The following is a 57,113-nucleotide window of genomic DNA, read 5'->3' as shown; positions in this document are numbered from 1 at the left end:
GTGGCCAGATTCGCAGAGCAGGTACCTGCCGCGCTGCTCGACTGCCGACAGAGACTGGAAGAAGTACATCCGTTGCTGAATGAATTGGCTCAGGCGATTTCTCATGATGAGCGCCAGAGCCATTACCGTTTTCCGGGCGGGATGCTGCCAGAAGCACTGCGGCAGACGGCGGAGGAGTTGTACCGCTGTTTTGATCGATTGAGTGCATTGCTGGATAAAATGGTCGAGGAAGTGAACCAGGCAATGGAAGATGCTCATTCTCCCGTGCCCAAAGTGGATCTTGAGCGCCATTATCCCGTATTGGGGACGTGGCAAGCCAGAGCCGAAGCCAACCGAGAGCTTTGGCACAGCTACGCCGTGGCGGACATTGAGGGAGAGGTACCCAAAGCTCGTTGGCTTACACCCGTGGAGGCGGGTATGGGCGTGGATATTGAGGTTTGCTCCAGCCCGATCCTGGCAGCGGACACACTTGCAAAGAGCCTATGGTACCGGTGTTGCGGAGCGGTAGTGACCTCGGCGACCCTGGCGGCACTGGGGCGGTTCGACCGCTTCCGAATGCGCGCTGGCACTCCAAAAGACAGCCAGTACGCCCAAATGCCCAGTCCGTTCGATTTTAGTCAGGCGACGCTGGAAGTGCCGGCTTCCGCCGTGGAAGCGGGCGATGCTCTGCGCCATACGGACGCTTTGGTCAATAACTTGCCTGAGTTGCTGGACCCGTCGGAAGCCAGCCTGGTCCTGTTTTCATCCCGGCGGCAGATGCTGGATGTCCACGAACGTTTGCCAGAGAGCTGGCGCGAGCGCATCCTGATACAGGGTGAGCTGTCAAAACAAGCCATGCTGGACGCGCACCGGGCTCGGGTGGATGATGGGCAGGGCAGTGTCTTGTTCGGTCTGGCAAGCTTCGCTGAAGGCGTTGATCTGCCTGGTGACTATTGCCGCCGTGTCGTGATTGCCAAGCTGCCGTTTGCCGTTCCGGATGATCCCATTGAAGCGGCGTTGGCGGAATGGGTAGAGGCGCGTGGTGGCAATGCGTTTATGGAAATAACGGTGCCCGATGCGTCGTTGAAGTTGATACAGGCCTGTGGTCGCCTGTTGCGCAGCGAGTCTGATCGCGGCAGGATTACCCTGTTGGACCGGCGTATTGTGACCAAGCGATATGGTAAGGCCATCCTCAATTCACTGCCTCCTTTTAGACAGGTGATTGCCTCATGACCGATGTTCACAAGAGCCTGGCCGAAACACTGTTTGATTTGGAACGCGAGCTGCGCGCCATGGAGCTTTGGGATGACAGCCCGCCGCCGGCCGGGGCTTTGCAGAGCACCCAGCCTTTCGCGGTCGACACCCTGGAGTTTTACCAGTGGCTACAGTTTGTTTTTATTCCCCGGCTGTTTGAACGGGTGGAATATCGGGCCCGGTTGCCAGAAAGCTGCGTGGTGGCGCCCATGGCAGAAGAATATTTTCGGCCCCGCCCGCAGAGCGGCGAGGCCGTGGTAGCGCTGCTTGAAACGATTGATGAGCTGATTACATCCGCTCCATAACCTCAATGCCCAACAACTCCAGGCCATGAGCCAATGTGCGCGAGACAAGATCGCACAGACGCAGGCGACTGGCTTTCTGCGCGTCCGGCACACCGCCTTTGAGCACAGGGCAGGCTTCGTAGAAGCGCATATACAGGCTGGCCAGTTCGTATAGGTAGGTGCACAGCAAGTGAGGCATGGCCTCTTTTGCCACTTGCTCCAAAACCTCACCAAATTGCAGCAGCTTGATAGCGAGGGTTCGCTCTTCCGCTGCCTCCGGCAGAATCGGGGCACTCAATAAGGCAGGGTCTTGCCCGGCCTTGCGGAAGATACTGCGCACCCGCGTATAAGCGTATTGGAGGTAGGGTGCTGTGTTGCCGTCGAAGCTGAGCATGGCATCCCAGTTGAACACATAATCGTTGGTACGTGTTTTACTGAGGTCTGCATACTTGATGGAGCCGATACCCACCTTGCGAGCAATGTCCGAAATCGCCTCTTCCCCCAGGTCGGGATTTTTCTCTCTAACCAGTGAACCGGCCCGTTCGACGGCCTCATCAAGCAGCTGCGCCAACTTGACGGTGCCACCGGTGCGGGTTTTGAACGGTTTGCCATCGGCGCCCATCATGGTGCCGAACGCGAGGTGCTCCAGGGTAATGTTGTCTGTTACAAAGCCCGCTTTTCGCGCCACCGTAAATACTTGCTGCATATGCAGAGACTGACGGGCGTCAATAAAGTACATGATGCGGTGCGCACCCAGGGTATTAGCGCGAAAGCGCAACGCGGCCAAGTCGGTGGTCGCGTAAAGGTAGCCGCCGCCTTTTTTCTGGATCAGCACTGGTGAGGGATTGCCGTCTTTATCGGCCATCTCCTGCAAAAAAACGACCTTTGCGCCCTGATCTTCGACGGCCAGCGCCTGAGTTTCCAGCTCTGTGACCAGCGTTGCCAAATCGTCGTTGTAAAAGCTTTCTCCACGCACATCGTCCGGGGTGAGCGTCACATTCAACTTGTCGTAGATTTCCTGGCTGTGCTCCAACGAAACCGCCCTGAACTCTCTCCAGAGCTTAAGCACGTTTGCGTCGCCGGATTGCAGTTTCACAACATAGTCGCGGGCTTTGTCGGCAAAGGACGGGTCTTCATCGAAGTGCCGTTTTGCCTGTTGATAAAAGACCTCAAGGTCGCTCAACGCCATTTCCGCTTCGCGATTTTCCGCCAGCTGCTCCTCCAGTTCGGCGATCAACATACCGAACTGAGTGCCCCAGTCACCCACATGGTTTTGACGGACGACTGTGTGTCCCTGAAAGTTTAAAAGACGAGCGAGTGCGTCACCGATAATCGTGGAACGCAGATGGCCTACATGCATTTCTTTCGCGAGATTGGGCGAAGAATAATCCACGACGACCGTTTGCGGCTGGGCGGCTCGTCCCAGAGCCAGACGGTTATCGTCGGCGGCTTGCGTCAAGCGCTCGCCCAGCCATTCAGGCGATAGGTGAATATTAATGAACCCGGGACCTGCGATTTCCACCCGTTCGGCGATACCGTCCAGTTCCAGGTGGCGGACAATCTCGCCCGCCAACTCTCTCGGGTTAGCCTTCATGGCTTTGGCCGCCCCCATGGCACCGTTGGCCTGATAATCCCCAAAGCCTGATTTCTTGCTCGGGGCCACCAGAGGAGGATGCTGGAAGGGGATGTGGGCAGACAGCATGGCCTGCTGGACCTTATGGTTCAGTAAATCGCGAATAGTCATAATCACTGTGTGTGGTTTGGGCGAACGCGGGATTGTAACCGCCCGGCTCGGCGCGTGTCATCTATTGCTGCTAGTATTTCAGGAATACTTTAAACAGGAAGCATTAGATGACCGATACGCCAGACAAGAGTTCCAGAACCGTGTTGGTGGCCGGCGGCACCAGTGGTATTAACCGGGGTATCGCGGAGGGCTTTGCCCGGGATGGAGATCGAGTCGCTGTCTTCAGCCGCTCCCGTGAGAAGGTGGATGACGCCATAGCGGCGCTTCGTGCGCTGGGAGCGGAAGCGACCGGTTTCGTAGCCGACGTGCGCGAATCGGAAGCAGTGAGTGAAGGCGTGCGAACGCTGTGCGAAAAATGGGGTCCGCTGGATGTTGTTGTCTCCGGCGCGGCAGGCAACTTTCCGGCTCTGGGGGCGGCCATGTCTGCCAATGCGTTCCGATCAGTGGTGGAAATCGACCTGCTGGGCAGTTTTCATGTGCTGCATGCCGTGTACCCTCACTTGCGGCGACCGGGGTGCGTAATTCACATATCGGCACCACAGGCGGTACTGCCAATGGTAGGGCAGTCCCACGTTTGTGCCGCAAAGGCCGGGGTGGATATGCTGACCCGTACATTGGCCCAGGAGTGGGGGCCGGAGGGAATTCGGGTGAACTCGGTGATCCCTGGTCCGGTGGAAAACACGGAAGGCATGGCCCGGCTGGCTCCGGAGGATTCTCAGCGAGAAGCGGTACGGCGGTCGGTGCCATTGCAGCGGCTGGGCCAACCGCAGGATATTTTTCGAGTGTGCCGTTTCCTGGCCTCGCCCGACGCGGCCTTTGTGACGGGGGCCGTCTTGCCGGTGGATGGCGGCTGGTCGCTGTCCGGGGCATCGCGCGTGGGGGATTCGCTGGCCGAGGTGTTGATGGGGCGTCTGCATCGGTGACGTTCGGAGGAGCCTCTGGTGGTGTATACCCTTTGGGGACCCGCCGTAAATACCTCCCTGTAGGCTTCATGTCGGCATCCATGCCTCCAAGAGCCCCCAAAGGGCATACACCACCAGAGGCTTGGGAGCTTACCGTCCAAAAGCATGTGATTTTTCTGCGAGAACTTCTGGGTCAAGTAGAGTCCTGGAAGGGAGGTCGAAGTGAACGTGATCAGGATATCCCAGCCGAAATCATTGTCGATATGATGTGACGTCAATCCAAGAAGGAGGTTTAGTGATGAGTCAATTAGCCCAACAACACTGTGAAGCCTGTCGTGCCGACGCCCCGAAACTGTCGGACAACGACATTCGTGAGCTTCAGCCCGACGTACCCGAGTGGGAGGTGCGGCAATTCGATGGCGAAAAGCGCCTCTCCCGGGTGTTCAAATTCAAAGACTTTGCCGAGGCGCTGGCCTTTACCCAAAGCGTGGGCGACCTCGCTGAAGATGCCAACCACCACCCGGCACTGCTGACCGAGTGGGGCAAAGTTACCGTCGACTGGTGGACCCACAAGATTGGTGGCCTGCATCGCAATGACTTTATTATGGCCGCTAAAACCGATGGTGTTTACGGCACTTATCAGGAGTGACCCGTTCAGGCGTGACCCATGAAAGCGATGCTCGCCCTTGCTCAATGATTAAAAATGCGCCAAAGTGGGATGCTCCGTGTTGATCCCCCTGTGGTGGTAAATCAACAGCGAGGGGGCTTAGGCCAACATAGGCCAAGATAGAGCGTGGGCGGTGAGAATATGGGTGGTGAAAGTAGAGGCGGGAAAGTGCATCGCGTGGGGCAGCCAGTATGTGGCGTTCGTTAGTCGCCGGTTTACTCTGCCTAGTGGCTCCCTGGGTCAGCGGTCAAACGACGTTGCATATGGTGTCTCGCGGAGATCACAACGCGATTTACACCGAAAGCATGATTCGTCTGGCACTTGACAAAGCGGGATTTGATTATCGGCTGGATATCGACTCGGGAGGTCTCAGCTGGGCTCGTCAGGTGCGCGATACTCAGGAGGGCCGCATTGACATTATGTGGTCGGCCACGTCGCGGGAAATCGAGCAACAGTTAATACCCGTTCGCGTGCCCTTATTCAAAGGGCTGGTCGGCCACCGCCTCTTCGTCGTGCACAATGACAACCGCGACTTATTCTCCGGTGTGGTCAGCCTCAATGACTTGAAGCAATTCACCTATGGGCAAGGCGTGGGTTGGCCCGATGCTCAAATTCTCGGTAATAACGGGTTCAAGGTCCGCGAGGAGAGTTTTGATCGCCTGAGAATGATGGTGCAGGGTAAGCGCTTCCAGGTTTTTCCTCGCGGCGTGCACGAGCCCTGGACTGAGCTGGAAAGCTGGCCGGAACTGGAGTTGACGGTTGAGCCGCACATCCTGTTGGTATATCGCATGCCCTTCTATCTGTTTGTGTCGCCCAAGAAGCCTGAATTGGCTGAAGCGTTGCAGAAGGGACTGATGGTGGCGGTGGAGGATGGTAGTTTTGATGAGTTGTTTTACCGTAGCGCCATGATTCAGCGTGTCATCCAACGCGCCAATATCGCCGAGCGACGGGTGTTCTACCTGGACAATCGAGACCTGTCTCCGGAGACGCCTGTGGATGACAGCCGGTTGTGGCTGACACTGGAACAGCTTTGTGCTCCAGACGTTCGTCGGGCGTCCCTGCCCGACAGCAGTCCTTGCCGGTAACCGTTTATTCGTTAAGCAGATCGTTGGCGGCCAGGGCAAGAAACATAAAGTTACTCGCTCCACCACCCAGCACATATTCGGACTGCTGCCACAGGTAGGGAAATTCCTTCAGTTCGGGAAAATCCGGTTGCACCAGAGCCGTGCCGACAATTACGCCACCCGGGATGTAGCTGTAGTCCATGCGATTCTGGCCATAGGCTGCCCGCTTGGATTTTGCGCCCACGCCAGTCGCGTAGGATTGAGCGTTGGCACCGGGGTTCGTACCCAAAACATAATTCAGAATGTTGAGAAGATACTCTTTGCCGAAGGTGTCTGGAAAGGCTTTGTGCAAGAAGTATTGGGACACGCCCTCCTGCTGCAAGCTCCAGCCTCGTCCCCATAGCTGCATTTCAAAATCCAGTCCATAAGGCGTGGACGCCATTTTTTCCTTGAGCGCCCGATCATAGTCAGCCGCGGCCTCTCGGAGGGCGCTGGTTAGCTCGGGAGCGTCAAGATCGTGAATCACCCGGGCGACCGCCCAGCCCACTTGCCGGAAGTGCCGGATAATGTGATCTTGCTGGCCGATCAGGAAGTCCCGGTAAGTGTCGCGACTTGTGGAGCGGAACAGCTCCACCGCGGCGCGAATTTGCTCATTGCGCTCGCCGTCACTGTTGACAGCCCGTTCGACGTTCCACAGTGCCTCGGCCGCCGCCAGTGTGCGGTTGGCTAGATCGTCATTGTAGCCGCGCATGGGACCGACGCTGGCGGCAATATTGGCGATAGCGTCAAACTCGCGCGCCGGGTGCTCTTCAGTGAAGACCCACCGGTCATCCGGTACTCCGGAGTGGGTTGCGGTGCGTTCGTCCGCCGCCAGTGCGGGATCATAGATGAGGTTGTCGGTCTGCCCGGAAAAGTCCCCGCCCATCACGTATTGGGTCAGGGTAGGAACGATAATACCTCGGTACAGTCGGCCCAGGCTTTCGTAGCCGCCGACCACGGTCAACAGACCGTGTTCAATTTGTTGAAGCATATCGGGTTTTCCATCGGGCTCGCGCAGTTCGGTCAAACGCAGTTCCTGATCAATGAGTGTGCTGTCGAGGTCCACACCAAATTCATCATAGGCGGCACTGAGAATAAACACCTCGCCGGACTGGGACTCAATGCGGAAATCGGCATCACCCGCGTCGTACCAGCCGCCCTGGGCCAGCCCTGGAACATGCTCGCCGGAATCGAAATCGGTGAGTGTACTGCTGCCTTGTACATAGCCGTCGAAATGGTTGATATCCGTCGGCGCCATGCGGGCATCGTCCCGATGGCTGTCGTCGTGCCAGAGTTTGTATTTCTCTTTTACCCGCATGTGTCCCATTTGAATGGGCAGGAAGTATTCCAGCGTGGGTTGCCACACGTTGCGGTTGTAAACGTCGGCAGCGATGGGAAAGGGGTGACTTAACGTGTCTCCCATAGCCAACTGGTACATGCCCTCCGCACGGACACCGGAGAAGTCAAACTGATAGTAGCGGTAGCGCAGGAAATCGCCCCACGACTGCGCCTTCTGGCTTAACACCTTCTCCGGCTGGCCCGAGGCGTTCAGGCGAAGCAAGCGAACGGGCTCATTCAAAGGCGCGTTGGGGTCGGTTTCGATAACGGCGACCTTTTTTTGCGCCGGATGGTAGCCCACCATGGAATGCTGGATGACCGGCTCCCGGGTCCACCCTTTCACCACGTTCGGGCTTAGGCGCCAGACCACGGCGTTCTCTGTGGCGCCAGCGGCGATCGGGCTGCGCAGTACGAACCAGCCATTTTGGTGTTGGGCACGGCCGTCCAGTAACTGCAGCTCGCCGTTCAGGCTTTCCACCTGAAGGCGCATGGTGTCAGATTCCGGTGCCATGGTGAATTGTCGCCCGGCGGCCATAGGGACAGGCTGTGCCTTATGCTGCGCCAGCGGCAGCAGCCCGTTGAGGGGGCCATCCGACACCCGCTTGGGGGTGGCGGCTTTGCCGCTGGGCATTTCCACGCCATAGGGCTGGCGGGGGAACAGGCCGGTGGCATTGTCCATCATCCAGGTTTTGCCAAACAGATCGGTAGGGTACAGCTCGATTTGAAAGCCCACGGCGCCGGCCCACTCGGCAGGCAGGGGTTGGTCAAGATTGACGGTAACCAGTAAGTCATGACCGTCAGCTTCAACGCTGACGTCATATTCCAGTTGCAAGTCCGGATAGTGAAGCGGGTTGAAACCCGTGTGGTGCTGGCGCTCATCGGGGTAACGGAGGTGGGTGGTAATTCGTCCCTGAGCCGTATCGACCTCCCGCTCAAGCAGGCGAGACATGGGGGACCATTGCCCCGGTGTCAACTCCAGGCGCACATCGCCATTGGTGACCAGGCGGTTGTCATGACTGACCAGAATCAACCCGCTTTGGTGGCTCTCAGGGTGGTGCTCCTGAAACGCCATGAGGCCAACGCCCTGATTCTGGAAGTAGCCGCGTTCGTTGAGTGTAAAACCGTCTGGCTCCGGCGCGTCGGAGGTGGCTGGGGTTTCGCAGCCGACCAATAGCCCGCTTAGCGACAAGGCAAGACCGAATAACGTATGCCGTTGCATGGTTGTTTCTCCTGATAATGTTATCACTATTGTTGTGTTGGTCTGGGGGAACATAAGGGGCGCTGCCCGCGCCGTCAACTGCCGGAGCGTAAAAAAGAAGTGGTGAGCGTCGGGGGGGAGGGGGTGGACAAACCGGCCCCGGGAACGATGCCCGGGGTCGGCCTGCAGGAAGAGGGGTAACTTAAATAATGTGGTAGCGTTTGTCGACCTGGTCGATGCCGGTCACCGGCGGCATCATGTTGCGGATAATACCGTCTTCAATACTGTAAACCCAGCCGTGGACGGTGAGCTCCTGGCCGCGTTTCCAGGCATTTTGAACGATGTTGGTGTGAGTAACATTGCCCACCTGCTCTATGACGTTCAGCTCACACATTCGATTCAAATGCTCCTTTTTATCCGTGATCGCATCCATTTCCTCTTTGTGCTTGAGGTAGACCTCACGGACATTGCGCACCCAGTAATCCAGCAAGCCAAATTGCTGATTGGCCAAAGCGGCGGCAATACCACCGCAGCCGTAGTGTCCGGTCACCATAATATGTTTGACCTTCAGATACTCAACGGCGAACTGCATAACGGACATGCAGTTCAGGTCGGTCTGAATTACCAGGTTGGCGACGTTGCGATGTACAAACAGTTCGCCCGGCATCAGTCCGACAATCTGGTTGGCCGGAACGCGGCTATCGGCGCAGCCGATCCAAAGGTATTCCGGACTTTGCTGCTTGGACAGCTTGGCGAAAAACTCCGGGTCTTCGGCTTTGATTTGCTCGGCCCATTGGCGGTTATTTTCAAACAGTTGGGTAAGATCGGTCATGAAGCCTCCTGTTAGCTAATCGACGGTGATTATATCAGGGCAGTCAGGAAATGGCGCAGCGCCGAAACGTAAGCAGAAGGCTTCGGAGTGGTCAGCGGCGGAAGGCGGGTGATACAGTGCTCGCTCTAACGGTAAAACGGGAAGCCGGCCATGACCGACCAACGTGGTGTGACTCTGTACTGGCACGATTACGAAACCTGGGGGGAAGTCCCCGCCCGGGATCGACCGAGCCAGTTCGCGGGTGTTCGCACGGACCAGGACCTGAACATCATCGGCGATCCCCTCATGCTTTACTGCAAGCCGGTGGTCGACTGTCTACCTAAGCCGGATGCTTGCCTGGTGACCGGCATTTCCCCCCAGAAGGCGCTGGAGGAGGGCGTCCCGGAGCCCGAGTTTATTGCGGCGGTGGTGGCAGAGCTGGGGCGTCCTGGCACTTGTGGCGTGGGCTATAATTCACTGCGCTTTGATGACGAAGTTACCCGTTACACGTTGTACCGCAACTTCTATGATCCCTATGAACGAGAGTGGCGCAATGGCAACTCCCGTTGGGACTTGATCGATGTGGCACGCATGACCCGAGCGTTGCGCCCGGAGGGGATCGAGTGGCCGGACTATGAAGACGGTCGCCCCTGCTTTAGGTTGGAGAAGCTGACGGAGGCGAACGGGCTGGCGCACACAGCGGCGCATGATGCGCTGTCTGATGTGGAGGCGACGATTGCGCTGGCACGGCTGATTCGCCAGCATCAGCCCCGGTTATACGATTATGCCTTCCGGTTGCGCGACAAGCGGTTTGTGGGGCAGCTTATCGATATCGACAGCCACAAGCCGTTGCTGCACATTTCCGGGATGTATCCAGGTGAGCGGGGCAATGCCGCTCTGGTGCTACCCGTTGGCCTGCACCCCAGCAACAAAAACAGCGTCTTGGTATTCGATTTGTCCGAGTCGCCCGAGGACCTGCTGGTCTCTTCGGCGGAATCCTTGCGTGAGCGGCTGTTTACCCGGTCTGAGGCGTTGCCCGAGGGTGCGCAACGGCCGGCGCTGAAAGAGCTTCATTTGAACAAAACGCCGATGATTGCGCCCGCCAATACCCTGGACGAGCGCACGGCCAAGCGTCTGGGCATTGATAAAAGCCGTGCTGAACGGCACTGGCGACAACTGGCGGACCTGACACTCAGTGAGCAGCAGCAACTGCGGCAAAAGCTGAATGCGTTGTATGAGCAGCCGGGCTTTGAGCCCAGCGAGGACCCGGATCAGCAGCTTTATGATGGCTTTTTCGATGACCACGATCGTCGATTGATGGCCAGCATCCGCCAGATGCCACCCGAGTCTCTGGCGCGGGAAACCTTTGATTTTCACGATGCCCGTCTGCCTGAATTACTGTTTCGCTATTTGGGGCGTCACTGGCCCGAAGCACTGGACTCGGCGCAACAGCAGCGATGGCGGGCGTTTTGTCGTGCGCGCCTGACGGAGCCGACCGCTGGTGCGGGGATTACCTGGCCGGCGTTGCAAGCCCGGCTGGTGCAGTTGCGTGAAGAGGTGACATTATCCGAAGACAAACAGGCGTGCCTCGGCGACCTGGAACAGTACGCCCTTGATCTGCTCGAGCGTTATCAATAGCCGGGCTACACGCTCTTAGCGGGTGCCCGGCCTTTGCTGGCCGGGCATGAGCGTGTCGGCTGCGCAGGGCCGTCAGGGACAATCACCGCCGGTCGGCGATAGCCTGAAGGCGTTTTTGGATCGAACTTTCCGGAAACCACTCGCCGCGCACCATCACCCCGACGCGCTCCTGAACCGCCGAAATATCCTCAAGCGGGTTCTCCTTGAGCAGGATCAGATCGGCGCGATGGCCTGGCGCGACCTGCCCGAAGGTATCGGGGGTCCCGAAGTATTCGGCGGGCTTTCGGGTGCCGGTGGCCAACACCTCGTAGGGCGTCAGTCCCGCGTTGACCATCATGGCCATTTCTCGATGAATGGAGAAACCGGGGACGTTGAAAAATTGCGGGGCGTCCGAGCCAAGTGCGATCGGAGCACCGCCGTCATGCAGTTCACGCAGCAGCAGGTGGCGCAGATCTACCAGGGCTCGTGCCGCTTCGGGCTGGAAATCCTCTCTGGCCTGGAAGTCGTGTTTGGCCTGCACCCAGCCGTCGAGTACTTCCTGCGGCATGTAGCGCATCTCGGGCCACTGGATCATGGCTTCCGGGGCCTCCTCGGACGCCAGGTGCTCCACCAGACTGAGGGTCGGAACGTTCCAGGTGCCTGCTTCGACGGTGCGTTGCACCGCTTCGTCCATGCGGTCCAGGTCCACCAGATCAACAACCCCGCTGCCAAAAAAGCCGCCGCTTCGACCCGCGAGATCGGCCTCTTCGTCCACCAGGAACTCTGTATAGCGGTCAAAATGATCAATGGAGGCCTGGCCGGCTTCCAGCGCCCGTTCCAGCGTCACACCCACAGGAATATGGCCTGCGAACGGAATGTCCTGCCGATTCGCTTCATCCACCATATAGCCGTAATTAATGGGCGAGAGGCTGCCAACTTTGAGTAGATCGAAGCCCAGCTCAGCGTATTGGCGCACGACGTCTCGAGTTTGTGCTTCCGAGCCAGCGTTGTTCTGGCCCAGCCAGGGGCTGGCGGCAAACAGGGTGGGACCGTCTATCTCACCGCTGGCGATTTTGTCCCGCAAGGTCAGGTGGTATTCATCCCCCGCCATGCCACGCACCAGCGTTACTCCATTGGAAATATATAAGAACAGTACGTCCTGGGCGTATTGTGGATGATCCCCACCCGGAACGTGGCCATGCATCTCCGCCAGCCCTGGCATCAGGTAGCGACCTTTGCCATCGATAACTGTCGCGCCGCCCGGCGGGACCACACTGGCAGGGTCAATCGAGACGATACGCCCCTCACGCACCAGTACGGTTTGGTGCTCCAGCACCCGGTTTTCATCCATGGGAATGACGTTGACCCCTACAAACGCATACAGCCCAGGGGTTTTGGGAGCCTCCTCTTCGTTGGTGCAGCCTGCGAGGAAGAGTAGTGGGGTTAGGGCGAGCCAGCAAAGCAAACGTACAGGTGTCATCAGAAACCTCCCGGTGATTAGTATTCCCCGGCGGACGATGTGGGCCGCGTGAATGACCTCGCCCTGAAGAACTGTTGTCCGCGGAGAGCGCCGAAAATACGCCTCAAGGGCAGCTTACCCGGCTCCGGTGAGCAACACAAACCGGCCCGAATGAATCCGTACGGAAACTATGGGATTTCCCGTCAATCGCGGGTACAATATGTGCCGCTTTGGGGTGGCGCCGCGCCGGCGTCCCTCCGGGAGGTACAGTATTTTCAGCGGGAGCACTCTATGTCATCCATCAAGAAGGTCGTACTGGCTTATTCCGGCGGTCTGGATACGTCGGTTATTGTGAAGTGGTTGCAGGAAACCTATCAGTGCGAAGTGGTGACGTTCACCGCCGATATCGGCCAGGGTGAAGAGGTGGAGCCTGCGCGTACCAAGGCGCAGGCTCTGGGTGTACAGGAAATTTACATCGACGACCTGCGCGAAGAATACGTGCGCGACTTTGTATTCCCTATGTTCCGCGCCAACGCCATCTATGAAGGCGAATATTTGCTGGGCACATCCATTGCCCGTCCGCTGATTTCCAAGCGCCTGATCGAGATTGCCAACGAAACCGGCGCCGACGCCATCGCCCATGGTGCCACCGGTAAAGGTAACGATCAGGTGCGTTTTGAGTTGGGCGCCTACGCGCTGAAACCGGGCGTAAAGGTGATTGCGCCCTGGCGTGAGTGGGACCTGACCTCGCGTGATAAGTTGATGGCTTACTGTGAAGAGCACAGCATTCCGGTCGACTTCTCCAAAGGCAAGAAAAAGTCTCCGTACTCCATGGATGCCAACCTGCTTCACATCTCTTATGAAGGCGGTATTCTCGAAGATCCCTGGGCCGAAGCCGAAGAGGACATGTGGCGCTGGAGTGTTTCTCCCGAGGCCGCACCGGATGAGCCCACCTACATCACCCTGACTTACGAGAAAGGCGATATCGTCGCCATCGACGGGGAAGCCATGTCTCCCGCCACGGTTCTGGAACACCTGAACAAGGTGGCCGGTGCCAACGGCATTGGCCGGCTGGATATCGTGGAAAACCGCTATGTTGGCATGAAATCCCGCGGTTGCTATGAAACGCCTGGCGGCACCGTCATGATTAAGGCGCACCGGGCCATAGAGTCCATCACGCTGGATCGTGAAGTGGCTCACCTGAAAGACGAACTGATGCCGAAATACGCCGAGTTGATTTACAACGGTTACTGGTGGAGCCCGGAGCGCAAAATGCTGCAGACGGCCATCGACCAATCCCAGGAACACGTCAACGGCGATGTACGGCTGAAATTGTACAAAGGCGGAGTACACGTGGTTGGGCGCCGCTCGAACGAAAGCCTGTTCGATGAAAAAGTGGCCACGTTCGAGGACGATGCCGGTGCTTACGATCAAAAAGATGCCGAAGGCTTTATCAAGCTCAACGCCTTGCGTATGAGGATCGCGGCCAATAAAGGGCGTCAACTTCGCTGATACGAAGGCCTCCTTGGGGGCCGTGGGCTATGCTTCTGGAGGGGATGGAATCCCCTTGGGGTCGGAAGCAAGGTTCAGGAAAGCCCCGCTCGCCGGGGTTACCCACCGATTCTAATAACAACTCCAGTAATGCGCCAATAATTGAAGCCTTTTGACAAAAGTCAAAAAGCCATGGTGCACTTTGGGCGACAATGCCCGCGCGTGGTTTGCTGCGGGTTTGGCTGTGCCTGGAACTTGTATGGGGTCCTGGGCACCCAGACCATTGGGCGGATAATGATTTGACCTGCAAAAACGGGAAAGACCTATGAGTAGTAATCTGACTGCGGCCGGAGATCATCCGGTATACGACTACAAGGTCGTGCGTCAGCTCGCCATCATGACGATCGTATGGGGGATCGCCGGGATGGCTGTTGGCGTGCTGATCGCTGCCCAACTGGTGTGGCCGGCGTTGAATGATATTTTTCAGCCCTACACCCATTTCGGCCGACTGCGGCCACTGCATACCAACTTGGTGATTTTCGCCTTTGGTGGCAGTGCCCTGATCGGTACTTCCTATTATGTGGTTCAGCGAACCTGCCAGACAACATTGTTCGGCGGCAAGCTGGTGCCGTTTACATTCTGGGGGTGGCAGGCTGTCATCGTCCTTGCCATTATCACCCTGCCGATGGGGCTCACCTCCACCAAGGAGTACGCTGAACTCGAGTGGCCCATCGACATCCTGATTGCCGTGGTGTGGATCAGCTACGCCATCGTGTTTTTTGGCACGGTGGCTAAACGCAAGACCTCCCACATTTACGTGGCCAACTGGTTCTACGGCGGGTTTATCCTGACCATTGCCGTACTGCACGTAGTAAACAGTGCCGCAGTGCCCGTAGCGTGGTTCAAATCCTATTCCGCGTACGCGGGTGCGGCTGATGCCATGGTTCAATGGTGGTATGGCCACAACGCGGTGGGCTTCCTGCTGACCGCAGGCTTCCTTGGGATGATGTACTACTTCGTCCCCAAACAGGCCAACCGTCCGGTCTATTCTTACCAGCTGTCCATCGTGCATTTCTGGGCACTGATTTCCGTGTACATCTGGGCCGGTGCGCACCACCTGCACTATTCGGCGCTGCCGGACTGGGCTCAAAGTCTCGGCATGGTAATGTCGCTTATTCTGCTGGCACCGAGCTGGGGCGGGATGATTAACGGTATCATGACACTCTCTGGTGCCTGGCATAAATTGCGCACTGACCCGACGTTGCGCTTCCTGGTGGTATCGCTGTCCTTCTATGGCATGTCTACGTTTGAGGGGCCGATGATGTCCATCAAAACGGTGAATGCCCTGTCGCACAACACCGACTGGACCATTGGCCATGTGCACTCCGGCGCGCTGGGCTGGGTGGCCATGATCACCATCGGAGCCACCTATCACCTGCTGCCGATCCTGTTCGGCAAAAAGGAAATGTACAGTGTGAAGTGGATCAATATTCATTTCTGGCTGGCCACCATCGGCACGGTGCTTTATATCGCTTCCATGTGGGTCAACGGCATCATGCAAGGGTTGATGTGGCGCGCATTCAATGCCGATGGCACATTGACCTACAGTTTTGTGGAAAGCGTGGTCGCCAGTTATCCGGGCTACTTCGTGCGCTTCCTGGGTGGGGCGGTGTTCCTGTCCGGCATGATTTTGATGGCCTTTAATACCTGGCGCACCGCCAGTACGCCGGCGCCGGAGCAAAGCGCCGACTCCGACACTCAGGCTCAAGCGGTATAGAGAGGACGACGCCATGAAATACCACGATATCGTCGAGAAAAACCTGGGTTTAATGACCGTCCTGATTGTGATCGCTATCAGCTTTGGTGGCCTGGTGCAGATCGTGCCGCAGTTTTTCCTGAAGGAAACCACGGAGCCGGTAGCGGGCTTGAAGCCGCTGAGTCCGGTGCAGCTGGAAGGGCGCGACATCTATATTCGTGAAGGTTGCCACGTTTGCCACACGCAAATGGTGAGACCGTTGCGCGCCGAGGTGGAACGCTATGGACATTATTCTGTGGCCGGAGAAAGCGTGTACGAGCACCCCTTCCTGTGGGGCTCAAAACGAACCGGGCCGGATCTGGCACGGGTGGGTGGTCGTTATTCGGACGATTGGCACAAAGCTCACCTCTACAATCCGCGCACCGTAGTGCCAGAGTCCAACATGCCGGCTTTCCCGTGGCTGTACGACAATGTGTTGGACGGTAAACACACCGAATCCAAAATGCGTGGCCTTCGGCGCGTCGGTGTGCCCTACACCGATGAAGATATTGAAGGGGCTGGCGAGGAGGTGCGAGGTACCACTGAAATGGATGCCCTGGTGGCCTACCTCCAACAGCTGGGAACACTGCTGACCGAGAAACGGTGACGCGAATGGATCAGGGTACTTTGGGTGCAATAGCAACCGTGCTGGTCGCGGTCGCGTTTGCTGGGGTTTGCTGGTGGGCGTTTTCTCCACGACGCAAAAAGCGTTTTGATGAAGCGGCCAACCTGCCCTTTGCGGATGACGATGACAGTGACCTGAAAGAGGAGTCGCCCAACTCCGGGGAACAGAACAACCAGGCGGATCATCACGCCGGTGATGAGACTGACAGGCGGAATTGATTATGAGTACTTTTTGGAGTCTTTGGATTATTGTCCTGACCCTCACCAACCTCGCTCTGGTGTTGTGGGTGCTGTTGGCAAACCGTAAAGTCGCGGCACGTGATGATGAGGACCCGGAAAACCGGACCACGGGCCATGTGTACGACGGTATCGAAGAGTATGACAACCCACTGCCGCGCTGGTGGTTCAAGTTGTTTATCGCAACTTTTATTTTTGCCGGTGTGTACTTGTTGCTGTATCCGGGGCTCGGAAGTTATCCGGGGCTGCTCGGCTGGACCCAAGAGGGCGAATTGCGAGGTCATCAGCAACAGGCTCAGGCACGGTTTTCTGATCAGTTTGGCCGTTACGCCGACACACCGATTGAAGAACTGGCCCGCGACCCCGATGCGATGAAAATGGGGTTGCGTTTGTTTGCCAATAACTGTGCTGTTTGCCATGGCTCTGATGGTGGCGGTAACTGGGGCTTCCCGAACTTGACCGACGATTCCTGGCATTGGGGTGGGGCGCCGGAACAGATTAAGGAAACCATTACCAATGGCCGCAAGGCCGCCATGCCCGCCTGGAGCGCCAGCCTGGGAGAGCAGGGCATTGCGGAAGTCACGGAGTATGTGCTGGGTTTAAACGATCGTGAGCACGATCAGGAAATGGCATCGGCCGGACAGCAGCACTTCCAGCGTAACTGTGTGGCTTGTCATGGGGCGGATGCAACGGGTAACCCGATGCTGGGCGCTCCTGACCTGACCGATGGCGTATGGTTGTATGGTGGCGAACCCGCCGAAATCCGTCAAACGCTCCGCGTGGGCCGCAACGGGGAAATGCCCGCGCAGGAAGAGTTGTTGAAGGCCGACCGGATTCATATCCTGGCCGCTTATGTTTACAGTCTCTCTATGAACTATGACGAAGAGTAATCAGCCGGACGAGGAACGCGATACAGGGATACGCTATGTAAATCTCTACGAAGCGGATAACAAAGTGTATATGCGGCGCGTTAAAGGCTTCTATCAGAGGCTGCGCCGCTACACGGGTATCCCGCTGCTGGCGGCATTTGCCTTGATGCCCTGGCTGGTTATTGATGGCCGCCCCGCCATGCTGTTCGACCTCTCCGAGAGGCGCTTTCACATCCTGTGGCTCAGCTTTGGGCCTCAGGATGGCATGTTTCTCGCCTGGCTTTTGATCATCGCCGCCTTTTTATTGTTTACCGTAACCGTTCTGGTGGGCCGGGTGTGGTGTGGCTTCACCTGCCCGCAAACGGTATGGACTCAGATGTTCGTCTGGGCGGAGTTTCAATGCGAGGGTGATCGGAATAAACGTATCAAGCTCGATGCTCAGCCCTGGGGACCGGAGAAAATCGTTCGCAAGGGAACCAAGCACTTTCTCTGGTTGTTGATAGCAGCGCTGACGGCGATCACGTTTGTCGGCTATTTTTATCCGGTCCGGGAGCTCATTGTCGCGCTCGTCACGCTGGATATTCATCCGGCCGCAGCCTTCTGGGTCTTCTTTTTCACCGCAGCCACTTACATGAATGCGGGGTTTATGCGGGAGCAGGTGTGTAAATACATGTGTCCCTATGCGCGTTTCCAGTCAGTGATGTATGACAAGGATACGCTCACCGTCTTTTACAATTATCGTCGCGGGGAGCCGCGCGGCCCTCGTAAACCCAACGAAGACGTTCAGGAAAAGGGGCTGGGAGACTGTATCGATTGTTCCTGGTGTGTGCAGGTGTGTCCGGTCGATATCGATATCCGCGATGGCCTGCAACCCGATTGTATCGATTGTGGTTTGTGTGTGGATGCGTGCAATACAGTGATGGATCGCATGAACTATCCGCGGGGGCTGATCAGCTTTACGACGGAAGATGCGATCGAGAAGGGTAAAACACAGGTGTTTCGCCCACGTCTGCTGGCTTACGGCGCGGTGCTGTTAGTGATGATTGGCGTCTTTGCCTATGCGTTAACCACTCGCCAGCCCGTCGGGCTGGATGTATTGCGCGACCGAGGTACGAGGATGTACCGCATCAGCGGGCCGGAAGTGGAAAATGTGTACACACTGAAAATCAACAACAAGGATCGCGAAACGCACATATACGATGTGACGGTCAGCGGCGACTATCCCTTCGAGCTTGAGGGGTATCGACCGCTGCCGGTAGAAGAAGGGGAAATTTTGACAATCCCCGTACGCGTTGCGGTTCCCCGGAGCGATCTGGACACGGTCAAAGCGGCGATTACCCTGCGGGTTCAGGCTCGTGAAAAGCCCGAAATATTCACTGAACACAGCACCACTTTCATCGGCCCGACCCTGCGTGGCCAGTAATACAGCGCCGACTCTACAGCGAGGCTGCCCATGACTGATTCATCCCACGACATTGCGCCCTGGTACCGTCAACCCTGGTTCTGGTTTGTGATGTCTCCCCTGATTGTGGTCGTCATCGTTTCGCTCAGCTTTGTGACGGTGTCCATATTCCTCGCCGATGATCGCGTGGTGGATAATTACTACAAGCAGGGGCGCACCATCAATCAAAGCTTTGAGCAGGAAGCCCGCGCCCGGGCTCTTGGCCTGAGCGCCGATTTACGGTTTGATCAAGTATCGGGTGAAGTACTGTTGTCTCTCAGCGGAGAGGGCACTTTGCCAACGCGGCTCTACCTGAATATCGACCATCCGGTAAGCGCCGAGCAGGATCAGCACTTGATTTTGCAACGAGTGAGTGAAGGAGAGTACCGGGGCGATCTTGAAATGCCGTTAACCCACCGGCGGTACTTAACGCTGCTGCCTGAACATGATGTGGAGCAACTGCGCTCGGCAGAGTGGCTGCTGAGGGGTGAAATTCAGCTCGATCATAATAATCAAATCACACTCGTGCCCACGAACCGGGGCGACTGACGCGGTTTCAGGTGATCGACATGACTGAGAACGCCTGTTATCACTGCGGTCTGCCAGTGCCTTCGGGTACATACTTTACAGTGAACATCGATGGTGCCGAACGCGAGATGTGCTGCCCAGGTTGCCAGGCGGTGGCCGTGGCCATTGTCGATGGCGGACTCGAGCGTTTCTACCGCTATCGCACCGAAGCCAGCGAGCGCCCGGATGAAGCCGAAATGGCGGGCGCCGAGTGGCAGATGTATGACCTTCCGGATATTCAGGCGGACTTTGTTTCTCAAGGCGAGGGCAATGTACGACGCGCTCATCTTTTGCTAGAAGGAATCACCTGTGCCGCCTGTAGCTGGTTAATTGAAGAACACATGAAGCGTTACCCCGCCGTGCAAGGGTTGTCGGTGGACGTCACCACACACCGTTGCACCCTCACCTGGGACGAAGAAGCACAACCGTTGAGTGAATTGCTGGCGGGTCTGGCTCGAGTGGGGTATCGCCCTCGTCCCGCTACCGATGAGGAGCGTCGTGCGTTTGCCCAGCAAGAAAATCGCAGCGCGTTGCTGCGTTTGGGGGTAGCGGGTTTCGGTATGATGCAGGCCAGTATGGTGGCGGTAGGTATGTACTCCGGCGCCGTGGACGAGTGGAAGCTGTTCCTCCGCTGGCTGAGTTTTTTAGTGGCGACGCCCGTCGTGCTGTTCAGTGCATTTCCGTTTTTCCAGGGCGCCTGGCGGAGCCTCAAGGCGCGCCAGCTGATTATGGACGTGCCCGTCGCTTTGGCGATCGGACTGGCTTATCTGGCCAGTGCGTGGGCGACCGTAACGGGCCGGGGCGATGTTTACTTTGAGTCCATCGCCATGTTCACCTTTTTCCTGTTGGTCGGTCGTTATCTGGAAATGCGGACCCGGCACCGCAACCGGCTGGCCTACGGTAATCTCGCGCAATTAATGCCACTGAGTGCCACACGATTGAGTGACGAAGGGGCAGAACGAGTACCTGTCAAAACGCTGAAGGAAGGGGACCGGGTACGGGTGCGAAGCGGCGAAACCTTCCCTTGTGACGGCACCATTGTTTCCGGTCGCAGCGAGGTGGTTGAAGCATTATTGACCGGCGAATCCCGTCCGGTGCCCCGTGGCCCTGGCGATCCGGTGGTCGGTGGAACCCTTAACGGAGAGAGCGATCTCGAGGTATCTGTAACCGCTACGGGAGCGCAAACTCAGTTGTCCGCGATTGAGCGGCTGGTGGCTCAGGCGGAAACGGAAAAGCCTCACCAGGTGGCGTTGGCGGATAAAGTAGCGCGCTATTTCGTCGGTGCGGTGCTGATTATTTTTATGGGGGTGTGGGGCGGTTGGCAGTGGATTGACCCGGAGCGGGCTTTTTGGGTGGCCCTGTCTGTCCTGGTGGTAACCTGCCCCTGTGCCCTGGCACTCGCCATGCCGACCGCACTGACTGCCGCGACGGCTAATCTGAGACGACAGGGATTTCTTGTGGCCCGGGGCCATGTGCTGGAGGCGCTGTCGAGTGTTGATCGTGTCTTTTTGGACAAAACCGGGACCTTAACGCTCGGTCAGTTCTCAGTGACCGCTACCACTCCCTTGGTCACTTGTCGGGATGACGAATGGTTATTGAGCGTGGCGGGGGCTCTGGAGGCGCCGGCCCGGCATCCGTTAGCTGCGGCCTTTCGACCCTGGGCGAATCGATTTAAGGCCACGGATACCCAACAGTACACCAGCGCGGGGGTCGAGGGTGTGATTGACGGGGTACGCTACCGCCTGGGGCACCCGGATTTTGCCGTAGAGGGGCTCTCCCAGAAGATCCCACCCCTGCCCGATGGGGAGCAGTTGTGGCTGTTGCTTGCCGATCAAGAGCGGCCTCTGGGGTGGTTCGCGCTGGAAGATGAGGTGCGACCGGGGGCTGTTGAACTGGTGAGCGACTTGCAACGAAAAGGCATCGGTGTCGAAATGCTCAGTGGTGATCACTCCGGGGCCGTAGCGGTGCTGGCCCGGAGGTTGGGAATTACCGATTTCAGCGCCGGTGCCCGGCCGGAAGACAAGTTGCGGCGGTTGCAGGAGGCCCAGGTCAAAGGAGATCGGGTCATGATGGTCGGTGATGGTATTAATGATGTGCCAGTGCTCTCGGCGGCCAATATCTCGGTGGCCATGGCGACGGCGTCGGATCTGGCGCAGACCAGGGCAGATGCCGTCTTGCTCAATGCTAACCTGAACGCCCTGGCTCAAGCATTAAACCTGGGTCGACGGACACGCTCCATTATTCGTCAAAACCTGGGGCTTTCCCTCGGGTACAATCTACTGGCGCTGCCGCTGGCGGCCAGCGGTTTGATTCCGCCCTGGTTAGCCGCGATAGGTATGACGACCAGCTCGTTATTTGTGGTTTTCAATGCCTTAAGACTGCACCGGGTGTCGGCAACACGCTCTATGTAGCAAGTGGCGAGCGTGACATCCGCGGCGGCATTCACCACGCCATTTACCGCTGAACGCGGGAGGTTTTTATGGAAAGCCTGTTTCTTCTGGTGCCTATAGCGCTTATCTTTGTGGCCATTGCCCTGAAAATTTTCTTTTGGGCGATTAAAAGTGGCCAATACGATAATCTCGATACCGAAGCCCATCGTATCCTTTTCGACGACGATGCGCCTGATTCGGAGTGTGCGTCGCGCAACTCGGATAAATCCAGTGACTGAGGTATTGCCCGGATTGCCGGGGGCCTGGCTGGCAGCGTTTACGCTGGGATTGTTCAGTGGCGCTCACTGTATCGGCATGTGTGGCGGCATCGTAGGTGCGCTCTCGGTGGCGATACCCGCAGACCAGCGCGGGGCTCGCCGGTGGGGGCTGCACCTTGGGTACAATGTTGGCCGGATCACCAGCTACAGTGTGATGGGCGTACTCGCCGGCCTGGTGGCGGGAGGCGTGGCGCCTTTGACACCCGTGCTGAGAGTACTGGCCGGGCTGCTGTTAGTAGCGATGGGCCTTTATCTGGCTGGCTGGTGGCGGGGCTTGTTATTGCTTGAACGAGCAGGAGGGCGTCTTTGGCGGCATATTCAACCCCTGGGGCGTCGCTTGATGCCTGTGGCACGGTTACCGCAAGCCGTATTGCTGGGCGCCTTGTGGGGCTGGTTGCCATGCGGCTTGGTGTACACGGCGCTGGCTTATGCTCTGATGCAAGGCGATGCGCTCGTTAGCGGCGGTGTTATGCTCGCTTTTGGACTGGGCACTCTCCCCTCGCTGCTGGCGGCGGGCCTGATGGCCGGGAAATTGACACAACTATTACAGCAACGGGCTCTGCGGACTGTGCTGGCGGTGTTAATCATGGTGTTCGGTGCCTGGACGCTTTGGCCGGTTGTTGTGAGTGGGCACCATCATGAGCCGTCGGAGGACGGTGAGATGGCACCCATGCAACACCACCACTGAAACGTGGTCCCAGCAGGTAAGAATTAACGCCGTTCTCCGGTGACGGAATGGATAATTAAGGTTTATGATAGTGATCAGCCATGATAGCGCTGAATGGGAGTGTAGGTGAGTGTCAATGATGATTTCGCTACAGTGATAATAACCGGTCGGTCAATTAAAAGATTTCGAGCGTCCTCATGACAGTGAAGTCGTTGTGGGTGGGTAGTGCGTTACTCTGTACGGTGCTCGCAAGTGTGGAAGCGCGCTCGGTGGAAATCGAGACACTCACGGATGAAGATGGCGAGAGCTGCGAGCGTTATCAATACTCCTTTCGAGATGTGGCGGAGCAGCGCCGTAGTCCTGAGGTCCGCCAAGCGTTATTGGAGAGCCGCGGGAAAACCATTCGTGAAATTCGTTTCGTCAGTCGCTCAATTTTCGATGAGTCCGATCCCGCAGAGAATAACTGGCTGTATCGTGGCTTCAACCGATTCCATATCAATACCCATGAGGCGGTTATCGCCGGGCAATTGCTGCTCGAGCCAGGGGATGTCATGCGGCAGCGCCTGGTGGAAGAATCAGAACGCATTTTGCGCAGCCGAAACTATTTGACCAGTGCATTTATCCTTCCCGAAGCCGTGTGTGGCGACACCATCGACCTGTTGGTAGTGACGCGTGATTCCTGGGTGACGGAGCCGGAGATTACGTTCAAGCATGAGGGCGGCGAAACGGAAACCGGTTTCGGTATTAAAGATGGCAACTTCCTCGGTACAGGGGACGCGATCTCCTTGCGCTACGATCAGGATGTGGAGCGCAACAGTCTTGGATACGAGTATAAAACCGACCATTTTATGAAAACCCGTCTTGCCACCCGTCTCTATTATGCGGAGAAGAGTGATGGGCAGGACAAGGCGTTCAGTCTGGAACGTCCTTTCTTTTCACTGGAAACGCCCTGGGCGGCGGGTGGTTTTATTGAGGACGTGTCTGAAATTCGTGTGATAAGAGAGGGTGGGGATATCATTAACGAGTTTCGTCACCGGACTCGGGATAATGAGGTGTATTTCGGGCTGGCTGCGCGTGCGGATGAGCGATTCACCCGACGATGGCGCGTAGGGCTGACTCGGGAAGAAGACGTATTCAGTGCCACTGAAGAAACCGTACTGGGGTATCCCGAAGAGCGCAAAGGCAATTATGCCTGGGTAGGCTTAGAGGTAATTGAAAACCAGTTTGCCACCTACCGCAATCTTAACCAGATTCAGCGCACGGAAGACGTCGCGCTGGGAGTGAACTACCAAATGCGTGTCGGGTACGGTGGCACCGGGCTGGATAATGATCGGGAGCTGTATCGGTATCAGGCTTCCTACAGCAATGTGATTGGGGTGGGGAAACACCATATTTTGCAACTGCACGGCGATCTTGATGGACGACACTATAGTGCTCCCAGTTCCATCGATAGTGGTGTCGCCGGCATTGAAGTCACTTACAACTGGTTTCGGGATGATAAAAACCGCTGGTTTTTTAGAGTACGGTATGATCATGGCGCAAACCTGGAGCAGTTCGAGCAGATAACGCTCGGTGGCGACAACGGTTTGCGAGGCTACCCCGTCGATTACCAGCGTGGTGAGCGTCGTTACGTGTTTAATCTGGAGCGCCGTTACTTTTCTGATTGGCATATTTTCAACGTCGTGCGAATGGGCGCGGTGGCGTTTTTTGATGCAGGCCGAGTGTGGGGTGGTCAGATTGACGGCGAAGAGAACGGCCATCTTTCCAATGTGGGCATCGGGTTGCGGTTCAGTTCCAGTAAAACGAAAGTGGGCAATGTCTTGCATGTTGATTTAGCTACGCCGTTGGCAGAGCGAGGCGGTCTGGATAGTGCTCAAATTCTTATTAAGGCCTCCAGCGCTTTCTAAAACTGAAAGCTTCCGCTGGGCAAACATCACGTTATCAAATTTTACAAAGTGGAATGTTGGGTGTTGAGTAGAGGGGTAGAGGAGCAGAGGAAATAGGTAGGAGGCCGGGCTCCAGAGAGCCCGGCGGCAGGCTGATCAACTTTCCTGCTGAGTGTTTTCCTGATAAATATGAACATCGCGCTGAGGGAATGGAATGGTCATGCCATTGGCTTCCAATTCCAGCTTGATTCTTTCCGTCATATCCCAGAACAGCGGCCAGTAATCCCCGGTATTGGCCCAGGGGCGTACAATCAGGTTGACGCTGCTGTCCGCCAGGGCGCTGACAGCGACTGTGGGGGCGGGATCTTTCAGCACGCGCTCATCCGCTGCCAGCACAGCGTTGATGACGTCTTTTGCCTGTTTGATGTCGTCATCGTAGCTAATGCCAAACACCATATCCACGCGGCGCGTATCACGGGCTGAATAATTGATGATATTGTTGCTGTAAATAGACCCGTTCGGCACGGTGACTTCTTTATTGTCGGGAGTCCGGAGGGTGGTGGAGAAAATGCTGATCTTTTCCACCATGCCTGCCGTGTTGGCCGCTTCTACGTAGTCACCGGCCTTGAAGGGACGCAAAACCAATAGCAGAAATCCGGCCGCAAAGTTCTGAAGGGAGCCTTGTAGGGCCAGACCAATCGCCAGACCGGCCGCACCGAGAACAGCGATCATGGAGGCGGTGTTAACGCCGAGCTTGTCCAGAGCCGCCACGATGACGAAAATCAGTAGCACGACTTTGGCTATCATCTGCACAAATTCCACCAGAATGCTGTCCAGATGCGTTCGTTTCAGTACCCTTCCCAGTACGCCTACCAGAATGCCGATCACTATCCGGCCGACAATGAAAATCAGCAGCGCGGTAATTATGTTGATACACCAGGGTACAACGTAAAGATCGATGAACTGATTGATTTGCTCAGTTTCAAACATAGTTAGGTCCCTCACTGAGGTGGTGGTAAAAAAGGTGATAGCTACCAGTCTAACGGAAATCCCCCGTCTTTGCCGACCGCGTGTGAATACCTATCCAATTTGGCCGGTGGTGCGAACCCTTTTACTACGCTTGGTTGGCTTGGTTTCGAGAGCTTTACGGCGCTTGGCCGCTTTCGCATCGAGCGTGTTCTTCAGCGCGATTAAAAAGCCAGTGACAATAAATGCGCCAGGAGGCAAAACTGCCACAAGGAAGCCGGGATAACTGGAAAACGGTTGCCATACCCAGTTGCGCGCGCCCTCTCCAAACAGCAAGTGCATATCGGCGAACAGGGTACCGCTGCCGAGCAACTCACGAATGGCGCCTACGCTGAGTAGAACCAGGGCGAAACCGGTGCCCATCATAAAACCATCGACCGCCGAGGGAAGTACCGAGTTCTTGCTGGCGAACGCATCGGCCCGACCGAGAATGGCGCAGTTGGTCACGATCAACGGAATAAAAATGCCGAGGATAGTGTACAGCTCGTAGGTGAACGCCCGCATGATCAACTCAATACAGGTGGTCAGTGTCGCGATGATCATGACAAATGCCGGTAGACGCACGGCGTCGCTGACCCCCTTGCGAATCAGAGAAACCACGATGTTTGAGCTGGTGAGCACCATCAATGTGGCCAGCCCGAGCCCCAGCGCATTGACGACAGAACCGGTAACGGCCAGCAGCGGGCACAACCCGAGGAGTTGCACCAGGGCGGGGTTGTTGGTCCAAAGGCCGTTTTTACCGATGGCCTGGTAATTGGCGGTTGCGTCACTCATGGAGAAGGGCCTGCGGTTGGTAAGGGGGGGTTGCCGCTGTCGCCTGTACTACGGTTTTCGCTCGTGAACAGCAATTCGTGGTGCGTACTGGCAAATTCCAGCGCTCTTCGAACCTGATGCACGACGGCTCTCGGGGTGATGGTCGCCCCCGTAAATTGATCAAATACGCCGCCATCTTTGCGCACTTTCCAGTTGTCGCTCGCCGGATTTTCCAGGGAGCGACCGGAAAAGGTCCGTATCCAATCACTTTTCTTCAAGTCAACTTTGTCGCCCAGTCCCGGCGTTTCGTTGTGCGTGAGAACGCGGACGCCGGCAATGGAGCCGTCCCGGTTGACGCCCACAATCATGCGAATATCACCACTGTAGCCATCGGGGGCGATGGTCGGGATGATAGCCGCCGTCACCTGTCCGTCGCGGCGGGCGAGGTGGATGGACTCTGAGTGACGCAGACCGAGCTGCCCCAGGGCGTTTGTTGGTACTGCCACAGTGTCCGAGAGCATATCGTTGTCATGCTGCTCGTCAGGTACGATTTCCAGCAGGGCGGCCGCTGCTGCGGCCCGCTCCGCGTCAGCGATTTTGCCGCGGGTCATTTGATAGGTGCCCGCCAGTACAGCGGCTGTAATGAGAGCGAAGGCACCCAGCAGCAGACTGTTTTTACCGATAGACCAGCCGAACATCAGTGCTCCTCCTTCTCGGTGGCGCGTCGCGATTTGCTATGGCCATACGTGCGGGGCAGAGTGTAGTAATCGATAAACGGTGCGGCAAAGTTGCCCAGTAATACAGCAAAAGCCACGCCGTCCGGATAATTACTCCAGGTGCGCATTACGTAGAGCAGCAGTCCCACCAGAGCCCCATAAATCAAACGGCCCCTTGTACTGACGGCGGAGCTGACCGGATCGGTCACAATAAAGAATGCCCCGAGCATGGTCGCCCCGGAGAACAGGTGAAAAAGCGGTGAACCGCTGCCTTCGGAGCTGCTGTCGTAAAAGAGAGCCGATACGACCACGAGCGTACCGAGCATGGCCACCGGCGCATGCCAGGTGAACACACGCTTGTACAGCAGGAAGGCGCCACCGAGCAGAAAGCCCAGGTTTACCCACTCCCAGCCGGCACCCGCCAAAACGCCGTGGCTCAGCGTCGGGTCGCTGGCGTACAGGTCGTTCATCGTCAGGCCGCTGTTTTGTTTCATGACATCCAGTGGCGTGGCGGCGGTGTAACCGTCCACCGTGGCGCCGGCAAAAATTTGTTGCAGTCCTTCACCGAGCCCCATCAGGCTTTGACCATTGCCAAGGGTCTCGGCGGGGGCTGGCCACTGCGTCATGGCCACCGGAAAGGAGATCAGCAGCACCACATAGGCGACCATGGCCGGGTTGAACGGGTTGTAGCCCATGCCGCCATACAGTTGCTTGGCCAGGATGATGGCGATCGCACTGCCGGTAACGACCAGCCACCAGGGGCAGTAAGCCGGCAGCGCCAGCCCCAGCAGTACACCGGTCACCAAAGCGCTGCAATCACTCAGGTAAAACAGCACGGGCCGCTGACGCAGCTTGATCACCAGAGCCTCGAAGAGCATGGCCGAGAGGCTGGCCAGCGCGACATTAAACAGAGTGCCCCAGCCGAACGCCAGCGTCAGCGCCAACAGGCCGGGCAGGGTGGCGAAGACCACCAGGCGCATAAGCTGGCCGGTGCTGCGGCGGTTGTGTGTGTGTGGAGACGTGACCCTCAACATGGGTTACCGGTCCTCGCTCAACTGTTTCAATTTCTCTTCCAGCTTGCTGACACCGCTGCGGAAGGCTTCCACGTTTTCGTCGTTTTCCGTTTCCGCCCGGGCCAGTCGTTCGCGCGCTTTGTCGAGGCGTGCCGTGACGGAGTCGATCTGAGCCCGAAGCTTATCCTCAGCGCTCATGGTGGCCATGGCCGTCGCCCTGGCTTTGGCTTTTTCGATGGCATTACCGGCCGCGTCGCCCGTGTGGCGTGAAGCGGAGCTGGGCTCGGCCACGGTGCTGGGGGTCAGTTCACTCAGCTCTTTTTGGGCATCGGCGATTTTTTGCTTCAGCTTGTCCGCGCCTTGCTGCAGTGCGTCGGCCTTATCATCGCCGGCCTCCCGAGCCGCTGCGGCTTTTTCCTCCGCTTTTTCCAGGCGCTTGTACAGCGACTCCAGCGTGGAGCGCAGTTTGTTTTCCGGGCTCATCTGCATTTTTGCCTGAGCGCGGGCGATCGCCGCCGATACGGGATCGTCGGCCTTGGGTTCGGTGGCCGCGGAGGGCTGGGATTCCGCGGCGGTGGCATCCTGTTCCAGCTGCTGCCGTTTCTTTTCCGCCTCCTGAAGCTTCAGCTCTGCCTGCTTGATGCGTGCCTTTTGCTTCTCCAGCTGCTCGGCACTCACCTCGCCACCGGGCTCGTTGGGTTCAAGAGGCTGTCGTGCGCGTTCCAGACTGCTTCGGGCTGCCTCCAGGTTTCGTTCCAGCTTGGCACGTTGCGCTTCTGGAGTAGGCTGCCGGGCAGCGGCCTTGGCTTTGGCTGATGCCACCGGGTCGGGCCTGGGCTGATCTCCGGCCGGGGCCTGTTGGTCCAGTTTGCGTTTCGCTTCTTCAGCCGCTTTTTTACGCGCTTCCCGTTTGGCGGCCTTGTCGGCCTCCTCTTTGGCGATTCGCTCCTGGCGGAATTCGAAGCGACGACGCGCACGGTCAGACTTCTCTTTTTCCTGTCGTTGCTGGCGAATGCCCCCTTTCGCCGCCCGGTAATATTGCACCAGCGGGATATGGCTGGGGCACACGTAAGAGCAGGCACCGCACTCAATGCAGTCGAACAAGTTGTGTGCTTCGAGTTTTTCGTAGTCTTCCGACTGGGCGTACCAGAGCAGCTGTTGGGGCAACAGGCTGGCCGGGCAGGCTTCTGCGCAAAGTCCGCAACGGATACAGGCTTGCGCCGGCAGTGGCGGCGGCAGCTCTTTTTTGGTGGGTGCCAGAATGCAATTCGTCGTTTTGATCACAGGCACCGTTGGATCGGGCAGGGCGAAACCCATCATGGGTCCCCCCATCACCAAGCGAGACGCCTTGGCGGCATCGAAGCCGTGCTCCTCCAGCAAAAAGCTGATGGGCGTGCCGAGCAATACCTCTACGTTGCGTTGGGTATCCAGTGCTTCGCCAACCAGGGTGGTGATTCGGGACACCAGTGGTTCGCCATAGCGAACGGCCCGCCAGGCCGCCACCGTGGTGCCGACGTTCTGGCACACCACCCCGATGCTGGCGGGAATCTGGCCGCTGGGCACTTCCTGACCTGTGAGAATCTGGATCAGTTGTTTTTCGCCCCCGGAAGGGTATTTGGTGGGAAACACCACCACGTCGATGCCTTGACCTTCAGCCGCGGATTGCAGCGCGGCGATGGCTTTGGGTTTGTTGTCTTCAATTCCGATCAGTACGCGCTCCGGCTGGTTGAGCAGCCGGGCCAGCAGACGGGTGCCGGCGATCACTTCATCCGCCCGAGTTTGCATCAGGATATCGTCGGCGGTGATGTAAGGCTCGCACTCAGTGCCGTTGATAATCAGCGTATGAATGTTGTGATCCGCACGCGGATTCAGTTTTACCGAGGTCGGGAATCCGGCACCGCCCAAACCGGCCACGCCAGCGCTGCGAATTTTGTCCAGAATCGCGGTTTTGTCCAGCGCCTCGATATCCTCACAGCGCTCCAACGGCACCCATTCATCCTTGCCATCCACGTCAATCACAACAGACAGGGCGCTGTAGCCTGAAGGATGGGGAATAAGGCGCTCTTCAATAGCACGAACCACTCCAGAAGTCGGTGCATGGACGCGAGCACTGAAAATACCGTCGGCGTCAGCGAGTAATTGGCCGCCCAGCACGCGTTCGCCCGGCTCAACGACCGGTTTCGCCCGTTTGCCAATATGCTGGTTCAGGGGCAGTACCAGAGTCGGTGGCAGCGGTGCACGACCAAGTGGCAGCTGCAACGACTGCGCCTTGTTTTCCGGCGGGTGTACGCCGCCGGGTATATCCCATACCTTGATCAAACTACCCATTAGGCTGCTTCACCTGTACTGCGATCGGTGGCGATCAGGTTGACCGCCTGCTGTTCACTGGAGGCGGGTTTATCCCACTTCCACTCGTTCAAACCGGTTTCTACAGGCACCATGTCAATGCAATCGACGGGGCAGGGCTCTACACACAGATCGCACCCGGTGCATTCATCGACCACCACGGTGTGCATTTGCTTGGCGGCGCCGATGATGGCATCCACGGGACAGGCCTGGATGCACTTGGTGCAGCCAATGCATTCGTCCTCGCGAATGTAAGCCACTTTTTTCACGTCGGACTCTTCACCGTGCTCGGCGTCCAGCGTCGGGGCTTCCACATCCAAAAGATCCGCCAGGGCATTGATCGTGGTCTGGCCGCCCGGAGGGCATTTGTTGATGGCGTCGCCGTTGGCAATGGCCTGCGCGTAGGGGCGGCACCCTGGGTAGCCGCATTGGCCGCACTGGGTTTGGGGCAGAAGGTCGTCGATTTGCTGCACAACGGGGTCTTCTTCCAGGCGAAAACGCACGGCCGCATAGCCCAAAATGCCGCCGAACAGGGTGGAGAGCCCCCCCAGGGCGATCAGCGCGGAGGCTATCGGATTTTGTGCAATCAATTCCAACATAAGGCGATTGAATCAGGTTGTGGTGTTAACCGGCCTAGACCAGGCCGCCAAAGCCCATAAAGGCTAACGACATCAGACCGGCGGTAATCATGCCGATGGCGGCGCCCCGAAACGGCGTGGGCACATCTGCCACGGCGAGCCGTTCCCGCATGGCGGAGAACAAAATCAGCACGAGCGAGAAACCGAGTGCTGCCCCAAACCCGAACACGGTGGATTCGAAGAAGCCGTGGTTCTTGGTGGTGTTTTGTAACGCCACGCCCAGCACGGCGCAGTTCGTGGTGATCAGCGGCAGAAAAATCCCCAATACCCGGTACAGCAACGGGCTGGTTTTCTCGATGAACATTTTCGAGAATTGCACCACCACCGCGATGACCAGAATAAACGAAATGGTGCGCATAAAGCCGATGTTCAACGGCTCTAAAACCCAGGTATTGATCAGGTAGCTGCACACCGACGCGAGTGTCAATACAAAGGTGGTGGCCCCAGCCATACCAATAGCGGTTTCCAGTTTGTTGGAAACCCCCATGAACGGGCACAGCCCCAGAAACTGGACCAACACGAAGTTGTTCACCAGAATGGCGCTCAACAAAATAATGGCGAAGTCGGTCATGCCTGAAAATACCTGATACTCGTATCGGTGCCCTCAAAGGGGGGAGGCGCACATTATCGTTAACCGGCTTCGGCGCTTCAATCCAAAAACCGGCGCTGGTTAGGCTGATTGAGCATATGCTTATGCCGGAGCGCGGTGCGACGGGGCGGTTACATCACCCGCTGGCCCGGTTTGGCACCACTGTGAGGTTCAAGAATGTGGATATCCTTACCGCCTGGCCCCGCCGCCAGCACCATGCCCTCGCTAATCCCGAACTTCATTTTACGCGGTTTTAGGTTGGCCACCATAATGGTGAGCTTTCCCTCGAGGTCCTCTGGCGCATAAGCACTTTTGATCCCCGCGAAGACATTCCGGGTTTCACCGCCGAGGTCCAGCGTTAAACGCAGCAGCTTGTCTGCCCCCTCGACGTGTTCCGCTTTGGCGATACGCACCACACGCAAGTCCACTTTGGCAAAATCACCAAACTCGATCTCGTCCGCGAGTGGTTCATCTGCCACGGGTCCTGAGGGTTTGGGCGCCGGGGCGGTTTCCTTGCTGGCGTCGATCATGGCATCCACCTGCTCTTTTTCCACCCGGGTCATTAGCGGTTTAAAGGCGTTGATGTTTTGCCCGCCCCGGAAGGTAATAGCGGAGTGCCAGTTCAGGGTTTCTCCGAGAAACGCTTCAGCCTTTTCGGCCAGTTGAGGCAGTACCGGCTTGAGCCACATGACCAGGGCGCGGAAGCAGTTCAGGCCCTGGGTGCAAATGGCCAGCACTTCGGCGTCGGTACCCTCTTCCTTGGCCAGCTTCCAGGGGGCTTTGGCGGCCAGGTATTCGTTGGCGGCATCGGCCAGGGCCATGATCTCGCGCATGGCTTTGCTGAACTCCCGGCTCTCGTAATGCTGGGCTATGACGGCGTCGGCGTCCTGGAAGCGCTGCCACAGAGCTTCATCGGCCACGTCGGTGGCGAGGGTGCCGCCACTTTTCTGGACGAATTTGGCCGTGCGGCTGGCGATGTTCACCACCTTGCCGACCAGGTCGCTATTGACGCGCTGGATGAAGTCATCCAGGTTCAGGTCCAGGTCGTCCACGGCGCTGGTGAGCTTGGCCGCAAAGTAATACCGCAGGTACTCGGGGCTCAGGTGAGCGAGGTAGGTTTTCCCGTTAATGAACGTGCCGCGGGACTTGGACATTTTCTTGCCGTTGACGGTCACGAATCCGTGCACACAAATACGAGTGGGTGTACGGAAACCGGCCGAGTGCAGCATGGCGGGCCAGAACAACGCGTGAAAATTCACAATGTCCTTGCCGATAAAGTGGTAAACCTCGGCGCTGGAGTCGGCGCTCCAATAGTCGAGCCAGTCCTCTCCGCGTTGGTCCAGCAGGTTCTTCAGACTGGCGATATAGCCGATGGGGGCATCCAGCCATACATAGAAGTATTTGCCAGGCTGGCCGGGAATCTCGAAGCCGAAATAGGGAGCGTCCCGGGAGATATCCCACTCCTGTAAATCGGCGTCCAGCCACTCGGCGACCTTGTTGGCCACTTCGTCCTGCAAGTGGCCGGCGCGCGTCCACTGCTTCAGAAAGTCGGCGAAGGCGGGCAGGGTGAAAAAGAAGTGCTCGGACTGTTTGGGCACCGGAGTAGCTCCGGAAAGAGCGGATACCGGGGCAATCAGGTCCATGGGCGAATAGGTGGCGCCACAGGCCTCGCAGTTGTCCCCGTACTGATCGGGGGTCTTGCACTTGGGGCAGGTGCCCTTGATGTAGCGGTCGGCCAGGAACAGTTGTTTCTCGGGGTCGAAGGCTTGAGTGATCTCCCGCCGGGCGATATGGCCGTTGGTGTCCAGGCGCTGGTAAATCAGTTCCGACAGTTCCCGGTTTTCGGGGGAGTGGGTGCTGTAGTAATTGTCGTGTTGAACGAGAAAGCCTTCGGAAACCGTTTTATGTGCGGCGTGCATCTTCTCGATGTGCTGCTCGGGCGTAAGACCCAGCTCTTCGGCTTTGAGGGTTATGGCGGTGCCGTGGGCGTCGTCAGCACAGACGTAGAGGCAATCGTGACCGCGCAGTTTCTGAAAGCGAACCCAGATGTCGGTCTGGATTTGTTCCATCAAGTGTCCCAGGTGAAGGTCGCCGTTGGCGTAGGGCAGGGCACTGGTAACGAGGATTTTGCGGGCGGCTTGGCTCATGGTGTCGGCAAATGTCTGGCTGAGTGTCGAAAAGGAGCCGCACTATAGCAAATTTTGCCCCTTTCTTCAGGGAGTTAGCGATTAAAGTTGACTGTGGCACTTGGTTTTTGAGTTGTTGGCGCAATAAAGAGGGGGATGCTCTCCTTTTTGACGTTTGTTGAGTAAAAGAGTCCGGCGCCGTCGAGGGGGTATCGATGGGAGACCCGCCGTGAATCCATCCCTGGAGGCTTCGCTGCGGCATCCTTGCCGCAGAGAGTCTCCCATCGATACCCCCTCGATGGCGCCTCGGTGCCAGTCTTGCTCTGGGGTGTCGCTGATCTGTATACAGTAATGCAGTAACTTTCGTTAAACCTGATGCAAAGTATCCGTCTTATGTTTGGAAGTATTGAGAAGTCCCTTAAGGGTGCGCTTAAAGTCGTTATTGAGCCGACCACTGGTCTCTCTCTGGGGGAGTTGGCGGTGGAGCCCGTTATTCGGGTGGATGGGGAGGACGTTGATGTTTCTCTGACTCTGGGGTACCCGGCGGAGGGGGTTGCTGAAACGCTGGCGGGCGCTGTGAATGAGGCGGCTTCCGCGGTTGAGGGGGTTGGCTCCGTAGTCGTCAATATTGACTGGGATATCCCCGCACGTGGCGGTGCCAATACCAGCGGTGATATTCCCGGCGTGAAGAACATCATTGCGGTTGCCTCCGGTAAAGGGGGGGTCGGCAAGTCTACAACGGCTGTTAACCTGGCCTTGGCCCTGGCCGCCGAGGGGGCCAGGGTGGGCATTCTCGATGCCGATATATACGGCCCCAGCCAGCCCAAAATGCTGGGGATTGGAGAGCGTCGCCCAGAGGTCATCGAGGTGGATGGCAAGCAGATGATGCGGCCCATTGAGGCGCACGGTATTCAGTCGATGTCGATGGGGTATCTGGTCACTGAGCAGACTCCTATGGTGTGGCGTGGCCCGATGGTCAGCGGCGCCTTGCAGCAGTTGCTGACCCAGACGCATTGGGAGGATGTGGATTATCTGATTGTGGATATGCCGCCGGGCACGGGCGACATCCAACTGACGCTGTCGCAAAAAGTGCCGGTGACCGGGGCGGTAATCGTCACGACCCCGCAGGATATTGCGCTGCTGGATGCCCAGAAAGGCATTGAGATGTTTCGTAAGGTGAAGGTGCCGGTGCTGGGGGTGGTGGAAAATATGGCGGTGCATATTTGCTCTAACTGCGGCCACGAGGCACATATTTTTGGCGCTGGCGGTGGGGAGCGAATTGCCCGTGACTATGAGACCGAGTTGCTGGGTTCCCTTCCGCTCGACCTGTCCATCCGGGAGACAACGGACAGTGGTCGACCCTCGGTCGTCGCGGAGCCGCATTCCGACGTAAGTGATCGCTACCGCGCCATCGCCCGTCAATTGGGTGCCACTTTGTGGCGGCAGTCAACCGCGAGCCGTGGTCCGACGATTGGTATTGAAGACGATTAGTAGATGCCTGAGCGCCTCCGTCTGTCGGAGTGGTGCGGTCTGGTAGCGGCCTCCCGACCAACCCACTGGGCAGCACCGGCAAAAAACGCTATGATGCGGCCCCTTTTTCTTCGCAGAAACCCAATTCCGCAACAGGATCGCCGATGAGTATCAAATCTGACAAATGGATGCGCCGCATGGTCGAGCAAGAAGGCATGATCGAGCCGTTCGAGCCTGGTCAGGTGCGCTATGATGCGGCGGGCGAACGGCTGATTTCCTACGGTACATCGAGTTACGGCTACGATGTGCGCTGCGCGGATGAGTTCAAAATCTTCACCAATGTCTATTCGTCAGTGGTCGACCCCAAGAACTTTGATCAAAACAGTTTCGTCGACGTGAAAAGTGATGTATGTATTATTCCCCCGAACTCGTTTGCGCTGGCTCGCACGGTGGAATACTTTCGCATCCCCCGCAAAGTGCTTACGGTGTGTCTCGGCAAATCGACTTACGCGCGCTGTGGCATCATCGTCAATGTCACGCCCCTGGAGCCGGAATGGGAGGGGCATGTGACTCTCGAGTTCTCCAACACCACACCCTTGCCCGCAAAAATCTACGCCAATGAAGGCGTGGCCCAAATGCTGTTCTTTGAGTCTGATGAAGTCTGTGAGACCTCTTACAAAGATCGCGGTGGAAAGTATCAGGGGCAGCGCGGCGTAACGCTTCCGAAGACCTGATACAGGTCTTTATCAGGGCGCTTTTAACGTTAATCTTCCTAAAGTTAAGCCGACTCTCGACGCTAATAGTGTGAAATGGTACCGTTTCGCGTAATGTGAAGTGGTACTGTTTTTAATAGATAGTGGCAATAACCACAATAATTGATATAAGGTGGCGCTGAAAATTGCGCCGCGATAGGCTATATTAGGTTAGCCCTTGCAGGTAGTCGAAGCCCGCCTGTTTGGCGGCGTTGGCTGAGGTTGCCATCATGATCCCGCCCACTTCGGGTTCTATTGAGTATAAAATCCGTTGGGATCGATCAATGTGGCGTGTTCACACGCCAGGTCGAGAAGCGCACGTAGAGCTTGAAAAGTTAAGAGAGCTTGAAAAATTGAGAGAGGAACGGTGAAACGCAGAGATCTACTGGTTGGTTTTGTCTCCGGGGTAGGGTTTACGGCCGGCAACGGCTACCTTTGGCACCTGGCGGAAAACAGCAGTCGGCGAGCGAATGTACCTGAAGACCTTCTGAGTGAGTCGGGTTACGCTCTGGAGGTGGATCCGTTCTCGTTGGGAGAAGAGGGGATCGGCGCCCCGGCCAAGACAGTCCCGCCCACGCCGCCGAACAAACCTCCTGTGCAGTTACGAGCGACTGTGGCTGATGCTTTGGAATTGCCCACGGTTGAGGATGTGGCCAGTGGGGCGGTGTCCAGCGAGCAGGTGCTCACTCAGCAGGCCAGTGCGAACCTGGCTGAAGCCGATCAGCATCGGTGTTGCGATCACGACCATGCGGCTCCTGCCATCGAGCTACCCAACCAGCAACTGGTCTTGGAGAAAGTACGCAACTTCGACGGCGACTTTGTCGATGACATTTTTCTAAGTGACGCTGAGCAACCCGTTATCCATTCCCTGTTCTTGCGCTTTAAGCGTGCCGAGCGATTGGTCGGCCACGGCAATTACAACCTGTTGAGTTTTGACGAGCTGTTCAAGTTCGGCAATCGATACTCGGAGATTGGTCAGTTTTCACCGCCGGAGCTGCAGCTGATTGAGAAGCTGTTTTTCACCGAAGCAGAGAAATACGGTTTTTACGGAGAAAAGGTGACGAAAGACCTGACGGCCAAAATCTCTCACAAGGAAACCGTTAAAGTCCCATACTCTGGACATTTTCTCTTTCGGGGTGATTCCGAGTCATATTATGACAAGTTGCGCCGGGATATCGGGGAGAGCGTGATTTTGACGTCCGGGGTGCGTGGCAACGTGAAGCAGATGCACCTGTTCATTGCCAAGTGCCTTGAGTCGAACTACAACCTGTCCAAGGCATCGCGTTCACTGGCACCGCCCGGTCACAGCTACCACGGGGTTGGTGACTTCGATGTGGGTCGCGTAGGGTGGGGCTATTCGAACTTCACCGATAAATTTGCTGAAACGGATGAATTCAAACGTATGCAGGATCTTGGCTACGTGCAGATCCGGTATACCAAGGACAACCACTACGGGGTTCGGTTCGAGCCCTGGCATATCAAGGTGGTCTAGGGTCTAGGGCCTCGCTGGTTAAGGGCGACCCGCTTAACAGACTTTGGCGCCCCGCGAGAGAGCAGAGCGCCGTAGTCCTGCCGACCAATCACTTAGTGATCGTGACCTTCCGGGCCGTGTACATGGCCGTGGGAAATCTCTTCTTCGGTGGCGTCACGCACTTCAGTAACTTCCACGTCAAAGTTCAGGTCCACGCCCGCTAACGGGTGGTTGGCATCGATGGTCACGGTATCGCCCTCAACTTTGGCGACACGTACCACTTGGGTGCCTTGTTGGGTCTGAGCCTGAAACTCCATGCCTTCTTCCACTTTTTCCACGCCGGTGAACATGTTGGCCGGCAATTCCTGCAGCAGGTTATCATCACGCTCGCCGTACGCCTCGGCGGCTGGCACTTTGGCGGTCAGCTTATCACCCACGGCTTTGCCTTCCAGCTGCTTCTCCAGGCCGGGGATGATATTTCCAGCGCCGTGCAGGTAAGTCAGAGGACCACGCTCTTCGCTCGATTGATCCAGCTGCTTGCCATCGCTGTCTGTCAGTGTGTAGTGAAAGCTGACGACGCTGTTGTTAGAGATGCTCATAAATAAACCTATAGGTTGAGGTGAATGTAAGGTGATGAATGATTGGTGGGGGCGATTGCTATGGATTACAACCGCCCCGGCGGTGAGAGGGAGCGTTAGAGGGCCTCGATGTTCTGGCCGTTAATGCGAGCTTCATTGATCGTGATGGAGTGTGAATCACCATCTTCGATCTGCTCGAGCTGAATCAGCAAGTAGTTCCACTTTGGCGCCAGCCAGGCGTAAGTCACCCGGTCATCGTCGTCACGGCTGCGCATCACTTTCACGGTATCGACCGCGCCTATGGGTGTTTTTAACCGCTCGCGGGCGACAATCTCGAATCGGTACTCCTTTAACTCCCCGCCATCGGCGATGGAATAGACTAGGTTTTCCCGGCCTGCGATCAAGTCCTTCTGCAATTGCACCTGATAGCTGAGCTTGTCCTGGACGTTTTGGTTGATATCCATTCGCCAGCTTTGGTTTTGTACGTCGTTAATGACTTTCTTGCTATCCCAGTCAAAGGTCAGCTCGGCCTCGCGATTCTTTCCGAGGCCGGTGCGTTTGTAGAAATACTTTTGGGGCTGTACGGTGTCGCCGTCCCATTGAAAACGCGATGTTTCGGTGATGTTGCCCACCCAGGAATCGGCGTCAAACAGCAGCTGTTGTTCACCGTTATCCAGCTGTGACAGCTCGTGCGTGACGGTGACCTTGATGCCGAACACGCGGGTTGAGTAAATATTTTTAAAAGTTTGTGGCATTTGCGCATGAGCGGCACTGACAAGAGCACCCGACAGTAGTGTGGTGGCGAGGCAGCGGATCAGCGATTGCTTCAGGGGCATATAAGGCTCCTTGGCGTTCAGTTCAGGACGTTCAGTTCAGGAGTGGGTGACGTCTATTAGATACCCACTTGGCCCTAAAGGTTCGTTATCCAGAAAAACCGTTCCTTGATGCAGGCGCAGGCGGCCTCGCCCAAACCACTCGACCGCTTGGGGGTAAATGCGGTGTTCCTGCTCCAGAACCCGGGCGGCCAGCGTTTTTTCATCATCGTCAGGGTGAACGGAAATTTTGGCCTGGAGGATCGGCGGGCCACCATCGAGTTCGTCGGTGACGAAATGAACCGTGACACCGTGTTCGGTGTCGCCGGACTCCAGCACTCGCCGATGTGTGTGGAGCCCCTGATATTTAGGCAGCAGAGAGGGGTGAATGTTAAACATGCGCCCCTCGTAGTGGCGCGTGAAGCCGGGCGTGAGAATGCGCATGAAACCCGCCAGCACCACCAGATCCGGCGTCAGCGCATCGATCCGTTCGCGTAGCGCGGTATCGAATGCTTCCCGCGAGTCGTACGCCGTATGCTCCAGCGCGATCGCGGGGATGCCCGCCTGCTCGGCTCTGAGCAACCCTCGAACCGCGGTTTTGTTGCTGATCACACCGACAATCTCAATAGGCAGCGTTCCATGGCGCTGTCCGTCGATCAGTGCCTGGAGGTTGGAGCCGCTGCCGCTGATTAGCACGACAACGCGCATTGGCTTGCTCAAGCCTTTACCCCCAGGAGCTCCACTTGTTCTTCCCCGTCGGTCGCCTCGGCAATGTGCCCGACGACGAAGGCTTCCTCTCCGGCACTTTTCAGCAGTGCCACAGCGGATTCGGCGCTGTCGGCGGGAACCGCTACGATCATTCCGACCCCGCAGTTAAAGGTGCGGTACATTTCCCGAGGTGCTACGCCGCCGGCTTGCTGGAGCCACTGGAAGACAGCTGGCAGAGGCCAGCTTTGTGTATCGATAACCGCCTTGCAGTGCCTGGGTAACACGCGGGGAATGTTTTCCAGCAGCCCCCCGCCGGTAATGTGCGACAAGGCATGCACGTCAGTTTCGGCAATTAATTTGAGTAGGGGTTTGACATAAATGCGGGTCGGCGCCATCAGCGCACTGGCGAGCGTCTGACCGTCACAATCCTGTTGTAAGTCGGCCCCACTGACCTCAATGATTTTACGGATCAGCGAATACCCGTTCGAGTGGGGGCCGCTCGAAGCCAGGCCGATGAGGCAGTCCCCGGCGCTGACGTTGCGGCCGTCGATAATGCCGGATTTTTCCACGACGCCGACGCAAAAGCCGGCCAGGTCATAGTCCTCGCCCTCGTACATCCCGGGCATTTCGGCGGTTTCGCCACCCACCAGCGCACAGCCTGCCTGCTCGCAGCCCATGCCAATGCCGGTGACCACGTCGGCGGCCACGTCAACATTGAGCTTGCCGGTGGCGTAATAATCCAGGAAAAACAGTGGCTCCGCACCCGCGACCACCAGGTCATTCACGCACATGGCCACCAGATCAATGCCGATGGTGTCATGCTTCGCCAGGTTCATGGCCAGGCGAAGCTTGGTGCCCACGCCGTCAGTGCCGGAAACCAGTACGGGTTCCTTATAGCCTTTCGGAAGCTCGCACAGAGCCCCGAAACCGCCAAGTCCTCCCATGACCTCGGGGCGGTGAGTGCGCTTGGCGACGCCTTTGATGCGCTCGACCAGGGCTTCCCCAGCGTCGATATCGACGCCGGCATCTTTATAACTGAGTGACGGTGCTTTGTGTTCTTCGGTCATGAACGGATTGGCTCTCGACTGGCGATGGTCCCGGATTGGCGGCAAAACTTCCGCCCTGAACAGGAATCGGGGAACGTAATGGCCGCGTATTCTATCAGTTTGTGATCGAAATGCGAGCGAGAGGCCGCGTCTGGAAGCATAGAGCCCCTTTTTCCGTGAAACAGGAACCTTTCGCCATTTTGACAGCCTGCTACAATGCGTGCTTTTGCTCCCTTCGGAGCGGCGCGGGCGCAACCGGCATTGACTGAGACAGAGGCGTGACCTTGAAGCAACTAACTACGATGTGTAACAGGCGGCTGGGGCTGTTGGTGCTCCTGATGGCCAGCTGGCTCCTCGCGACGACCGCCCGTGCCGAGCAAGTGGTGGACCTGTATTCGGCAGAAGTGCTGGTCACCTCTCAGTCAGCGAAAGAGCGGCGCCGCGCGGCGGAAGAAGGGTTGCGCAAAGTCATGGTCCGCGTCTCCGGTAACCCGGAGGCGGCTGAGGGCGCTGAAGTGCAAACGGCTTTGTCCCAGGCCGAAGACTTTATTTACGAATTCAACTATGTTTCCACAAGCGAGACGATTGAGGTCGGCGAGGAGGCGCGCCCGGCAAGTCGGCTGGTCATGAAATTTTCCCCCGTGGAGGTGGAGCGGCTGTTGCGTTCGGCCCAATTGTCGTTCTGGCCCGCCAACAGGCCCGGTGTGGTGGTTTGGCTGGTGACCCGGAATGACGAGGGGCTGACTCGCGTGAGTGAGGGCGAGGAGAGGGACTGGTTGCGCAAAAGCGCCCGGGAGCGTGGCGTGCCGTTAGCCATGCCGCTGGATGACCTTGAAGACCGTCTGGCGATATCGGCCCGGCAGCTCTGGGAACAGGACGAAGAGGCCATTCGTAATGCCTCGCGTCGATATGAAGCCGAAGCGATACTGGTGGGGCGCTACAGTGAGACGTCCGGTGGTCAGTGGCGTTCAGATTGGCAGTTGTATCATGATCTGGGTGATCCGACCTTTTATGTGAGAGAGGCTTCGCTGGAAACCGTGATGTCCCAGGCGATCAATGAAACAGCAAACCACTTCGCGGGACTGTACGCCATTGTTCCACGGGAGGAGGGGCCGAACGTGACGATTATGCAGGTGAACGGCGTCGATAATTTTGGGGATTACAAAGCCGCCGAGCATTACCTGGAGGCGTTGGCGGTCGTGCGCCGCGCCGAAGTCATCGCGGTTCGACCCGGGGCCATGACATTCCGTCTCATGACGGAAGGGGAACCCTCCCGCCTGTACGGCATGTTGGAGCGCGACCGGCGGTTGGTGCCGTCTATTGACAGTAGCCGAATCAGTCTTACCGGTAATCGGTTCCAGCCGGAAGGCACCCAAACCAACCCGCTGGTATACACTTGGCGATAACGTCGGCGCTGCAAAATAGAGTTGATAAGGGTTATGCCCACACCACAACAACTGTCCCTGGGGATCAGCCTGAATGACGAGGCGACGTTCGCCAACTTCTATGTGACAGAGGCGTCGGCCAATGCCCGGACGCTGTCTTTGCTGCGCGCTCAGGCAGCCGGTGAGGGAGAGTCCTTTCTGTACGTGTGGGGGGCGCCGGGAGTCGGGTTGACGCATTTGTTGCAGGCAGCTGGGCACGAGGCGCAAGATCTGGGGCAGTCGATCCAGTACCTGCCTCTTTACGATGTGGCCGGTTTTGCCCCCGATGCCTTGCTCGAGGGGCTGGAGCACCTGGATCTCGTTTGTCTCGACGGCCTGGATGCCGTGGCCGGACACCCCGCCTGGGAAGAAGCCTTGTTTCACCTTTTCAACCGCATCAGGGACGCCCAAAAGCGCTTACTGGTGGCGGCGGTGCAGGGACCGCAGGAATTGCCGGTGGCGCTGCCGGATTTGCGTTCTCGCCTGCATTGGGGGATAACCTGCCAGGTGCAGGCGCTGAGTGACCATGAAAAAGAAAGGGCGCTTCGCCTCAGGGCTCACCGTCGCGGTATGGAACTGGGGGAAGAGGTGGCTCACTATATTCTCCAGCGTATTCCGCGCGATACCAACGAATTGTTCTGCTGTCTCCAGCGCCTGGACCATGCCTCATTGGCCGAGCAGCGAAAGTTGACCATCCCGTTTGTTAAAAAAGTGTTAAACCTCTGATCTGACCTGACGGAGCGCACCTCGATAAGGTAACCTTGACTGTTTGACGGTCAATACCGAAATCATAAGCAATAAGAGGTGTGTGTTATGTTTCATCGACGAATTGGCATCGGTGTAGTCTCTCTCTCCCTGCTCGCCAGCCTGCTGATCGCGTGCCAGTCCGATCCGGCGAACCGGGCAGATCAAAGTGCCGCCCTGGAGTCCGCCATTGAGATTAACCAATTGGGTTTCGCCCCCACGGCGCACAAAGAGGCGTTGGTGCCGGCGGGGGTTGGGGACCGGTTTGAGCTGGTAGACGTCGATACCCAGCGAGTCGTTTTCAGCGGCACCCTGAGCAAAGCCGAGCGGTGGCCAGTGTCCGGCCAGACCGTCCGGCGCGCGGATTTTTCAGAGTATCAGCGGCCAGGCCGTTACCGGCTTCGGGTGGCTGGCGAGCTGGAGTCTATCGTGTTTCCCATTGAGGAAGGCGTGTACGCCGGTCTGAATGACGCCGCGGTCAAAGCCTATTACTTCAATCGCGCCAGCACGGCGCTGGAACAATCCCATGCGGGTGTGTACGCCCGTCCCGCAGGCCATCCCGACGACCAGGTGATGGTCCATCAGTCCGCTGCTTCCGAGGAGCGCCCGGAAGGCACCGTGATTTCCAGTCCCAAAGGTTGGTACGATGCGGGCGATTACAATAAGTACATTGTTAATTCGGGCATCAGCACCTATACCCTGCTGGCTGCGTATGAACATTTCCCCCAGTATTACCGCGATCGTGATCTCAACATTCCCGAGAGTGGCGATAGCGTGCCGGATCTGCTGGATGAAGCCATGTGGAACCTGGACTGGATGTTGACCATGCAGGATCCGAACGACGGCGGTGTGTACCACAAACTGACCACCTTGCGTTTCGCTGGCAAGGTCATGCCGGAGGACGCCACCGCCCAACGGTATGTGGTGCAGAAGGGGACATCAGCCGCCTTGAATTTTGCGGCTGTGATGGCCACCGCCAGCCGCGTGTATGGCGACTATAGCGATGCTTTCCCCGGCTTTTCTGAGCGCGCCATGGCGGCGGCGGAGCTCGCCTGGGCCTGGGCGCAGGCGCATCCGGACGTGACCTACCGGAACCCAAGCGATGTGGCGACGGGCGAATATGGCGATCAGACGCTGACGGATGAGTTTGTCTGGGCGGCCGTTGAGCTGTACCTCACCAGCGGTGATCAGGTGTATCTGGAGTCAGTTGATTTGGCGGCGGCTGAGGTCGAAGTACCCAGTTGGGGAAGTGCGGTGGGCCAGCCCTGGCTGTCGCTGCTGCATTTCAGTGACGAACTGCCCGCAGAATTGAAAGCACTGGCCGAGGGCAAGGTAACGGAATTGGCAAACGCATTGACTCAGGAGTGGCAGCAGTCGGCCTCCGGTGTGCCCATGCGGCCCCAGGATTTCGTATGGGGCAGCAATGGCGTGGCGATGAACAGTGCGATGATGCTGTTGTCTGGCTATCAATTGACGGGCGATGACCGTCAATTGGCCGCCGCCCAGTCGCTTCTGGACTACGTGCTGGGGCGCAATCCCACCGGCTTCTCCTACGTCACCGGGGAGGGCGTGAAAACCCCCATGCACATCCATCACCGCCCCTCCGCAGCTGACGGTATTGACGAACCTGTGCCGGGGTTCCTGGCTGGCGGCCCTCACAGTGGCCAACAGGATTTGGATGATTGCCCGGTGGCTTATCCCTCTGATCAGCCCGCCCGCTCCTATCTGGACCATTGGTGCAGCTACTCCACCAATGAAATTACCATCAACTGGAATGCGCCCCTGGTGTATGTGACCGGCGCTCTTGAGGTGATCTACCAGCAAGATCACTGAGGCTTAATAGCGCCGGAAGGCGATTTTGTGTACAATATCTGGCAAGGATTCCAATAAAAACCCGCTGCAAAGTCGGCTCCCCTTGTGGGGGCTGACTTGAGCGGGTTTTTTTATGGTTGTTTGGCGGGTGAAAGCCCTGATTCATCGTCGCAGGAGGTAAGCAGTATGCGTCGCTTGTTGCAATTCTTTTGGCTTCAACACCGGGTGGTTACCCGTGGCAGATTGACCGGCAACATGAATATTGAAGGTCGTCGCTGCGACGGTTATTGGTTCTAAAATCGGTTCCTGCCCGCCCGCGTTTTCATTCGACAAACCCCGCCTTGTGGTAGTCTACGGCCAGTTCACACTCATTCGGTTGCCAGGTTCCTTTCTGTGCCAGGTTCTTTTCCGCTTATTGGAGCGCTTCGATATGCTCAGTTGGTTTCCCCGTTTGGTTGCGCTGGTGCTGATGGCGCTGGCCGGTCCACTGCTGGCGGCGGATTACGCCGAAGTCACAGACGATGGCAAGGGAGCGGTGGCGACAGTACAGCCACTGGCCACCGCCGCGGCGATGGAAGCGTACGCGCAGGGCGGTAACGCGGTGGATGCGGCGGTAGCGGCGGCGTTGACGCTGGGGGTGGTAGATGGCCACAACTCGGGCATTGGCGGCGGGCTGTTTGCGCTGATCCATTGGGCCGACGGCACGGTGGAAGCGGTTGATGGCAGGGAGATGGCACCGGGAAAAGCGCATCGGGATATGTATGTGAAAGAGGGCGAGTACCGCCCGGCGTTAAGCAAACGCGGCCCCTTGGCGGTGGGCATTCCCGGCTCGATTGCCGCGTTTGACTATCTGTTGAAAAAAGGGGGGCAGCAGTCGTTCGCCCGTCACTTGAATCGCGCGGCTGATCTGGCGGAAAACGGTTTTCCTATTGATGGTATTTTTGCCCGGAGGCTGCAGCGACACGCCGAGGACTTGGCTGAATTCCCCGGCACGGCGGCCATTTTTCTGGATGCGCAGGGGCAACCCTGGCCGGCGGGCCACTCATTGCAGCAAAAAGATTTGGCGACGACCTATCGAGCGATTGCGGAACAAGGGACAGAATATTTTTACGGGGGCGGATTCGCCAAAGCCGTGGGCGACTGGATGATGCAACATGGTGGCCTGATTACGCGGGAGGATTTTTCCGGCTACGAACTGCTGATCCGTGATCCGGTGGTTAGTGAATACCGCGGGTATACCGTCTATGGCTTCCCTCCCCCGAGTTCCGGCGGGGTGCATATTGCCCAAATGCTGAATATGCTGGAAGGGTTCGAGCTGGACGAATTATCCGAGGTGGACCGCTATCATTTGCTGGCCGAGGTGATGAAACTCGCCTTTGCGGATCGCGCCCATTGGTTGGGCGATCCCGCGTTTGCGGATGTGCCGAAAGGCTTGATAAGCGAGGCCTACGCCCGGACGCTGCGTGAACGAATCTCCCTGCAAAACTCCGCTGACGTCAGTGGGCACAGCACACCGCCGCAATCGCGTGAAGAGCTGTTTGGCAAGCATACGACCCACATTGCCACGGCCGATAAAGACGGCAACTGGGTAGCCATTACGACAACGGTGAACACCAACTTCGGCTCCAAAGTCGTGGTGCCGGGCACCGGCGTTATCCTGAACAACCAGATGGATGACTTTTCCGCTCAGCCCGGCGAGCCGAACGCTTACGGACTGGTGGGTGCCGAAGCCAATAGCATCGCACCGGGCAAGCGGCCACTGTCCAGTATGAGCCCCACTTTGTTAACCCGGAAGGGTAAGCCTGTGCTCACTCTGGGGGCAGCTGGCGGGCCCACCATCATTACTCAGGTGCTCCAGACCATGGTGAACTCGATTGATCTCGACATGAGCCTTGGCGATGCGGTGGGGATGACGCGAGTGCATCACCAGTGGCGACCTGACCACCTGTTTGTCGAGAAAACGATGGCGGCGCCGGTTCGTGACGGGCTGAAGGCCAAGGGCCATCACTTGCGAACACTGGGTGATTACGGCTCTACCCAGGCGATTGGGCTCGATGAAAAAGGCGAGTTTATCAGTGTGGCCGAGCCACGCCTGCGCGAGCGCAATCGGCTGGAGTAGACACCGCTCGACTGAGCGTCAGGCCGCCGCCCGGAAAGCCGCTTCCAGCCTGGCGGGCTCGCGCTCGCGTTTGATGTTCTCGAAAAAGGTGGCCGCTTGAGGGTACTCCCGCTGCAAATACATCAGCCACTGCTTGATTCGGTTGCCGCTGTGTTTGGTGGGGTAGTGGGGTTGGCTCAACCGGTAGTAAGCGTGCAGCAGCTGACACACTTCTGCCCAGGGCATCGGCGTGTACGCCTCTCCAGTGAACCGTGCCTTGATCGCTCTTGCCAGATCGGGGCGAGCGAGCAACCCCCGGCCCAGCATAAAACGGTCACAACCCGTCACTGAGCGACAGCGCTCCCAATCCTCCGGCGACCATATTTCACCATTGGCGATGACCGGGATCGACAGGGCTTCTCGAATACGCGCAATGTATTCCCAATAGGCGGGTGGGCGATAACCATCGCGCTTGGTGCGCGCGTGTACGGTCAGCTCGCTGGCACCGGCGTCAGCGACCGCCAGGGCATTCTCAAGATAGCGGCTGGTATCGTCGAAGCCCAGGCGGATCTTGGCGCTGACGGGAATGGAAGCGGGCAGTGCAGCGCGCACGGCGGCCACAATCCCGTATACCCGTTCCGGCGTGCGCAGCAGGCAGGCACCGCCATCACTGTTATTGACGGTTTTGGCGGGGCACCCGAAGTTCAGATCAATGGCCGTGGCCCCCGCCCGCACGGCCCTCTGCGCGTTCAATGCGAGAGGCTCGGGTTGCCCTCCCAGCAGCTGTACCTTGACGGGTGTGCCCGACGGCGTGAGGCACTGGTGGTCCAGCTCGGGCGCATAGCGCCGAAAGACCCGGCGCGGTAGCGTGTTTTGGGTAACCCGGATGAATTCGGTCACGCAGCCGTCCAGACCGCCCAGCGCACTGAGGATGTCCCGAACCTGATGGTCGACCACCCCTTCCATCGGGGCGAGAAACAGTTGCATGCGCGATGGGCTCCAGCCAGTAGAAAAAGCCATCATTTTACCGGGATATCCCTCGAGCCGCTGACTTTTCTGTCGCCGGGCGGGCGTTGATCGACCGGCGTCCGGCTTTGATAGCCGCGCCTAAGTTGTAAGTTTCTGCCTAAGTTGTAAGTTTCTGAGAGATAAGAGAAAATACCCGGCCTTTTTGCGCACCGTTTCAGTCCATGCAAGGCGGTTCATGCAGGGGTCGAATCAGCGCGTTTTCTACAAACATAAAGAAGCGGCGAGTGTTCGCAGAGATAACATTCAAAGGGCGCCATGGGCGCAGACCGATATCGGCCATGATCTGCCAATACTAGACATGATCTGTCAATATTATGATCTGTCAATATTAAGAGGACCTTGGGATGAATGAGACATTGCTGCAGCAGGGACTGGACCTGCTGTTATACGGCATGGGCTCGGTGGTGGTCTTTTTGACACTTCTGGTGATCGCGACCACGCTGATGAGCGGTGGCTTGAGTCGCTGGTTCCCCGAGCGTGAAGCCCCGGCGGATAGTGAACGCCGCCCGAAGGCCCGCCGGTCTTCCTCAGATGTGGATGGAAAAACCCTGGCCATTATTCGGGCCGCCATTGAGCAACACCGCGCGCGCCGTTAAGGGCGCAGCGGCGGTGACCGCCAACTGACAAAGGTAAGGTATAGCACCATGAGCGATGCGAAAAAGCCGTTGGGCATCACGGAACTGGTTCTGCGCGACGCACACCAGTCGCTGTTCGCCACCCGGATGCGGCTGGACGATATGCTGCCTATAGCAGAAAAGCTGGACCGTGTGGGGTTCTGGTCCCTGGAAACCTGGGGAGGAGCTACCTTTGATGCCTGCATTCGCTATCTGGGGGAAGACCCCTGGGAACGCATCCGGGAGCTGAAAAAAGCCATGCCTAAAACCCCGATGCAAATGTTGTTGCGCGGGCAGAATATCCTGGGCTATCGCCACTACGCCGACGACGTCGTGGATAAATTCGTCGAGCGCGCCGCCACCAATGGCGTGGATGTATTTCGCGTGTTCGATGCCATGAACGATATGCGCAATATCGAAACCGCGATGAAAGCGGTCAAGAAGCAGGGTAAACATGCGCAAGGCACCATTTCTTACACGCTGAGCCCGGTGCACGATATTGATCTGTGGGTGGATCTGGCGAAACGCATCGAGGACATGGGTGCGGACTCGATTGCGATCAAGGATATGGCCGGGCTGCTCAAGCCCTACGTGGGGTATGAGCTGGTAACGCGCCTCAAAGAAAGCTGCAGCGTGCCCATCCACATGCAAAGCCATGCAACCACCGGCCTGGCGCATGCGACGAATCTCAAGTGTGTGGAAGCCGGTATCGATAACGTCGACACAGCCATTTCGTCCATGTCCATGACCTATGGCCACAGCCCGACCGAAACTCTGGTGGCGACGCTGGAGGGAATGGATCGGGATACCGGGTTGGACCTGGAGCTGCTCGAAGAAATCGCTTCCTATTTCCGCGAAGTGCGCCGCAAGTATGCGAAATTCGAAGGGTCCTTGAAGGGCGTGGATTCGCGCATCCTGATTGCCCAGGTGCCGGGCGGCATGCTCACCAATATGGAAAATCAGCTGCGCGAACAAAATGCGGAAGATCGTTTCGATGAAGTGCTGGAAGAAATTCCCCGCGTTCGGGAAGACCTCGGTTTTATTCCTCTGGTGACACCTACCTCGCAAATTGTGGGCACCCAGGCGGTCATGAATGTCCTGACCGGGGAGCGCTACAAAACCATCACGCGCGAAACCGAAGGGGTCCTCAAAGGTGAATATGGGGCAACGCCAGCCGAAGTGAATGCGGAGCTTCAGGCGCGAGTGCTCGATGGTGCACAACCTATCACCTGTCGACCGGCCGACCGGATTGAGCCCGAACTGGATAAACTGGACAAAGAGCTGGCCGAGCTTGCGAACGATAAAGGCATCACCCTCGAAGACGGCGAGCGCCGTGTTGACGATGTGTTGACCTACGCTCTGTTTCCCCAGGTGGGACTGAAGTTTCTGCAAAACCGTCACAACCCTGACGCGTTCGAACCGGTGCCTACCGGCAAGGAAAGTGGGGCTGTGACGACCGAAGGTGGTGAAGAAGTTTATACCGTTGAGGTTGAAGGGCAGAAATATACGGTCACCGTTAACGATGGGGGTGACGTCACCGGTTTGGCGCCGGTCGGCGGTCAGAGCTCGCCTGCCAGTGGCGCGTCAGCGTCAGCGGTCGATGGCGAGCCTGTTCCTGCCCCTCTCGGCGGTAATATCGTCAAGCTGCTGGTCAAGCCCGGCGACACCGTGGAAGAAGGGGATACGCTGTTGCTTCTCGAAGCCATGAAAATGGAATCCGAGGTGAGCGCACCACGTGCCGGTACCGTAACGGCGATTCATGTTCAGCCTGGCGATGCGGTCACGGCTGGCGATGCACTGTTGGATCTGGCGTGATGCCGGGTGACCTGCAGCTCGGTTGAGAAAGGTTGAGAGCAATCTATGCAGAATTTTATTCGTTTGTGGCAGGAATCCGGTATCTACCAGATGGAGTGGGGCACATTGACCATGATAGTGGTCGGGTTGCTGCTGCTGTTCCTGGCCATTCGCAAAGGCTTTGAGCCATTGCTGCTGGTACCCATCGGTTTCGGTTGCATATTGGCCAACATTCCCGGCGCGGGGCTGGCCATGTCCGCCGCCCATCAGGCCATTGATGTAGGCGGAGCCAAAGTATTGGCGGATCTGGCCGAGGTCTTTGGTGTCGCCGCGACCACATCGGCCGATGAATTGCTGACCTTGTACAAAAGCGCATCCGCCTCTGAGCTGGCGGCCGCTCATCGGGTCGCTGTGGAGTATGGTTACAGCAATGGCATGATCTATACCTTTTACCAGGTGGCGATTGGGTCCGGTGTGGCGCCACTGATTATCTTCATGGGCGTCGGAGCTATGACGGATTTCGGGCCCTTGTTAGCCAACCCCAAAACCCTGTTTCTCGGGGCGGCGGCGCAGTTTGGTATATTTGCCACGGTCATGGGGGCAGTTGGTTTGTCGGCCTCTGGCCTGATGGATTTCTCCATCGCCGATGCAGCGGCGATCGGTATCATTGGTGGCGCCGATGGGCCGACGGCCATTTATGTCTCTAGTATTCTGGCACCCGATCTGCTGGGCGCCATTGCGGTGGCGGCCTACTCCTACATGGCATTGGTGCCCCTGATCCAGCCCCCGATCATGCGTGCGCTCACTACGGATGCTGAGCGTCAAATCCGCATGGAGCAGTTGCGGCCGGTTTCCCGTCGGGAAAAAATCGTCTTCCCATTGGTGCTGTTAATTCTGGTCGCGCTGTTCTTGCCTTCGGCGGCACCTCTGCTGGGCATGTTCTGCTTCGGTAACATCATGCGCGAGTGTGGTGTGGTAGAGCGCTTGAGCGATACCGCGCAAAATGCACTGATCAATACCACCACGATTTTCCTCGGCCTGGCGGTTGGCTCCAAACTGGCCGCGTCTTCCTTCCTGGACACCAAAACGCTCGGCATCTTGGGGCTGGGTATCGTCGCGTTCGCCATTGGCACCGCGATGGGGGTTCTGGTCGCGAAATTCATGAACCTGTTTGTGCGCCACAAAGTCAACCCACTGATTGGTTCCGCTGGCGTGTCTGCCGTACCCATGGCGGCCCGCGTTTCCAATAAAGTGGGGCTGGAAGCGAATCCGCAAAACTATCTGCTCATGCATGCCATGGGTCCCAATGTGGCGGGTGTGATCGGCTCTGCCGTCGCAGCAGGGATCATGATCTCCATGGTATCAGCGATGTAATAGCCCTTGGCGCCAGGAGAGCCTGGCGCCAGCTCTCCCCGAGCTCTCCTGCCGTGAACTCTCCCGCTTCACTGTCACACGTTCGCCATTGACCCATCCCGGAAAAGCGCCTAATATCAAGACAGTGCACTGTGTTATAAGGTGCGCTTACCACCCACCGCTCAGTAGAGGAGAACCCAGCAATCGTCAGTTCGGGGTGTCTCTCTCACCCTCTGACAATCGCGTTACCATTTGAGTCATACAGGGCCTTAGGTCGGTTGCACACCGTGGCACTGAACGTGCGTCATGCACCAGACGTCCCATGGTTGGACGACACCGCGCCTGAGTTGTCTCTGTTCACCTGGAACCTGATGGGGATTTATCCATGGCGAAACGATCTCACGCGAAGCGCAAGCGGCATCAACGGAGTTACATTGAGGAACGGGACCGCGTCCTCCAGGAAGAACACGGTCGACACCGTGCACCGCCCGACGGGAACATAGTGGAAATCAACGCTTCCCGACAACTGCAAACGGCTTACGCTCCCCCCCGCGCCAACAAACCTCTCACCGCCTTCACCCAAGCCCAACAACGCTACATTGACGCCATCCAACGCTACCACTTGACCTTCGGCATCGGCCCTGCCGGTACGGGCAAGAGCTATTGTGCTGGCGCACTGGCTGCCGAAGCGCTGGAGTCCGGCAGAATTGAGCGCATCATATTAACGAGACCGGCTGTGGAAGCGGGTGAGCAGCTCGGGTTCTTGCCCGGCGCTCTGGATGAAAAGTTCTCTGTGTACATCGACGCCTTCCGGGAAATTCTTGCGGAAAGGCTCGGAGCGGGCACGGTGGACTACTGTCTTCGACATGGCCGCATCGTGGCAGCGCCGCTGGCTTTTATGCGCGGGAAAACCTTTAATCAGCGAACCTTTGTGATTCTGGATGAAGCGCAGAACACCTCGCCCGCCCAGATGAAAATGTTCCTGACCCGCATTGGCGAAGGCTGCCGTGTCGTGATCAATGGCGACATCGAGCAGAGCGATATTCGCGGCCCCAATGGACTGGCCGATGCGGTCCAGCGACTGGGGGATTTGCCGAACGTGTATATCCATAAGTTCGAGCGGGAGGATATTGTGCGCAGCGGTCTGGTCCGGGATATTATGGATTGTTACGAATTAGTGTGATTATTTTCATCATCGGTAGGGCGAAAAAAACCCGGCTCTTTGTAGTCGGGTTTTTTTAACATAAGGCGAATTGGAAGCCCCTGTATTAATGTATGTTGACTGAATGTGAGGGTTTGGTTGTGGAGTTGTTGAATGCATTACAGTGGCGCTACGCCACTAAACGTATGACCGGGGCCGAAGTGCCGTCTGAAAAAGTGGACCGGATTCTGGAGGCGATTCAATTAGCTCCCTCCTGTTTTGGTCTCCAGCCTTATTCGGTGATTGTGGTTAAGGATCCTGAGCAGCGGAGTCGGATTCGTGAGCAGGCAGCGAATCAGCCGCAGGTGGAGGAATGCTCGCATCTGTTGGTGTTTGCGGCCTGGGATCCGGTTGAGGATCAAAGCGTTACCGATTGGGTGGGGCGCGTGGCTGAGGTGCGTGACCTGCCTGTAGAAAGTCTCTCAGGTTTACAGGCAACGATTGCTGGTTCGGTTGGACCGCGCTCGCGTGAAGAGCGGTTTCAGTGGGCAGTCAGACAGGCCTATATTGGCCTGGGAATGGCGGTGGCGGCTGCGGCGACGATGGAAGTGGACGCCTCCCCGATGGAAGGGTTCAGCCCGGAGGCGCTGGATGAGTGCCTCGGTTTGCGCGCTCGGGCATTGCGCAGCGTGGTGTTATTGGCACTCGGTTACCGTGATGCCAAGTCTGATCGGTATGCTTCTGCCAAAAAAGTGCGCTGGCCGAGAGAGAAAACCATTCTGCAATGGCCGTTCGACCGCCGCTGAACACTCGCCTGCCAGTACGCGGGAATTACACTGAAATTCCCGCGTACTGGCGCACCAACGTTATTGGTCGCTATCCCCTTCGGTGGACGTTTCCACGAAGAAGGGCACATTGGCCGTCGCTGCCCGGTCGTATTGGGTGGTCACGTAGGTAAAGAGACGGTAGGGGCCCGGCGTCGCCGGTGCGGTAAACTGCATGGCCCCGTCGCCCTCGTCCTGCACGATCAGTCCTGTGACTTCAGTCGGTCGATCTTCCCGGTCACCGCCGGATTTAATATCGGTGCTTTCCGGCAAGATTTCCCAGCGAATCTCCAGTGGCTCGTCCGTCGGGTGGCGAGCATCGAGCTCGACCCGGTACGCTTCTCCCGCTTTTAGATAAATGCTGTCGGCGGCGACTTTGTCATCAATCTTGAACGACTCGATGTGGGGGGCGCGATGCTCAGGCCATTGGCCGCTCCAGAGCCACTGCATGGTATCGACCACTTCGGTGGCCTCGCCCGACTCCAGAAACATGCCGTACCAGGTCGGCGTGGTTTCCTGTTTTTGGCCCCACAGGAACGCGTAGGAACCGAGCCCTTTCTCGGGGTCGCCCGCGATAGCGGCTTCGTAACGCTCCCGGTAGGACTGCGCCTTTTCGGTGCTGGTTTGTTCGATGGGAACATCCCAATCGGTGCGGGTAATTTCCCAATGGCCGGTGGGGCCCCATTCGGTAATGGCGTAAGCGCCAGGCCAACCGATGTCTCGCATTTTTTGCGGCAGCGAGGACAGGTCGCCGTACATATTGACGCTGAGGTAATCAATGCTGGGCACTCTTTCCCGGATCAGGTCGGCTTTTTCTTGATCAATCCCGGCGGTAACGGTCGTAATCAGGTGGTGGGGATCCAGTGAGCGGATCATTTGAGCGATGTCTTCGACGGCATACCACACATCGGCGTTGGTGTAGTAAAGATCCAGCTCGTTGCCAATGCCCCAGGTGAGCAAGGCCGGGTGATCCTTGAACTGCAATACTTTCTCACGGATGGCCGCTTTTTGTGCCTTCACGGCGGCTTTGTCGCTGTAGTCAAAACCGTGCCGTTCCTTTCCCATGCGCAGCCCGAGCATGACAGTGAGGCCGTGAGACTCGGCGTCGTCGAGAATTTTCTGTGCGTTGTCGGTACCCCAGGTTCTTACCGAATTGGCCCCCGCGGCAGCCAGTTGCTCCAGCCGACTGGTGCCGCCTGCCCCCCGAATGAAATAGGGCCGTCCTTCACGGTAAATCGAGTAGTGGCCCGCTTCGTCCTGTTTCAGTTGGACAGGAACCGCCTCGGAGGCGGCTGCTTCGGAAGAGGTCGTCTCAGCGTCATTGGCGTTGCAGGCCGCCAGCGCGAGAATTCCGCTCAGGAGTAGCGCTTTTTTGTTCATTATCCAGAGTCTCTTGTTTTATATGGGTGACGAATTGGAAGAGTTATTGGGCATTGCCGTTAGCGATTGTTGCGGTAAATGCTCAGAGGGGCAATAGACGGGAGGGAAGTGGGAAGCGTTAAGACAAAAGTGGGACATGAAACGCGTAAAATCAGCACGGGTGTTCAGCGTGACAAGACGCCGTGCCAGTTTGTCGGGTCACTCTTCGACCCACTCCCAGCGCACGGGTTGCCCGAAATCATCCAGAATCATTTTTTTCTTTGGGCGTTTTTGGCGAGGTTTCTTGGGTTCTGGCACCGGGTGTTTGCGAGATTCCACCGCCGCGACGACCTCGGTCATCGGGGTTCGGCCAGCCAACGGGTTTTCGCTGTTACGGGGGGTGAATAGGGGCGTCAACGGTCCTTTCGGGTCGATGCGTCCGCTCAGCCCACGGGGTACCTGATGCACCTCACCGCCGGAGTCCAGATACTCTTCCATCTGCCGATCCAGCTCGGCACGCATCTCGCGTTTGGTCTTGACGGGTTTCATAATGCTTGTGCCGGGGATTAGCGGGCGAATCAGTAAGAATACCAGTCTCGCCAAAAGGCGGCAAACAGCATGGACTCGCATCTGTGGTGGGCTTTGGGTAAACTGCCGTCTCATTTCCTAAGCCGCACGTCGTCGCCCCGACGCGCCTGACCGACGTTCCGACAGACATGACCGACGACAGTCTTCGTATTACCGAGATATTTTATTCGCTCCAGGGCGAAGCGCGAACGCTGGGTCGCCCCACCGTGTTCGTTCGCCTGACGGGCTGTCCTTTGCGCTGCCAGTACTGCGATTCGGAGTATGCCTTTTATGGTGGCGAGCGCATGACGCTGGACGCCATCGTGGAGCAAGTGGCTGGTTTCCAGCCGACGTATGTGTGCGTCACCGGCGGAGAGCCGCTGGCCCAGCCGAACTCCCTGGTTTTACTGACGCGGTTGTGTGATCTCGGTTATGAGGTTTCTCTGGAGACCAGTGGGGCCATGCCGCTGGACAAGGTGGATCAGCGCGTTAGCCGGGTGATGGACTTAAAGACACCGGATTCCGGCGAAATGGAGCGCAATCGCTGGGAAAACGTGCCGTTACTGCAACCGCACGATCAGGTGAAGTTCGTATTATGCAGTCGGGCCGATTATGACTGGGCCCGGTTCAAACTGGACGAGTACCGGCTGGCTGAGCGGGTGGAGGATGTGTTGTTCTCGCCCAGCTTTGGTCAACTGGAGGCCCGAGAATTGGCTGACTGGATTGTGGCCGATAATCTGCCCGTGCGTTTCCAGATACAGATTCATAAATTGCTGTGGGGCGACGCCCCCGGCTATTGATAGCTATTGATAGTAAGCAGGATATCGTCATGCCCCAACCAAATGCTGTCGTCATGGTCTCCGGTGGCCTGGATTCCACGACCGCGCTTGCCATTGCGCGGGATGAAGGGTTTGTGTGTCACACCATCAGCTTTGATTACGGCCAGCGGCATCGAGCGGAGCTGAAAGCGGCCGAGCACACCGCGCGATCCCTGGGCAGTGTCGAGCACAAAGTGGTCACTTTGGATCTGAACACCATCGGGGGCTCGGCGTTGACAGACCAGAGCATTGATGTGCCGGAGTCGCACACCGAGGGCATTCCGGTGACCTATGTGCCCGCGCGCAATACCATCTTTCTTTCTATTGCGCTGGGCTGGGCGGAAGTACTCGGAGCGAATGACATTTTTATCGGTGTGAACGCCGTGGACTATTCTGGCTATCCCGATTGCCGCCCGGAGTATGTGGCGGCCTACGAGACGATGGCCAATCTGGCAACTCGCTCGGGCGTGGAGGGGCAAAAGCTGAGCATCCGGGCGCCGTTGATGCGCTGGTCAAAGGGGGAGATTATTCGCCGGGGAACTGCCCTGGGCGTTGACTATGGGCTCACCGTGTCCTGCTATCAGGCCAATGAGGCGGGCGAAGCCTGTGGGCGGTGCGACAGTTGCCGTTTACGTCGGGCTGGCTTCGAGGAGGCCGGTCTTCCTGATCCGACCCGCTATCAAGCCGGGTAACCGCTTGGTTGTGGGGCGTTTTTTGCGGTTTTCTGTCAAAAACGGCTTGTTTTTTTCAGCTGAATCTTTATCATACGCGCCTCTTTGGGTCGTTAGCTCAGTTGGTAGAGCAGTTGGCTTTTAACCAATTGGTCGCTGGTTCGAATCCAGCACGACCCAC

50 protein-coding genes and 1 tRNA gene (1 of these 51 running past the window's edge) are annotated in these 57,113 nt (G+C 57.6%); 32 read left to right on the top strand and 19 right to left on the bottom strand.

Annotation, left to right across the window (positions count from 1 at the left end; translation table 11 throughout):
* A protein-coding gene (gene dinG / locus ACQCLF_RS01970; protein ID WP_426984610.1) for an ATP-dependent DNA helicase DinG crosses the window boundary here: on the top strand, nt 1-1,212 show its 3' portion. The gene continues 912 nt to the left of window position 1, outside the view; only the last 1,212 of its 2,124 coding nucleotides appear in the window; its start codon lies off the left edge, out of view; it ends in the stop codon at nt 1,210-1,212.
* Nucleotides 1,209-1,538, top strand: coding sequence for a YqcC family protein (locus ACQCLF_RS01965; protein WP_426984608.1), 330 nt, complete (start codon nt 1,209-1,211; stop codon nt 1,536-1,538). The genes dinG and ACQCLF_RS01965 overlap by 4 nt, the downstream gene beginning before the upstream one ends.
* Here the strand turns inward: ACQCLF_RS01965 and argS are convergent.
* Nucleotides 1,522-3,261: an arginine--tRNA ligase gene (argS, locus tag ACQCLF_RS01960; RefSeq protein ID WP_426984607.1), complete on the bottom strand. Its 1,740-nt coding sequence runs from the start codon at nt 3,259-3,261 to the stop codon at nt 1,522-1,524. The two genes, ACQCLF_RS01965 and argS, sit on opposite strands and share 17 nt — an antisense overlap.
* Nucleotides 3,262-3,368: 107 nt before the next feature.
* On the opposite strand from argS, the gene ACQCLF_RS01955 reads away from it, so the two are divergent.
* The 3 genes from ACQCLF_RS01955 to ACQCLF_RS01945 all read left to right on the top strand — a co-directional run bounded on the left by ACQCLF_RS01955 (nt 3,369) and on the right by ACQCLF_RS01945 (nt 5,915).
* Nucleotides 3,369-4,184 (top strand): SDR family oxidoreductase, encoded by an 816-nt coding sequence (locus ACQCLF_RS01955; RefSeq protein WP_426984605.1) that lies wholly within the window; start codon nt 3,369-3,371, stop codon nt 4,182-4,184.
* Nucleotides 4,185-4,461: 277 nt separating this feature from the next.
* A complete protein-coding gene (locus ACQCLF_RS01950) occupies nt 4,462-4,812 on the top strand; it encodes a 4a-hydroxytetrahydrobiopterin dehydratase (RefSeq protein ID WP_426984604.1) in 351 nt (116 codons plus the stop codon).
* A 209-nt stretch (nt 4,813-5,021) separates the two neighbouring features.
* Complete coding sequence (locus tag ACQCLF_RS01945; RefSeq protein ID WP_426984603.1) at nt 5,022-5,915, top strand: substrate-binding periplasmic protein; 894 nt, start codon at nt 5,022-5,024, stop codon at nt 5,913-5,915.
* A 4-nt stretch (nt 5,916-5,919) separates the two neighbouring features.
* Here ACQCLF_RS01945 and ACQCLF_RS01940 read toward each other — a convergent pair whose 3' ends face one another.
* A complete protein-coding gene (locus tag ACQCLF_RS01940; RefSeq protein ID WP_426984601.1) occupies nt 5,920-8,490 on the bottom strand; it encodes a glycoside hydrolase family 9 protein in 2,571 nt (856 codons plus the stop codon).
* Between the two features lie 181 nt (nt 8,491-8,671).
* Complete coding sequence (gene can / locus ACQCLF_RS01935; RefSeq protein WP_426984599.1) at nt 8,672-9,301, bottom strand: carbonate dehydratase; 630 nt, start codon at nt 9,299-9,301, stop codon at nt 8,672-8,674.
* A 150-nt stretch (nt 9,302-9,451) separates the two neighbouring features.
* Here can and sbcB point away from each other — a divergent pair, with 150 nt between their 5' ends.
* The gene (sbcB, locus tag ACQCLF_RS01930) at nt 9,452-10,918 is read left to right on the top strand and encodes an exodeoxyribonuclease I (RefSeq protein ID WP_426984598.1); all 1,467 of its coding nucleotides are present in this window, start codon (nt 9,452-9,454) and stop codon (nt 10,916-10,918) included.
* 82 nt (nt 10,919-11,000) lie between these two features.
* Here the strand turns inward: sbcB and ACQCLF_RS01925 are convergent, their stop codons facing one another.
* Complete coding sequence (locus ACQCLF_RS01925) at nt 11,001-12,377, bottom strand: amidohydrolase family protein (RefSeq protein WP_426984596.1); 1,377 nt, start codon at nt 12,375-12,377, stop codon at nt 11,001-11,003.
* 270 nt (nt 12,378-12,647) lie between these two features.
* On the opposite strand from ACQCLF_RS01925, the gene ACQCLF_RS01920 reads away from it, so the two are divergent.
* The 11 genes from ACQCLF_RS01920 (at nt 12,648) to ACQCLF_RS01870 (ending at nt 24,661) form a co-directional block, all read left to right on the top strand.
* Nucleotides 12,648-13,868, top strand: a complete 1,221-nt coding sequence (locus tag ACQCLF_RS01920; protein ID WP_426984594.1) for an argininosuccinate synthase — start codon at nt 12,648-12,650, stop codon at nt 13,866-13,868.
* 304 nt (nt 13,869-14,172) lie between these two features.
* Complete coding sequence (ccoN, locus tag ACQCLF_RS01915; protein WP_426984592.1) at nt 14,173-15,624, top strand: cytochrome-c oxidase, cbb3-type subunit I; 1,452 nt, start codon at nt 14,173-14,175, stop codon at nt 15,622-15,624.
* Nucleotides 15,625-15,637: 13 nt separating this feature from the next.
* The gene (ccoO, locus tag ACQCLF_RS01910; RefSeq protein WP_426984591.1) at nt 15,638-16,249 is read left to right on the top strand and encodes a cytochrome-c oxidase, cbb3-type subunit II; all 612 of its coding nucleotides are present in this window, start codon (nt 15,638-15,640) and stop codon (nt 16,247-16,249) included.
* Between the two features lie 5 nt (nt 16,250-16,254).
* Complete coding sequence (locus ACQCLF_RS01905) at nt 16,255-16,485, top strand: cbb3-type cytochrome oxidase subunit 3 (protein ID WP_426984590.1); 231 nt, start codon at nt 16,255-16,257, stop codon at nt 16,483-16,485.
* A gap of 2 nt (nt 16,486-16,487) precedes the next feature.
* The gene (gene ccoP, locus ACQCLF_RS01900; protein WP_426984589.1) at nt 16,488-17,393 is read left to right on the top strand and encodes a cytochrome-c oxidase, cbb3-type subunit III; all 906 of its coding nucleotides are present in this window, start codon (nt 16,488-16,490) and stop codon (nt 17,391-17,393) included.
* On the top strand, nt 17,380-18,795 hold the full coding sequence (gene ccoG, locus ACQCLF_RS01895; protein WP_426984587.1) for a cytochrome c oxidase accessory protein CcoG: 1,416 nt from the start codon (nt 17,380-17,382) through the stop codon (nt 18,793-18,795). The genes ccoP and ccoG overlap by 14 nt, the downstream gene beginning before the upstream one ends.
* Nucleotides 18,796-18,825: 30 nt before the next feature.
* Nucleotides 18,826-19,362, top strand: coding sequence for a FixH family protein (locus tag ACQCLF_RS01890; RefSeq protein ID WP_426984585.1), 537 nt, complete (start codon nt 18,826-18,828; stop codon nt 19,360-19,362).
* Nucleotides 19,363-19,382: 20 nt separating this feature from the next.
* Nucleotides 19,383-21,791 (top strand): heavy metal translocating P-type ATPase, encoded by a 2,409-nt coding sequence (locus ACQCLF_RS01885; protein ID WP_426984584.1) that lies wholly within the window; start codon nt 19,383-19,385, stop codon nt 21,789-21,791.
* Nucleotides 21,792-21,859: 68 nt separating this feature from the next.
* On the top strand, nt 21,860-22,048 hold the full coding sequence (ccoS, locus tag ACQCLF_RS01880) for a cbb3-type cytochrome oxidase assembly protein CcoS (RefSeq protein WP_426984582.1): 189 nt from the start codon (nt 21,860-21,862) through the stop codon (nt 22,046-22,048).
* A complete protein-coding gene (locus tag ACQCLF_RS01875) occupies nt 22,041-22,775 on the top strand; it encodes a sulfite exporter TauE/SafE family protein (RefSeq protein WP_426984581.1) in 735 nt (244 codons plus the stop codon). The genes ccoS and ACQCLF_RS01875 overlap by 8 nt, the downstream gene beginning before the upstream one ends.
* 176 nt (nt 22,776-22,951) lie before the next feature.
* Nucleotides 22,952-24,661: a hypothetical protein gene (locus ACQCLF_RS01870; RefSeq protein WP_426984580.1), complete on the top strand. Its 1,710-nt coding sequence runs from the start codon at nt 22,952-22,954 to the stop codon at nt 24,659-24,661.
* 135 nt (nt 24,662-24,796) lie between these two features.
* On the opposite strand, the gene ACQCLF_RS01865 is transcribed toward ACQCLF_RS01870, so the two are convergent.
* The 8 genes from ACQCLF_RS01865 to metG form a co-directional block, all read right to left on the bottom strand.
* The gene (locus ACQCLF_RS01865; RefSeq protein ID WP_426984579.1) at nt 24,797-25,630 is read right to left on the bottom strand and encodes a mechanosensitive ion channel family protein; all 834 of its coding nucleotides are present in this window, start codon (nt 25,628-25,630) and stop codon (nt 24,797-24,799) included.
* A 90-nt stretch (nt 25,631-25,720) separates the two neighbouring features.
* Nucleotides 25,721-26,440: an electron transport complex subunit E gene (locus ACQCLF_RS01860; RefSeq protein WP_426984578.1), complete on the bottom strand. Its 720-nt coding sequence runs from the start codon at nt 26,438-26,440 to the stop codon at nt 25,721-25,723.
* Nucleotides 26,437-27,117 (bottom strand): electron transport complex subunit RsxG, encoded by a 681-nt coding sequence (rsxG, locus tag ACQCLF_RS01855; RefSeq protein ID WP_426984577.1) that lies wholly within the window; start codon nt 27,115-27,117, stop codon nt 26,437-26,439. The genes ACQCLF_RS01860 and rsxG overlap by 4 nt, the downstream gene beginning before the upstream one ends.
* Nucleotides 27,117-28,169: an electron transport complex subunit RsxD gene (rsxD, locus tag ACQCLF_RS01850; protein WP_426984575.1), complete on the bottom strand. Its 1,053-nt coding sequence runs from the start codon at nt 28,167-28,169 to the stop codon at nt 27,117-27,119. The genes rsxG and rsxD overlap by 1 nt, the downstream gene beginning before the upstream one ends.
* Nucleotides 28,170-28,172: 3 nt before the next feature.
* Entirely contained in the window at nt 28,173-30,476 is a 2,304-nt protein-coding gene (rsxC, locus tag ACQCLF_RS01845; RefSeq protein ID WP_426984573.1) for an electron transport complex subunit RsxC, read from the bottom strand.
* A complete protein-coding gene (gene rsxB, locus ACQCLF_RS01840; protein ID WP_426984571.1) occupies nt 30,476-31,093 on the bottom strand; it encodes an electron transport complex subunit RsxB in 618 nt (205 codons plus the stop codon). Before rsxB ends, rsxC begins: the two co-directional genes overlap by 1 nt.
* 34 nt (nt 31,094-31,127) lie before the next feature.
* Nucleotides 31,128-31,703, bottom strand: coding sequence for an electron transport complex subunit RsxA (rsxA, locus tag ACQCLF_RS01835; protein WP_426984570.1), 576 nt, complete (start codon nt 31,701-31,703; stop codon nt 31,128-31,130).
* 149 nt (nt 31,704-31,852) lie between these two features.
* Nucleotides 31,853-33,868, bottom strand: a complete 2,016-nt coding sequence (metG, locus tag ACQCLF_RS01830) for a methionine--tRNA ligase (RefSeq protein ID WP_426984569.1) — start codon at nt 33,866-33,868, stop codon at nt 31,853-31,855.
* A 372-nt stretch (nt 33,869-34,240) separates the two neighbouring features.
* On the opposite strand from metG, the gene apbC reads away from it, so the two are divergent.
* The 3 genes from apbC (at nt 34,241) to ACQCLF_RS01815 (ending at nt 37,561) form a co-directional block, all read left to right on the top strand.
* Complete coding sequence (gene apbC, locus ACQCLF_RS01825) at nt 34,241-35,338, top strand: iron-sulfur cluster carrier protein ApbC (RefSeq protein WP_426984567.1); 1,098 nt, start codon at nt 34,241-34,243, stop codon at nt 35,336-35,338.
* Between the two features lie 143 nt (nt 35,339-35,481).
* On the top strand, nt 35,482-36,051 hold the full coding sequence (gene dcd, locus ACQCLF_RS01820; protein ID WP_426984566.1) for a dCTP deaminase: 570 nt from the start codon (nt 35,482-35,484) through the stop codon (nt 36,049-36,051).
* 385 nt (nt 36,052-36,436) lie between these two features.
* A complete protein-coding gene (locus tag ACQCLF_RS01815) occupies nt 36,437-37,561 on the top strand; it encodes a M15 family metallopeptidase (RefSeq protein ID WP_426984564.1) in 1,125 nt (374 codons plus the stop codon).
* Nucleotides 37,562-37,653: 92 nt separating this feature from the next.
* Here the strand turns inward: ACQCLF_RS01815 and ACQCLF_RS01810 are convergent, their stop codons facing one another.
* The 4 genes from ACQCLF_RS01810 to purM all read right to left on the bottom strand — a co-directional run bounded on the left by ACQCLF_RS01810 (nt 37,654) and on the right by purM (nt 40,705).
* Entirely contained in the window at nt 37,654-38,139 is a 486-nt protein-coding gene (locus ACQCLF_RS01810; protein WP_426984563.1) for an FKBP-type peptidyl-prolyl cis-trans isomerase, read from the bottom strand.
* Nucleotides 38,140-38,234: 95 nt separating this feature from the next.
* Complete coding sequence (locus ACQCLF_RS01805; RefSeq protein WP_426984561.1) at nt 38,235-38,954, bottom strand: DUF3108 domain-containing protein; 720 nt, start codon at nt 38,952-38,954, stop codon at nt 38,235-38,237.
* A gap of 36 nt (nt 38,955-38,990) precedes the next feature.
* On the bottom strand, nt 38,991-39,638 hold the full coding sequence (gene purN / locus ACQCLF_RS01800) for a phosphoribosylglycinamide formyltransferase (protein WP_426984559.1): 648 nt from the start codon (nt 39,636-39,638) through the stop codon (nt 38,991-38,993).
* A gap of 8 nt (nt 39,639-39,646) precedes the next feature.
* Nucleotides 39,647-40,705 carry a phosphoribosylformylglycinamidine cyclo-ligase gene (purM, locus tag ACQCLF_RS01795; protein WP_426984558.1) on the bottom strand — a complete coding sequence of 353 codons (1,059 nt, stop codon included), beginning with the start codon at nt 40,703-40,705 and terminating at the stop codon, nt 39,647-39,649.
* Nucleotides 40,706-41,022: 317 nt separating this feature from the next.
* Between purM and ACQCLF_RS01790 the strand changes: the two genes are divergently transcribed.
* The 4 genes from ACQCLF_RS01790 (at nt 41,023) to ggt (ending at nt 46,783) form a co-directional block, all read left to right on the top strand.
* Nucleotides 41,023-42,090: a DUF2066 domain-containing protein gene (locus ACQCLF_RS01790; protein WP_426984557.1), complete on the top strand. Its 1,068-nt coding sequence runs from the start codon at nt 41,023-41,025 to the stop codon at nt 42,088-42,090.
* 33 nt (nt 42,091-42,123) lie between these two features.
* On the top strand, nt 42,124-42,834 hold the full coding sequence (hda, locus tag ACQCLF_RS01785) for a DnaA regulatory inactivator Hda (RefSeq protein ID WP_426984556.1): 711 nt from the start codon (nt 42,124-42,126) through the stop codon (nt 42,832-42,834).
* Nucleotides 42,835-42,921: 87 nt separating this feature from the next.
* Nucleotides 42,922-44,685 (top strand): glycoside hydrolase family 9 protein, encoded by a 1,764-nt coding sequence (locus ACQCLF_RS01780; RefSeq protein WP_426984555.1) that lies wholly within the window; start codon nt 42,922-42,924, stop codon nt 44,683-44,685.
* 409 nt (nt 44,686-45,094) lie between these two features.
* Entirely contained in the window at nt 45,095-46,783 is a 1,689-nt protein-coding gene (gene ggt / locus ACQCLF_RS01775) for a gamma-glutamyltransferase (protein ID WP_426984554.1), read from the top strand.
* Between the two features lie 18 nt (nt 46,784-46,801).
* Here the strand turns inward: ggt and ACQCLF_RS01770 are convergent, their stop codons facing one another.
* A complete protein-coding gene (locus ACQCLF_RS01770) occupies nt 46,802-47,749 on the bottom strand; it encodes a tRNA dihydrouridine synthase (RefSeq protein WP_426984552.1) in 948 nt (315 codons plus the stop codon).
* A 386-nt stretch (nt 47,750-48,135) separates the two neighbouring features.
* Between ACQCLF_RS01770 and ACQCLF_RS01765 the strand changes: the two genes are divergently transcribed.
* The 5 genes from ACQCLF_RS01765 (at nt 48,136) to ACQCLF_RS01745 (ending at nt 53,499) form a co-directional block, all read left to right on the top strand.
* Nucleotides 48,136-48,387 carry an OadG family protein gene (locus ACQCLF_RS01765; protein WP_426984551.1) on the top strand — a complete coding sequence of 84 codons (252 nt, stop codon included), beginning with the start codon at nt 48,136-48,138 and terminating at the stop codon, nt 48,385-48,387.
* 48 nt (nt 48,388-48,435) lie between these two features.
* Nucleotides 48,436-50,220: a sodium-extruding oxaloacetate decarboxylase subunit alpha gene (oadA, locus tag ACQCLF_RS01760; RefSeq protein ID WP_426984550.1), complete on the top strand. Its 1,785-nt coding sequence runs from the start codon at nt 48,436-48,438 to the stop codon at nt 50,218-50,220.
* Between the two features lie 45 nt (nt 50,221-50,265).
* Nucleotides 50,266-51,573 carry a sodium ion-translocating decarboxylase subunit beta gene (locus ACQCLF_RS01755; protein ID WP_426984549.1) on the top strand — a complete coding sequence of 436 codons (1,308 nt, stop codon included), beginning with the start codon at nt 50,266-50,268 and terminating at the stop codon, nt 51,571-51,573.
* A 364-nt stretch (nt 51,574-51,937) separates the two neighbouring features.
* Complete coding sequence (locus ACQCLF_RS01750; protein ID WP_426984548.1) at nt 51,938-52,735, top strand: PhoH family protein; 798 nt, start codon at nt 51,938-51,940, stop codon at nt 52,733-52,735.
* 92 nt (nt 52,736-52,827) lie between these two features.
* Entirely contained in the window at nt 52,828-53,499 is a 672-nt protein-coding gene (locus ACQCLF_RS01745; RefSeq protein WP_426984547.1) for an NAD(P)H-dependent oxidoreductase, read from the top strand.
* 60 nt (nt 53,500-53,559) lie between these two features.
* On the opposite strand, the gene ACQCLF_RS01740 is transcribed toward ACQCLF_RS01745, so the two are convergent.
* Complete coding sequence (locus tag ACQCLF_RS01740) at nt 53,560-54,897, bottom strand: glycoside hydrolase family 2 TIM barrel-domain containing protein (RefSeq protein WP_426984545.1); 1,338 nt, start codon at nt 54,895-54,897, stop codon at nt 53,560-53,562.
* A gap of 198 nt (nt 54,898-55,095) precedes the next feature.
* On the bottom strand, nt 55,096-55,425 hold the full coding sequence (locus ACQCLF_RS01735) for a hypothetical protein (protein ID WP_426984543.1): 330 nt from the start codon (nt 55,423-55,425) through the stop codon (nt 55,096-55,098).
* 167 nt (nt 55,426-55,592) lie between these two features.
* Here ACQCLF_RS01735 and queE point away from each other — a divergent pair, with 167 nt between their 5' ends.
* From queE to ACQCLF_RS01720, 3 genes are all read left to right on the top strand, one after another.
* Nucleotides 55,593-56,243 (top strand): 7-carboxy-7-deazaguanine synthase QueE, encoded by a 651-nt coding sequence (gene queE / locus ACQCLF_RS01730; protein WP_426984541.1) that lies wholly within the window; start codon nt 55,593-55,595, stop codon nt 56,241-56,243.
* Between the two features lie 29 nt (nt 56,244-56,272).
* On the top strand, nt 56,273-56,953 hold the full coding sequence (gene queC / locus ACQCLF_RS01725; RefSeq protein WP_426984540.1) for a 7-cyano-7-deazaguanine synthase QueC: 681 nt from the start codon (nt 56,273-56,275) through the stop codon (nt 56,951-56,953).
* Nucleotides 56,954-57,039: 86 nt separating this feature from the next.
* A tRNA-Lys gene (locus ACQCLF_RS01720) sits at nt 57,040-57,112 on the top strand.
* The last annotated feature ends 1 nt before the right edge of the window (nt 57,113 follow it).

The sequence above is a fragment of the Marinimicrobium sp. ARAG 43.8 genome, assembly GCF_050113635.1.
GTDB lineage: Bacteria > Pseudomonadota > Gammaproteobacteria > Pseudomonadales > Cellvibrionaceae > Marinimicrobium.
The sequence above is the reverse complement of the archived record's forward strand: the minus strand, read 5'-3'. Positions and strand labels throughout refer to the sequence as shown.

What these genes read in the sequence shown, in the direction of transcription:
- purN (WP_426984559.1), bottom strand. Translation starts at nt 39,638, where the DNA reads ATGCGCGTTGTCGTGCTAATCAGCGGCAGCGGCTCCAACCTCCAGGCA.
- rsxA (WP_426984570.1), bottom strand. Translation starts at nt 31,703, where the DNA reads ATGACCGACTTCGCCATTATTTTGTTGAGCGCCATTCTGGTGAACAAC.
- ACQCLF_RS01865 (WP_426984579.1), bottom strand. Translation starts at nt 25,630, where the DNA reads ATGTTTGAAACTGAGCAAATCAATCAGTTCATCGATCTTTACGTTGTA.
- ccoO (WP_426984591.1), top strand. Translation starts at nt 15,638, where the DNA reads ATGAAATACCACGATATCGTCGAGAAAAACCTGGGTTTAATGACCGTC.
- ACQCLF_RS01890 (WP_426984585.1), top strand. Translation starts at nt 18,826, where the DNA reads ATGACTGATTCATCCCACGACATTGCGCCCTGGTACCGTCAACCCTGG.
- ACQCLF_RS01765 (WP_426984551.1), top strand. Translation starts at nt 48,136, where the DNA reads ATGAATGAGACATTGCTGCAGCAGGGACTGGACCTGCTGTTATACGGC.
- ACQCLF_RS01950 (WP_426984604.1), top strand. Translation starts at nt 4,462, where the DNA reads ATGAGTCAATTAGCCCAACAACACTGTGAAGCCTGTCGTGCCGACGCC.
- ccoS (WP_426984582.1), top strand. Translation starts at nt 21,860, where the DNA reads ATGGAAAGCCTGTTTCTTCTGGTGCCTATAGCGCTTATCTTTGTGGCC.
- ACQCLF_RS01805 (WP_426984561.1), bottom strand. Translation starts at nt 38,954, where the DNA reads ATGCCCCTGAAGCAATCGCTGATCCGCTGCCTCGCCACCACACTACTG.
- oadA (WP_426984550.1), top strand. Translation starts at nt 48,436, where the DNA reads ATGAGCGATGCGAAAAAGCCGTTGGGCATCACGGAACTGGTTCTGCGC.
- ccoP (WP_426984589.1), top strand. Translation starts at nt 16,488, where the DNA reads ATGAGTACTTTTTGGAGTCTTTGGATTATTGTCCTGACCCTCACCAAC.
- rsxC (WP_426984573.1), bottom strand. Translation starts at nt 30,476, where the DNA reads ATGGGTAGTTTGATCAAGGTATGGGATATACCCGGCGGCGTACACCCG.
- ggt (WP_426984554.1), top strand. Translation starts at nt 45,095, where the DNA reads ATGCTCAGTTGGTTTCCCCGTTTGGTTGCGCTGGTGCTGATGGCGCTG.
- ACQCLF_RS01745 (WP_426984547.1), top strand. Translation starts at nt 52,828, where the DNA reads ATGTTGACTGAATGTGAGGGTTTGGTTGTGGAGTTGTTGAATGCATTA.
- ccoN (WP_426984592.1), top strand. Translation starts at nt 14,173, where the DNA reads ATGAGTAGTAATCTGACTGCGGCCGGAGATCATCCGGTATACGACTAC.
- queE (WP_426984541.1), top strand. Translation starts at nt 55,593, where the DNA reads ATGACCGACGACAGTCTTCGTATTACCGAGATATTTTATTCGCTCCAG.
- ACQCLF_RS01925 (WP_426984596.1), bottom strand. Translation starts at nt 12,377, where the DNA reads ATGACACCTGTACGTTTGCTTTGCTGGCTCGCCCTAACCCCACTACTC.
- ACQCLF_RS01750 (WP_426984548.1), top strand. Translation starts at nt 51,938, where the DNA reads ATGGCGAAACGATCTCACGCGAAGCGCAAGCGGCATCAACGGAGTTAC.
- can (WP_426984599.1), bottom strand. Translation starts at nt 9,301, where the DNA reads ATGACCGATCTTACCCAACTGTTTGAAAATAACCGCCAATGGGCCGAG.
- ACQCLF_RS01755 (WP_426984549.1), top strand. Translation starts at nt 50,266, where the DNA reads ATGCAGAATTTTATTCGTTTGTGGCAGGAATCCGGTATCTACCAGATG.
- ACQCLF_RS01870 (WP_426984580.1), top strand. Translation starts at nt 22,952, where the DNA reads ATGACAGTGAAGTCGTTGTGGGTGGGTAGTGCGTTACTCTGTACGGTG.
- hda (WP_426984556.1), top strand. Translation starts at nt 42,124, where the DNA reads ATGCCCACACCACAACAACTGTCCCTGGGGATCAGCCTGAATGACGAG.
- ACQCLF_RS01790 (WP_426984557.1), top strand. Translation starts at nt 41,023, where the DNA reads ATGGCCAGCTGGCTCCTCGCGACGACCGCCCGTGCCGAGCAAGTGGTG.
- ccoG (WP_426984587.1), top strand. Translation starts at nt 17,380, where the DNA reads ATGACGAAGAGTAATCAGCCGGACGAGGAACGCGATACAGGGATACGC.
- metG (WP_426984569.1), bottom strand. Translation starts at nt 33,868, where the DNA reads ATGAGCCAAGCCGCCCGCAAAATCCTCGTTACCAGTGCCCTGCCCTAC.
- rsxG (WP_426984577.1), bottom strand. Translation starts at nt 27,117, where the DNA reads ATGTTCGGCTGGTCTATCGGTAAAAACAGTCTGCTGCTGGGTGCCTTC.
- ACQCLF_RS01905 (WP_426984590.1), top strand. Translation starts at nt 16,255, where the DNA reads ATGGATCAGGGTACTTTGGGTGCAATAGCAACCGTGCTGGTCGCGGTC.
- rsxD (WP_426984575.1), bottom strand. Translation starts at nt 28,169, where the DNA reads ATGTTGAGGGTCACGTCTCCACACACACACAACCGCCGCAGCACCGGC.
- ACQCLF_RS01740 (WP_426984545.1), bottom strand. Translation starts at nt 54,897, where the DNA reads ATGAACAAAAAAGCGCTACTCCTGAGCGGAATTCTCGCGCTGGCGGCC.
- ACQCLF_RS01860 (WP_426984578.1), bottom strand. Translation starts at nt 26,440, where the DNA reads ATGAGTGACGCAACCGCCAATTACCAGGCCATCGGTAAAAACGGCCTT.
- ACQCLF_RS01940 (WP_426984601.1), bottom strand. Translation starts at nt 8,490, where the DNA reads ATGCAACGGCATACGTTATTCGGTCTTGCCTTGTCGCTAAGCGGGCTA.
- ACQCLF_RS01810 (WP_426984563.1), bottom strand. Translation starts at nt 38,139, where the DNA reads ATGAGCATCTCTAACAACAGCGTCGTCAGCTTTCACTACACACTGACA.
- ACQCLF_RS01945 (WP_426984603.1), top strand. Translation starts at nt 5,022, where the DNA reads ATGTGGCGTTCGTTAGTCGCCGGTTTACTCTGCCTAGTGGCTCCCTGG.
- sbcB (WP_426984598.1), top strand. Translation starts at nt 9,452, where the DNA reads ATGACCGACCAACGTGGTGTGACTCTGTACTGGCACGATTACGAAACC.
- ACQCLF_RS01955 (WP_426984605.1), top strand. Translation starts at nt 3,369, where the DNA reads ATGACCGATACGCCAGACAAGAGTTCCAGAACCGTGTTGGTGGCCGGC.
- queC (WP_426984540.1), top strand. Translation starts at nt 56,273, where the DNA reads ATGCCCCAACCAAATGCTGTCGTCATGGTCTCCGGTGGCCTGGATTCC.
- argS (WP_426984607.1), bottom strand. Translation starts at nt 3,261, where the DNA reads ATGACTATTCGCGATTTACTGAACCATAAGGTCCAGCAGGCCATGCTG.
- ACQCLF_RS01885 (WP_426984584.1), top strand. Translation starts at nt 19,383, where the DNA reads ATGACTGAGAACGCCTGTTATCACTGCGGTCTGCCAGTGCCTTCGGGT.
- dcd (WP_426984566.1), top strand. Translation starts at nt 35,482, where the DNA reads ATGAGTATCAAATCTGACAAATGGATGCGCCGCATGGTCGAGCAAGAA.
- purM (WP_426984558.1), bottom strand. Translation starts at nt 40,705, where the DNA reads ATGACCGAAGAACACAAAGCACCGTCACTCAGTTATAAAGATGCCGGC.
- ACQCLF_RS01735 (WP_426984543.1), bottom strand. Translation starts at nt 55,425, where the DNA reads ATGAAACCCGTCAAGACCAAACGCGAGATGCGTGCCGAGCTGGATCGG.
- ACQCLF_RS01965 (WP_426984608.1), top strand. Translation starts at nt 1,209, where the DNA reads ATGACCGATGTTCACAAGAGCCTGGCCGAAACACTGTTTGATTTGGAA.
- ACQCLF_RS01920 (WP_426984594.1), top strand. Translation starts at nt 12,648, where the DNA reads ATGTCATCCATCAAGAAGGTCGTACTGGCTTATTCCGGCGGTCTGGAT.
- rsxB (WP_426984571.1), bottom strand. Translation starts at nt 31,093, where the DNA reads ATGTTGGAATTGATTGCACAAAATCCGATAGCCTCCGCGCTGATCGCC.
- ACQCLF_RS01780 (WP_426984555.1), top strand. Translation starts at nt 42,922, where the DNA reads ATGTTTCATCGACGAATTGGCATCGGTGTAGTCTCTCTCTCCCTGCTC.
- apbC (WP_426984567.1), top strand. Translation starts at nt 34,241, where the DNA reads ATGTTTGGAAGTATTGAGAAGTCCCTTAAGGGTGCGCTTAAAGTCGTT.
- ACQCLF_RS01770 (WP_426984552.1), bottom strand. Translation starts at nt 47,749, where the DNA reads ATGCAACTGTTTCTCGCCCCGATGGAAGGGGTGGTCGACCATCAGGTT.